General features: G+C 56.6%; 42 protein-coding genes (2 of these 42 cut by a window edge). 34 read left to right on the top strand and 8 right to left on the bottom strand.

Translation table 11 applies throughout. The features are described 5' to 3' along the window. The 6 genes from DFP98_RS25255 to DFP98_RS25230 all read left to right on the top strand — a co-directional run. Positions 1-236: the final stretch of a sensor histidine kinase gene (locus tag DFP98_RS25255; RefSeq protein ID WP_116063402.1), read on the top strand. The gene continues 1,510 nt to the left of window position 1, outside the view; only the last 236 of its 1,746 coding nucleotides appear in the window; its start codon lies off the left edge, out of view; it ends in the stop codon at positions 234-236. Positions 237-247: 11 nt separating this feature from the next. Continuing rightward, positions 248-1,870, top strand: coding sequence for a response regulator (locus DFP98_RS25250; RefSeq protein WP_181917936.1), 1,623 nt, complete (start codon positions 248-250; stop codon positions 1,868-1,870). Positions 1,871-2,070: 200 nt separating this feature from the next. Continuing rightward, a complete protein-coding gene (locus DFP98_RS25245) occupies positions 2,071-2,976 on the top strand; it encodes an ABC transporter permease (protein WP_116063400.1) in 906 nt (301 codons plus the stop codon). Between the two features lie 15 nt (positions 2,977-2,991). Further along, entirely contained in the window at positions 2,992-3,873 is an 882-nt protein-coding gene (locus DFP98_RS25240) for a carbohydrate ABC transporter permease (protein WP_116063399.1), read from the top strand. A 64-nt stretch (positions 3,874-3,937) separates the two neighbouring features. Further along, a complete protein-coding gene (locus tag DFP98_RS25235; RefSeq protein ID WP_116063398.1) occupies positions 3,938-5,665 on the top strand; it encodes a type 2 periplasmic-binding domain-containing protein in 1,728 nt (575 codons plus the stop codon). A gap of 206 nt (positions 5,666-5,871) precedes the next feature. Next, positions 5,872-8,424 carry a discoidin domain-containing protein gene (locus DFP98_RS25230; protein ID WP_116063397.1) on the top strand — a complete coding sequence of 851 codons (2,553 nt, stop codon included), beginning with the start codon at positions 5,872-5,874 and terminating at the stop codon, positions 8,422-8,424. Between the two features lie 75 nt (positions 8,425-8,499). Here the strand turns inward: DFP98_RS25230 and DFP98_RS25225 are convergent, their stop codons facing one another. Together DFP98_RS25225 and DFP98_RS25220 are read right to left on the bottom strand one after the other, a co-directional pair. Then, positions 8,500-9,165 carry a phytanoyl-CoA dioxygenase family protein gene (locus DFP98_RS25225; RefSeq protein WP_116063396.1) on the bottom strand — a complete coding sequence of 222 codons (666 nt, stop codon included), beginning with the start codon at positions 9,163-9,165 and terminating at the stop codon, positions 8,500-8,502. A 13-nt stretch (positions 9,166-9,178) separates the two neighbouring features. Beyond that, entirely contained in the window at positions 9,179-9,982 is an 804-nt protein-coding gene (locus DFP98_RS25220; RefSeq protein ID WP_181917935.1) for a helix-turn-helix transcriptional regulator, read from the bottom strand. Between the two features lie 227 nt (positions 9,983-10,209). Here DFP98_RS25220 and DFP98_RS25210 point away from each other — a divergent pair, with 227 nt between their 5' ends. The 7 genes from DFP98_RS25210 (at position 10,210) to DFP98_RS25180 (ending at position 22,054) form a co-directional block, all read left to right on the top strand. Then, entirely contained in the window at positions 10,210-10,485 is a 276-nt protein-coding gene (locus DFP98_RS25210) for a Uma2 family endonuclease (protein WP_116063393.1), read from the top strand. Positions 10,486-10,787: 302 nt separating this feature from the next. Beyond that, the gene (locus tag DFP98_RS25205; protein WP_116063436.1) at positions 10,788-11,699 is read left to right on the top strand and encodes an ABC transporter permease; all 912 of its coding nucleotides are present in this window, start codon (positions 10,788-10,790) and stop codon (positions 11,697-11,699) included. Between the two features lie 38 nt (positions 11,700-11,737). After that, complete coding sequence (locus DFP98_RS25200; RefSeq protein WP_116063392.1) at positions 11,738-12,631, top strand: carbohydrate ABC transporter permease; 894 nt, start codon at positions 11,738-11,740, stop codon at positions 12,629-12,631. Positions 12,632-12,706: 75 nt separating this feature from the next. Then, positions 12,707-14,287 (top strand): extracellular solute-binding protein, encoded by a 1,581-nt coding sequence (locus DFP98_RS25195; RefSeq protein ID WP_116063391.1) that lies wholly within the window; start codon positions 12,707-12,709, stop codon positions 14,285-14,287. 95 nt (positions 14,288-14,382) lie between these two features. Next, positions 14,383-16,632, top strand: a complete 2,250-nt coding sequence (locus tag DFP98_RS25190; RefSeq protein ID WP_116063390.1) for a helix-turn-helix transcriptional regulator — start codon at positions 14,383-14,385, stop codon at positions 16,630-16,632. Between the two features lie 34 nt (positions 16,633-16,666). Continuing rightward, the gene (locus tag DFP98_RS25185) at positions 16,667-17,443 is read left to right on the top strand and encodes a discoidin domain-containing protein (RefSeq protein ID WP_116063389.1); all 777 of its coding nucleotides are present in this window, start codon (positions 16,667-16,669) and stop codon (positions 17,441-17,443) included. Between the two features lie 39 nt (positions 17,444-17,482). Beyond that, complete coding sequence (locus tag DFP98_RS25180) at positions 17,483-22,054, top strand: discoidin domain-containing protein (protein ID WP_116063388.1); 4,572 nt, start codon at positions 17,483-17,485, stop codon at positions 22,052-22,054. A gap of 83 nt (positions 22,055-22,137) precedes the next feature. Here the strand turns inward: DFP98_RS25180 and DFP98_RS25175 are convergent, their stop codons facing one another. Continuing rightward, the gene (locus DFP98_RS25175) at positions 22,138-23,040 is read right to left on the bottom strand and encodes an AraC family transcriptional regulator (protein ID WP_116063387.1); all 903 of its coding nucleotides are present in this window, start codon (positions 23,038-23,040) and stop codon (positions 22,138-22,140) included. Between the two features lie 234 nt (positions 23,041-23,274). On the opposite strand from DFP98_RS25175, the gene DFP98_RS25170 reads away from it, so the two are divergent. From DFP98_RS25170 to DFP98_RS25160, 3 genes are read left to right on the top strand one after another with little or no spacing between them, the layout of a single operon-like run. Beyond that, positions 23,275-23,985 (top strand): PIG-L deacetylase family protein, encoded by a 711-nt coding sequence (locus tag DFP98_RS25170; RefSeq protein ID WP_181917934.1) that lies wholly within the window; start codon positions 23,275-23,277, stop codon positions 23,983-23,985. A gap of 28 nt (positions 23,986-24,013) precedes the next feature. Beyond that, positions 24,014-24,964, top strand: coding sequence for a sugar phosphate isomerase family (locus DFP98_RS25165; RefSeq protein ID WP_116063385.1), 951 nt, complete (start codon positions 24,014-24,016; stop codon positions 24,962-24,964). A gap of 60 nt (positions 24,965-25,024) precedes the next feature. Next, positions 25,025-25,648 carry a carbohydrate-binding family 9-like protein gene (locus DFP98_RS25160; protein WP_181917933.1) on the top strand — a complete coding sequence of 208 codons (624 nt, stop codon included), beginning with the start codon at positions 25,025-25,027 and terminating at the stop codon, positions 25,646-25,648. A gap of 29 nt (positions 25,649-25,677) precedes the next feature. On the opposite strand, the gene melA is transcribed toward DFP98_RS25160, so the two are convergent. Genes melA through DFP98_RS25145 form a run of 3 tightly spaced genes read right to left on the bottom strand, consistent with a single transcriptional unit; the run spans position 25,678 to position 29,255 of the window. Beyond that, positions 25,678-27,090 (bottom strand): alpha-galactosidase, encoded by a 1,413-nt coding sequence (gene melA / locus DFP98_RS25155; RefSeq protein ID WP_116063383.1) that lies wholly within the window; start codon positions 27,088-27,090, stop codon positions 25,678-25,680. A 21-nt stretch (positions 27,091-27,111) separates the two neighbouring features. Then, positions 27,112-28,164 (bottom strand): Gfo/Idh/MocA family protein, encoded by a 1,053-nt coding sequence (locus DFP98_RS25150; protein ID WP_116063382.1) that lies wholly within the window; start codon positions 28,162-28,164, stop codon positions 27,112-27,114. A gap of 5 nt (positions 28,165-28,169) precedes the next feature. Then, complete coding sequence (locus DFP98_RS25145) at positions 28,170-29,255, bottom strand: FG-GAP repeat domain-containing protein (RefSeq protein ID WP_116063381.1); 1,086 nt, start codon at positions 29,253-29,255, stop codon at positions 28,170-28,172. Between the two features lie 153 nt (positions 29,256-29,408). On the opposite strand from DFP98_RS25145, the gene DFP98_RS25140 reads away from it, so the two are divergent. The 7 genes from DFP98_RS25140 to DFP98_RS25110 all read left to right on the top strand — a co-directional run bounded on the left by DFP98_RS25140 (position 29,409) and on the right by DFP98_RS25110 (position 41,810). Further along, on the top strand, positions 29,409-30,236 hold the full coding sequence (locus DFP98_RS25140; RefSeq protein ID WP_181917932.1) for an AraC family transcriptional regulator: 828 nt from the start codon (positions 29,409-29,411) through the stop codon (positions 30,234-30,236). Between the two features lie 178 nt (positions 30,237-30,414). Beyond that, entirely contained in the window at positions 30,415-31,734 is a 1,320-nt protein-coding gene (locus DFP98_RS25135) for a sugar ABC transporter substrate-binding protein (protein WP_116063379.1), read from the top strand. 61 nt (positions 31,735-31,795) lie between these two features. After that, entirely contained in the window at positions 31,796-32,659 is an 864-nt protein-coding gene (locus DFP98_RS25130; protein WP_116063378.1) for a carbohydrate ABC transporter permease, read from the top strand. 4 nt (positions 32,660-32,663) lie between these two features. After that, positions 32,664-33,485 (top strand): carbohydrate ABC transporter permease, encoded by an 822-nt coding sequence (locus DFP98_RS25125; protein ID WP_116063377.1) that lies wholly within the window; start codon positions 32,664-32,666, stop codon positions 33,483-33,485. Between the two features lie 52 nt (positions 33,486-33,537). Further along, positions 33,538-35,376: a sensor histidine kinase gene (locus DFP98_RS25120; protein WP_116063376.1), complete on the top strand. Its 1,839-nt coding sequence runs from the start codon at positions 33,538-33,540 to the stop codon at positions 35,374-35,376. After that, positions 35,369-36,436 carry a response regulator gene (locus tag DFP98_RS25115; protein WP_181917931.1) on the top strand — a complete coding sequence of 356 codons (1,068 nt, stop codon included), beginning with the start codon at positions 35,369-35,371 and terminating at the stop codon, positions 36,434-36,436. Before DFP98_RS25120 ends, DFP98_RS25115 begins: the two co-directional genes overlap by 8 nt. 115 nt (positions 36,437-36,551) lie before the next feature. Next, positions 36,552-41,810, top strand: coding sequence for a discoidin domain-containing protein (locus DFP98_RS25110; RefSeq protein WP_181917930.1), 5,259 nt, complete (start codon positions 36,552-36,554; stop codon positions 41,808-41,810). A gap of 27 nt (positions 41,811-41,837) precedes the next feature. Here DFP98_RS25110 and DFP98_RS25105 read toward each other — a convergent pair whose 3' ends face one another. After that, the gene (locus DFP98_RS25105; RefSeq protein WP_116063373.1) at positions 41,838-42,857 is read right to left on the bottom strand and encodes an AraC family transcriptional regulator; all 1,020 of its coding nucleotides are present in this window, start codon (positions 42,855-42,857) and stop codon (positions 41,838-41,840) included. Between the two features lie 142 nt (positions 42,858-42,999). Here DFP98_RS25105 and DFP98_RS25100 point away from each other — a divergent pair, with 142 nt between their 5' ends. The 10 genes from DFP98_RS25100 (at position 43,000) to cntE (ending at position 56,126) form a co-directional block, all read left to right on the top strand. Continuing rightward, positions 43,000-45,471, top strand: a complete 2,472-nt coding sequence (locus DFP98_RS25100; RefSeq protein ID WP_116063435.1) for a glycoside hydrolase family 38 N-terminal domain-containing protein — start codon at positions 43,000-43,002, stop codon at positions 45,469-45,471. Positions 45,472-45,634: 163 nt separating this feature from the next. Next, complete coding sequence (locus DFP98_RS38730) at positions 45,635-45,868, top strand: hypothetical protein (RefSeq protein ID WP_147310273.1); 234 nt, start codon at positions 45,635-45,637, stop codon at positions 45,866-45,868. 670 nt (positions 45,869-46,538) lie between these two features. Continuing rightward, positions 46,539-47,798 carry an ATP-grasp domain-containing protein gene (locus DFP98_RS25095; RefSeq protein ID WP_116063372.1) on the top strand — a complete coding sequence of 420 codons (1,260 nt, stop codon included), beginning with the start codon at positions 46,539-46,541 and terminating at the stop codon, positions 47,796-47,798. Then, positions 47,795-48,622, top strand: a complete 828-nt coding sequence (locus DFP98_RS25090; RefSeq protein ID WP_220377166.1) for a Rossmann-like domain-containing protein — start codon at positions 47,795-47,797, stop codon at positions 48,620-48,622. The genes DFP98_RS25095 and DFP98_RS25090 overlap by 4 nt, the downstream gene beginning before the upstream one ends. Positions 48,623-48,653: 31 nt before the next feature. Then, a complete protein-coding gene (locus tag DFP98_RS25085) occupies positions 48,654-50,264 on the top strand; it encodes an ABC transporter substrate-binding protein (RefSeq protein WP_246016692.1) in 1,611 nt (536 codons plus the stop codon). Between the two features lie 10 nt (positions 50,265-50,274). Next, positions 50,275-51,237 (top strand): ABC transporter permease, encoded by a 963-nt coding sequence (locus DFP98_RS25080; protein ID WP_116063371.1) that lies wholly within the window; start codon positions 50,275-50,277, stop codon positions 51,235-51,237. A gap of 2 nt (positions 51,238-51,239) precedes the next feature. Further along, complete coding sequence (locus tag DFP98_RS25075) at positions 51,240-52,082, top strand: ABC transporter permease (RefSeq protein WP_116063370.1); 843 nt, start codon at positions 51,240-51,242, stop codon at positions 52,080-52,082. Between the two features lie 11 nt (positions 52,083-52,093). Next, positions 52,094-53,707, top strand: a complete 1,614-nt coding sequence (locus DFP98_RS25070) for an ABC transporter ATP-binding protein (RefSeq protein ID WP_116063369.1) — start codon at positions 52,094-52,096, stop codon at positions 53,705-53,707. A 21-nt stretch (positions 53,708-53,728) separates the two neighbouring features. Continuing rightward, entirely contained in the window at positions 53,729-54,844 is a 1,116-nt protein-coding gene (locus tag DFP98_RS25065) for a PLP-dependent cysteine synthase family protein (RefSeq protein ID WP_116063368.1), read from the top strand. A gap of 76 nt (positions 54,845-54,920) precedes the next feature. Beyond that, positions 54,921-56,126, top strand: a complete 1,206-nt coding sequence (gene cntE, locus DFP98_RS25060; RefSeq protein ID WP_116063367.1) for a staphylopine family metallophore export MFS transporter CntE — start codon at positions 54,921-54,923, stop codon at positions 56,124-56,126. 33 nt (positions 56,127-56,159) lie between these two features. On the opposite strand, the gene DFP98_RS25055 is transcribed toward cntE, so the two are convergent. Next, positions 56,160-57,023 (bottom strand): AraC family transcriptional regulator, encoded by an 864-nt coding sequence (locus DFP98_RS25055; protein ID WP_116063366.1) that lies wholly within the window; start codon positions 57,021-57,023, stop codon positions 56,160-56,162. A gap of 118 nt (positions 57,024-57,141) precedes the next feature. Between DFP98_RS25055 and DFP98_RS25050 the strand changes: the two genes are divergently transcribed. Beyond that, positions 57,142-57,671 carry the 5' end (the start) of an alpha-L-rhamnosidase gene (locus DFP98_RS25050; RefSeq protein ID WP_116063365.1) on the top strand. 1,750 nt of this gene lie beyond the right edge of the window, so 530 of the gene's 2,280 nt are visible here — the first part of the coding sequence; the start codon lies at positions 57,142-57,144; its stop codon lies beyond the right edge, outside the window.

The following is a 57,671-nucleotide window of genomic DNA, read 5'->3' as shown; positions in this document are numbered from 1 at the left end:
TCGTACTGGAAGTGTCGGACAATGGAATCGGGATCGAGCAGCCTATGCTACGCAAAATTATGCAAGATATCGAGGGAGAAGCTGCCTTGCCCTATTCCGAGCCTCGCGGGGGCGTAGGACTGAAAAACGTGAACATGAGGTATAAACTGTTATTCGGCGCCGATTATGGCATCTCGATCGAAAGCGCCAAGGGAAGCGGGACAACAGTCGTCATTACCGGTCGCAAAATGAAATGAGGTGCATCCAGATGAAGGTCATGGTCGTAGACGACGAAGAATTGAGCAAGGACAAAATCGTTTATTTGCTGCAGAGCAGCTCTGTTTCGTTCGAAATCGTCTTAACGGCGGGCAACGGAAGGGAAGCTCTGGAGTTGATCGAAGGCGGCGAACTTCCGGACGTGATCCTGACCGATATCCGGATGCCCGTCATGAACGGCTTGGAATTGATCGAGGCGGTGAAGGAAAAATATCCGGACATCCGGTTTATCGTGACCAGCGGTTATGCCGATTTCGATTACGCCGTCAAAGCGATGAAGCACGGGGTGACGGATTACGTGCTCAAGCCCGTCAAAGCCCAAGATCTCATTCCCGTGGTGGAGGCCATGCGGGACGCGATCGCGGCATCCGGTCAGGCGAAGGAAGAGAGCGAGCGGATCGAAGCGGTCAGCCGGGAAAATCGTCGCATGGCGCTGGAAAAGGAAATCTACCATCTGTTGACCGATCGACGGGAAGAGGAGGCCGAGAAGAGGGAAGCGGAACGGCATATTGCGATTCTCAGGCATGGCTTCTATCTCATTGCTTCGGTTAAGCTCCATGGCGGCGAACGATCAGCCGATGGCGAACTCTTCAGAGAATTACGAGAACGATTCGACGATGAAGCGGGAAACGGCTGGATGATGGAAAATTACTTCGGCAAGGGTACGTTCATTATCCTATTCGGCGGCGAGGACGAAAATCGGCTCGCCGACACGGCGGCCAGGGAAGCGCATCGGCTTCGCGCGTTGCTGCACGATCGGCACGGCTTGGCGGTTACGATCGGCGTCAGCCGACCTTGCGGCGATCCGAGGATGGCTTATCGGCAAGCTGCGGTGGCGCTGAAGAACCGATTCTGCTCCGGGACGGACCGAATCTTCCCGTATGCCGCTAACGAGGTTCGCAGCAATCGCGCTTCGCAATCGCTCGCGCTTAAATTCAAGCTGGCCGAACAAAGCCTGGAAAACAAAAGCCTTGCGAAAGCGATCGTCCTTCTTCGTCATACCGCGGAGGATGTATTCGTCCGTGCTCTAGCCGAATGCCGGGAAGAGATTTCAATAGACTACCTGTTTAACGAGTACGTCAATTTGGTGATCCGGTTTTGTTTGAAGCACGATTACGATTTTATCGATCGGATCGAACCGGACGTTCTATCGGGGAGAGTCTTGGATGAACTTGAGGATCGCGGCGCGATCTTGAAGCTGATCGAGACGATAATCGAGAGAGTGTTTCGCTCCGCTCCCGGAACGAAAGGGGGCGAACTTCGAAACCCTGCCTTAAATTCTTCGGTTATCGATCAAATCGTCGCTTACGTGTCCAGAAATATTGAAGAAGAGATTACGCTGCAGACGGTATCCGATAAATTCTCCATTAACCCCTCATACCTGTCGCGCGTCTTTAAGGCCGCTATGAATCAGGGCTTCGTTAAATACGTGACCGGGCTCAAAATTGATAAGGCGAAAGAGCTGCTCGAGAACGGGGCGTTGGAGATTGCGGACATCGCTCACGGACTCGGGTTTTCCGACCAACAGTATTTCAACCGGGTGTTTAAGAGGACGACGGGAACGACGCCGAGCGAATGGCGGACGAAGAGTAAAAAAAGTCCAAAAAACGCGTAAGATTCGTGCAAGATAAGCGGTAGTCCGATGCGTTAAAGTAGAAATATAAGCAAGGCGTTATCGGCGAGAGGTCGAGTCCGTCACGTGCGGCGCATTGGAAAGCCAAGGCCAAGCGCGGAACGGCCGATTCTGCTCAGCCCATAAAGAAAGCGCTTTCATTAATTTGAGAGATCTATTTTACAGCTAAGCAGGTGAAAGGCATGAACAAGCTTTATCGTCAAAAATGGTTGATCGCGTTCGCGTTACCCGGATTTCTGTTCTTTCTCGTGTTTTCCTATTTGCCGATGTACGGCGTCGTCATTTCTTTTCAGGACTTCGACGTCTTCAAAGGCGTGTTCCGAAGCGACTTCGTCGGATTCGATAATTTCAGGACGTTATTCGATATGCCCGATTTTAATAACGCACTCCGGAACACAATCCTGATCAGTGCAATGAAAATGATCCTGCTCTTCCCTGCAACAGTCATCTTTGCTCTTTTGATCAACGAAATCGGCACGGGATGGTTCCGGAAATTCGTTCAAACGACCTCGTATTTGCCGTATTTCGTCTCTTGGGTCATCGCGGCGGGGATCTGGTATAAGCTCTTTTCCATCGACGGCGGAGTCGTCAACGATCTGCTCGTGTCCCTCGGGATTTTGAAAGAGCCGTTTTACTTCATGGCCGATAAGAACGCATTTTATCCGATCATTCTATTTACCGAGGCATGGAAAAACATGGGGTTCAGCGCGATTATCTTTATCGCGTCCTTGTCTGCGATCGACGTTCAGCAGTACGAGGCGGCCAAGGTGGACGGAGCCAGCCGGTTCCGCCAAATCTGGCATATCTCTCTTCCGGGCATCCGAAACACAATCGTGCTCATGTTTATTCTGAACGCCTCGAACCTGTTAAAGGCGGGTCAGGATCAAATGTGGACGATGTCGAACGTAACCGTTCAGCAGCAGGCCGAAATTCTGGATACGCTCGTTCTTCGATATTTGAAGGACATGGGGTTAATGGGGTATTCGATCGGAACGGCTATGGGCATCTTCCAAGCCTTTATCGGTCTGGCCTTGTTCATCGTCTGCAATTATTTGGCGAAAGCCGCCAAGAGCGATTCCATCATCTGATTTCGGAGGTAGGGTATGAAGAAGAAACGAAAATTCGACGCGTTCGCCGCGATCAACGGAATCCTCATGTTGATCTTCACGTTAGTCTGCATCTATCCGTTCTACTACGTCTTGATCGTATCCCTTAACGATCCGCTGGATGCGCAGCGGGGAGGGCTGTACCTGTGGGTAAGATCCTTCTCCTTCGAAAATTATAAAGCGATCTTTAAGACGTCGGAGCTGTTAAACGCTTACCAAATTACGTTGTTTCGGGTCATAGTCGGGTCCGCTCTACATTTGATTCTGACCGCGATGTTCGCTTTCGCGTTAACCAAGAAACACTTCGTATTCCGAAAATTTCTGACCTGGTGGATGCTGATTCCGATGTACTTCTCCGGCGGCATCATCCCGACTTACGTCGTGATGGATATGCTGGGCCTGGTCAACAACGTGATGGTTTACGTTTTGCCGCATTTGCTCGCCACTTTCCATATTTTGATCCTTCGTACCTTTTTGAACGAGCTGCCGGCCGCATTGGAAGAATCCGCCGTCATCGACGGGGCGAGCGATTTCTCGCTTTTCTGGCGAATCGTCATGCCGCTAAGCACGCCGGTGCTGGCGACGGTCGCGCTGTTTATCGGCGTATTCCATTGGAACGACTGGTTTTCCGGATTTACCTATATGACGAGCGAAGACCTATGGACCGCCCAGAACGTGCTTCTGAAAATCATTCAAACCAACGAAGCGTCCAACATCGCCTCGATTTCCAAGATGGACTCCGGCTTCAAAGCGACCGTCACGGCAGAATCGGTCAAAATGGCCATGCTGGTCATCACGACGGTTCCGGTTATCGTCGTCTATCCTTTTCTTCAGAAGTACTTTGTCAAAGGCATGATGCTAGGTTCGGTCAAAGGTTAATCGGACAGGCGGTATGAGTACCTAACGGTATTTATATATAATGAAATTATAGGGAGAGGTTAGCATGACGATGAAAAAGAAGATGATCGTTTCACTGGCTACGCTCGCGCTGGCGACTTCCAGCATTCTGGCCGGCTGCGCCAAGACGAACGACGGGGCGAAAGAATCCGCTCCCGCGGCGTCTTCTCCGGCGCAGCAGGAGACCGCATCGGCGGAGCCCTCGAAAGAAGCTCTTCCTTCGGAGCTTACCGTTTCCTCTTTTAACTGGGGATGGGCGACGGTCGACGAAGCCCGGGACAGAATCGGGCCTGAGCTCGAGAAGGCGCTCGGATTTAAGGTCAAGCTCAACGTCCTGAAGACGGGAAGCTCCGACGAAGCAGACAAGAAGCTTCAGCTGTGGGCGGCTACCAAAGCGGCGGACATGCCCGATATTTTAATGACGACAAGCTCTACGCTGGCTGCCCAAACGATCGATTCGCTGGGAAGGAACGACATTCTGCTGGACTGGAACGAAATTTTGGATCGGATGCCGAATTACAAAGCGCAAGTGAGTCAGCTTCTGCCGATCAGCTCGGACGTCGAAACCGGGAAGCTGTTCCGCGCGCCCCAAAACTTCGAGTCCCCTATCGGAACCAAGCCTGCAACGGCGCCGCTCATTCGCAAGGATTGGCTGGATCAGTTGGGACTCCCTTTGCCCAAAACCACAGATGAATTGCGGGATACGCTAATCGCATTCAGAGATAACATTAAGCTGCCCGACGGACAGAAGGTCATCCCTTCGATCGATTTCGGAGAGATGTTCTGGAACAACAAATACATGTTCGACAATCCGGAATACTCTTACGCAGGCTCCGGCAACGTAACGGTCGGATTAAACGACTGGTTTACGGATAAGAGCGACGGCAAGGTCAAACGGCACGACATGGTCTTCACGGATAATCTGTATGAATTCATCGCGTATTACAATTCGCTCTTCAAAGAGGGCTTGATCGACAAGGAAAGCTTGACGATGAAGTACGGACAATATATCGAGAAGGCGTCCAGCGGCCGCGTGGGATTGTTCGGAACTTGGGGCACGCATGTCATGACGGTGAACGACAGCTTGGCGAGCGTGGATCCCAAGGGGCTGTTCGTCGGAACGACCGTGTTCAGCAGCAAAACGAATCCATCGTTAGATCCGGCGTTTGTTAAGAAAGCGATGTTGGGAGTCAACTCGTACTGGATCATCAAGAAGAGCATCAGCGAAGAAAACTTGAATGCCTTCATCAAGTATATGGAATACACGATGGGGGAGGAAGGCTGGAAGCTCACGACTTTCGGACAGGAAGGCGTCGATTGGGAATATGATGCCGACAATAAGATTGTCGAGACGCAGGCGGCTATCGATAAGTTCCAAGGAAATATCGGAGAGAAAATCCCTGAAGGAATTTGGTACTACAGCCCGACGCCGAACTACAACCTGCAAGCGAAATACTACGCACCGACCGCGTACGACAAAAGGGCGGACGTCATCGAAACCTTGAAAAACATGGGCTACGTCCAAGGAGAGCCGGTCTATTCGTACATCACGGACAAAGCTCCATACGTTCTCCCCGGACCGATCGAACTGAAGAAGGGCGCAGGTTATGCGACGCGGTGGAAGGACATGGTCGTGTCCGGCGTGCTGGCGAAATCCGAGGAGGAAATCCGAAGCATTATCGCCAAATGGCAGGAAACGGAAAGAAAGCTCGGCTACGACGAGATTTCGGAGGAAAGAACGAACAACTTGCAAACCGTTCCGGATCTGGAATAGTCCGATTGAGCGGGAACGGATCGCAGGGGCTGCCCATTGTTACTTTTGGGCCAGCTCCTGTTCGTCGTCCCGCGACTTGATCGGCAAAAAAGTCCAATAAATCCGGTAAAAATATTCCTATATCCGATGAAGCGGTTGTCCTATTCTGGTTAAAGAAGAGCGTGAACCGAATCTGGAAAGCGCTCTCAATTAGAGGAGGTCATTTCATGAAAAAAAAGGCACCTTTCCTTCTAGGCCTATTGGCGGCAATTTTCGTTTTCTCTACCGTTTCTTCGGTCCAAGCGGCGATACCCGATCCGAAGGTCGCCCCGTTCCCGATCGGGATCTTCTGGTCGCCGAGTCCTCAGGATACGACGTTCGAAAATTACAAACAGATCAAGGACATGAATGCGACCTATGTTCTCTTAACGAATGGCGTTATTAACCAAACCCTTAATGACGCCGCATTGGCGCAGTGTGCCGCTAACGGTTTAAAGTGCGTCGTGCAGGAAGAACGACTGGATTCGTACAAATTTAACGAATTGCAAAACCTCGGCGACGGAGGAGATTTTCTCGACTACGGCCATTCATACGGGCAAACGTTCACGACTCCGTATACTCCGGATATCGCAATCGATACCATCGAGCTGTTCATGGATGAAAATTTGCCGGTTAGCGGTCAGAAGATGACATTAAAACTTTACGATTCGCCAAGCAAGACGACTCTGATTGGGAGTTCATCGATAACCGGACCTGCAGGTACGATTCATCCTACCTTTTATTTTTATAAATGGCTTACTCCGAATACTACGTATTACATGGAACTGACCGCCGATGGGCCATTGGCTCAAAGCTACGTGATCTATCATACTTCCGACGCGTATAGCGGAGGAACGGCTTATCGGGACGGAGTTGCCCAGGCAGGGCATGATTTATGGTTTAATCTCCATTACGCCCGGAGCATGTTTATCGGAGGCGCCGAGCCGTATGCGGCTGATATCGCCGAAATTACCAATCACTACAAAACGAACGGAGCTTTCCTGGGCTATCATCTTGTCGATGAGCCTTCCGCGGAGAAGATGGTCGGTTTGCAAAGCACGATCGAGAAAATCAGGGCGGCGGATCCGGATCACCTGACCTATGTGAACTTGTTACCGACCTATGCGGGCAACCTCGGTTTCGGCGGACAGACAGGCGTATTCGTAAATCCGACCCAGTCCGTAGGACAGTCTTTTAAAACCAATTCGAAGACGACAATGATATCGACGGTTCAGTTGTATATCGACAAGAATCAATGGGGGACGAACGAGCCTCTGACTCTGAAGCTGTGGAATTCTCCCGCCAAAACGACGTTGATCGCGCAGCAGACGCTATCGGGAGCGAGCACGAATTATCCGCAGTTTACTTTGAATGCGACCGTAAGCCCGAATACGTCCTATTACTGGGAGCTTACTCATGGGGGCGGAGGAGACAATTCCGTCGGTTGGGTCGTGAAGTCGACGAGCGGAACGGAATGGGAGAAAGACGGTACGGCTTACGTGGCGGGCAGTCCCTCGAACGGCGACTTCTGGTTCACCCTTAATCAGAACCTGACCGCTTTTTCCTATGAAGATTACGTCTACCGTTGGGCTAGCAAAGGCCCCGATTTCATGATGTACGATCATTATCCGTTCGGCGTAAGCGGCGGGATTAGCGCCGATTATTATTCGAATATGGAAATCATCCGCAGGCAATCCCTGGCGGCATCGATCGATTTTTGGACCTATATTCAAGCGGTAGGAATTACGGGAATGCTTAGGGCGCCTTCAGAAGGAGAAATGAGGTACCAAGTATATACCAGCCTCGCCTACGGGGCTAAAGGAATCAATTACTTCACTTACGAGACTCCGTCCGGACAAGGAGAACCGTTCCATGACGGCATTCTGCTGCCGAACGGGACCAAGAACGCTTCGTATACGTATGCGCAAAATATTAACGCGGAGGTGTTGAAGCTTGGACCTAAGCTATTATCGCTGACCTCCCAGGCCGTATATCATACCGGAACGCTGCCTGCGGGCACGACCGCGCTGCCTTCGAGCTTTTTCCTTCAGCCGTCTAATCTTGCGGATCCGTTAGTGATCGGATACTCGACGGATGCCGACGGACGCCGATATGTCATGGTGACTAACCGGGATACCGTCAATTCGAGAACGGTGTCGTTTACGCTTTCGCCTAAACCGAGTGCGGTAACGGAAATCTCCAAAACGACGGGAGGCGAAGTCGCCACGAATTACAATCCGGCTACAGGCGCGATGTCGGCCGCATTTGCTCCGGGAGAAGGCCGATTGTACGCTTTGCCATTAGCCCCTGCGAATCTGGCAGTTCATGCCGCTGTCACGGTAAGCAGCGAGTATTCGGGGTGGCCGAAAAGCAGACTTACGGACGGGAACAGATCGACCAATTTTTCGACGCAGACGGGAATAACGAGCGACCATGCCGAATGGATCGTGATCGATATGGGATCGCCGGTCGTGTTTAACGAGGTCGTCCTTGTCGGACGTACCGAGCCTTACGGCTACCCGAAGGATTTCAAGATTCAAGTGTGGGACGGAGCGAATTGGCAGGACCGGGTATCCCGAACCAACGAATCCCAGCCTGCTTCCAGCGCGGCGATCTCCTATACTTGGGGGTACTCCGATACAACGAATAAAATCCGAATTTCCGCATCGGGGCTGCGCCCGGACAATAACGGGCATTATGTTCTTCAGCTGGGAGAAGTCGAAGTCTACAACGAGCCATAATGTCAAACACCGCCGCCGCATCCCGTTTCGGGAGGGCTGGCGGTGTTTTCATCTTATCGATCGCGGATTAGGGACTCACAAAGCGAAGGCGGCTTTCGCCCACGAATAATCGGGGTCCGGCTGTGTTCCGTCTTTGTAGGTGGAGATCAAAGCCCAGCGATCGGCGCCCGACGTATTCGGGTAGGAGGCATGGAGCAGCAGATCGTGGAACACGATGGCGTCACCCTTGGAGGCCGGCAAATCCACAATTTGCGACGGATCGATGTCTTTCTCGTCCAGACGATGCACGAATCCCAGATCGTCCGTTACTTGGCCGTCATGGCTGGCAGTCGACAAATGCGAACCGGGAACGATCCTTAAACAGCCGTTCGCCGGATTGGCGTCGTCGAGCGCGATCCAGACCGAGAGCTTGTGGCTGCCGCGCCAATACGAATAGTCCTGGTGCCAAGGCGATCCGAAATCGGTGCTGGCGTTTTTGAAGACCAGCTTGTCGCTCAAGAACACGACCGAATCCCCGACGATCTCTTTTAACGCTTGCGCCAATCGGGGCGTTCTCGCCGCTTCCTTGAACAGCGGACTTTCGGCGGTCAGCCCAAGGAACACGCCCGATTGATGAACGTCGTGTCTCGCTAGAATCGCCGCTGCTTCCTCTTTCAAGCGATGGGCTTCCTCAGTCGTGTAGAGCCCCTTCAGAATTACGTAACCCTGATTCTCGAATTCTTCTTTGAAGGCTGCAGTCATATTTCGTTCCTCCTTATCGCGATTGCCAATGCAACGCTCTGATCTCGCTGGCGGATTTTCCGGTATAGCGTTTCACCGATCTGGAGTAGTGGTATCTCGACTTGAAGCCGCACTGCTCGGCGATCTCTCCGACGGACAGACCGGTCGTACGCAACAAGACGAGGCTATGCTCCACGCGGTAATCCCATAAATACTGAATGGGCGTCGTTTGTTCGGCTTGCTTGAAGAGTCGCACGAGATGGCTGGCCGAGACGTTGGCGTGATCGGCGATTTCCTTCATAGATAAAGGGATGGCGTAGTGTTCGTGGATAAACGATTTGACCTTCCCAATGACGGGATTGGCGATAAGCGCATCATTGCGCGCGCTCTCCGCCGCGTACAGCCGAATGGCCGCAAGCCCAAGCGCGTTCGCCACGCTGCGGTATTCGGGTAGATCCGTTTGCCGCTGCATCACCGATAGATCGACAAGCCGATTCATCGGCTCCGAGATCGGAATGGTGCGGGGCATGGCGTGTAATTGATGCTGCAAATCGGCTTCGTACTCTCTCAAACTCAATGTGATCCAGCGATGCCGTGACTTTCCCGACCTGTCGAACGCGATATAGACGTTTTCTTCCGGCAGCAGCAGCAAGAGCTGTCCCGGATGCACCTTGTACGCAGCGCCGTCGACCTCCACCTCCATCGACCCCGAGTGCAGAAGAACCAGCTGGATCTCCCGATAGCGAAGCGGTCCGTACGTTCCGCCCGGCGGGTAGACGACCGATCCGGCTATCGTTTGTTCGATCGATTCATCCGTCAACCGCAAATCCTCGCTCATCCGATCCATCTCCTTTCTCTTGGCCTTTTATGAGTTTAATATTAGGGGGTTATTAGCAAGAAGAAAATGCTCAGGCAAATCGTATATGTGTCTCAAATGATCATTTCGTTGTCATTTGCCGGGGCGCGAGATCATGATAAACTGGAAACAAGATTCGGTAAAGGCGGGGGAACGATGTCGAACAAACGCAAAGAGGATAAGTTAAAGAAGCAGGAGCGGCAAAACGGATCGAAGGTATTCCCGATCTGGTCGTCGAAATTTTATCTCCCTCTACCAGCCACAACGACAAAATAAGAAAAAAGCGCCAATACGAGCGCTTCGGGCTGAAGGAATACTGGATCGTCGATCCGGTTCATCTGACGTTGGGCCAGTTTATTCTCGATGCAGGCGGCAAGCTGCAGCTCGTAGAAACGTATGATGCTCATGCTCCGAGCAAAGTGGCTTCTCCCTTGTTCTCCTGCATCGATATCGATATGAAGCGCGTGTTCGCGAATTTGCGTTGAACCGAAAATATTCGCGCAGCCCTCCAATACCCACAACTCCCTCTTGTCCCACCACACGTTATTCGAATAAACGAGCCGCGCCCTTGAGGGCAGGCTCGTTTTTGCGAATACGCCTGACACGTGCATCATCTCCAAGGCGCAAATCCCGAGAATCCGGTTCGATTGCGTACCGATAGTTAAAAATCCAACCGTTTTAGCAGATCGAGAACTATACGCGGGATTCGGCATCGTCTACCGTTAAGATCAAGAGCGGCCGGCGGGGAAACCGATTAGCGATGCCGACGCGGGAAAGGAGCAGCGAGATGCACGGCTTGATCAAAGAATTGAGGACGAATCGTTCTTTGTACGCGCTCGGTTTGCCGGGCATGATTTTTTTGTTCGTTTTTGCCTATTTGCCGTTATTCGGACATCTTCTGGCTTTTAAGGACTACAAGCTCAGGGATGGAATCTGGGGGAGCAAGTGGGTCGGTTTCACTAATTTCAAGTTTTTTTTCGGGGGAGAGGATTGGAAGCTCGTTACCTTCAACACGATCTATCTCAATCTGCTATTTCTTGTCTTCGGATTGGGATTCGCTTTGCTCGTGGCGCTGCTGTTAAACGAAATCCGGCGAGCCGCAATCAAGACGGTCTCCCAATCTTTCATTTTTCTTCCCTACTTTATTTCATGGTTGGTCGTGAGTTTCATGACGTATGCGATGTTCCATACCGACGGCGTTCTGAACCGGGCGTTGGAGGCGGTGAAGGCGGATCCGGTCAATTGGTACCAGACTCCCGGAATATGGCCGCTTCTTCTGACGCTGATCTACGTATGGAAATTTTCCGGGTACTACTCCATCATCTTTCTGGCCGCGATTACGGGTATTTCCTCGGAAATCTATGAGAGCGCCACGATCGACGGCGCTTCCCGGTACCGGCAGATCCTCCACATTACGATTCCTCAGCTCCGTTCCGTCGTGATCGTACTGGCGCTGCTCGGGATCGGCAGAATTTTCTACGGGGATTTCGGCATGATTTACGGAATTATCGGGGACAACGGAATGCTCTATCCGACGACGGACGTTATCGATACTTATTCCTATCGGGCGTTGCGACAATTGGGAGATTTCAGCATGTCGTCCGCCATCGTGCTTTATCAATCTTTTCTCGGTCTGTGCGCCATCCTGCTATTTAACTGGCTCGCCAGGAAAGTGGACCGCGATGCCACTTTATATTAAATCCGCCTAGAGGCCCCGATTGGAAGGGAATGTTCTACATGACCGCTGCGCTTAAAACCAAACCAACGACGGGGGACCGGCTGCTTGCTATCGCGGTTTACGCGATCATTATCGCGTTCGCGCTCGCCTGCTTGATTCCGTTCTGGCTCGTCTTCCTGAATTCGTTCGCGGAGGAATCCGTCCTGCAGACGGAAGGATACAAGCTATGGATCGATTCCTTCCACCTGGACGCTTACCGGTTCGTTCTTGCCGGGAAGCAGGTGGCGAAGAGCTACGGAGTGACCGTCTTCGTGACGGTCGTCGGCACGGCTTCCGCCTTGCTGCTAACATCCACCTATGCTTACGTTCTGTCGCATAGAAGGGTCAAGTACCGGAACGTGCTGTCGTTTCTGACTTATTTCACGATGATTTTTGGAGCCGGGCTCGTCGGTTTCTATATGCTGATGGTCAGCTGGCTTCATTTGAAGGATTCGATCTGGGCGATGATTCTGCCTTACCTGCTGAATCCTTTCTATGCCTTCATTCTGGTAGCTTTTTTTCGGAATCTCCCTTATGAAATTTACGAATCGGCAACTGTGGACGGCGTCGGGGATTTCCGCATTTTTTTCCGGATCGTATGGCCGATATCCACTCCTGCGCTGGCTACCGTCGGCTTGTTCTACGCGCTGCAATTTTGGAACGATTGGTGGCTTTCCCTGCTCTTCATCGACGATCGCGATCTTCATTCCCTTCAGATGATGATTCGCCAACTGATGTCCAGCGTCAGCGCGGCAAGTTATGTCGGCGGCGGCACCGCCTACGTTTCCCAGCCCCCGACGGAGGGCGTCAAGCTGGCCACGGTCTGCTTGACGATCGGACCGATCGTCTTGCTCTATCCGTACGTGCAGAGGCATTTCGTGCAAGGGTTGACGATCGGAGCCGTGAAGGGATAGGGCCGCGGTCTCCATGCGAACTTGCCTAGTGCAAGGGGACATTTAACATATACAATGAAAAAGGGAGGATGCAACATGCGACACAAAAAAACGATATCCATCAGTCTTGCGCTCGTCTTGATCCTAGTTATTCTGAGCGGGTGCTCGTCGACGAAGCCAACCGACGCCCAACAATCCGAAGCGGATGCTTCACGGTCTCCCGAGAGCGCCGCGGTAAGCGAACAGAAATCCGAAAGACTTGACCTCGTAACGCTCAAAATTATGCTGCCCGGCGAAAAGCCAAGCGATTACGACGAGGTGAAGGAGGAAATCGAACGACGGCTCGCGGACACGCTAAACGTGAAAATCGATATTACGTACGTCCCTTGGTCCGATTTGTCCACGAAAACGCAGGTTACCTTGGCGGCGGGCGAAAACTACGATCTGATCTACGACGCGCCTTGGCTGCACATGAACCAGATGGTCTCCGCCGGATATTACGAACCGCTGGACGAGCTCATCGAGCGGTTCGGCCCGACCTTAAAGAGCACGAGACCGCAGCAAATGTGGGACGCCAACAAATTCGACGGCAAGATCATGGGCGTACCGCTTGGAATATTCATGGTCCAAGGCCATTCCTATCTAATTCGCAAAGATTTAAGAGAGCAATTATCGCTTCCGCCTATTACCACGTATGAAGAGTTGCTTGAGTACGCCTATGCGGTGAAAAGGGAATTCAAGGATATCATGCCGATCATCCCGGCCTCCAGCGACGACGAGAAAGGCTATGCCTGGGCCGCATACAGACAAAACGACGTCATTGGTACGATCCGCCCTACTCATGCCAATAGCAACAGTCTGATGCTCTACTATAAAAACAACGACGGAAAAGTCTACAATCTGTTCGAAGAGAAGGATCCGATGATATGGGGCTGGATTACGGACGCCAGGAAGCTGTACGAGGACGGCATCATCCATCCCGACGTCATGTCCATCAAAGACTGGCAGGGCGAGTTCCATTCCGGCAAGAGCGCGATCACGCTCACCAGAAGCTTCAAATACGACTACTGGCAGCCTGCGAAAGTACAGGAGAACGCGCCCGGCGGAACGCTTGAGAACGTCGTGCTGATGGATTTCACTCCGGGCAAGAACGTGATTAATTTTCAAATGGATAACTTCATCAGCGTGCCGGCCGTGAGCAAAAACAAGGAAAGAGCTATCCAATTTCTGAACTGGGCGAATGAGAAAGACAATTACGACCTGATCGAGCACGGTATCGAAGGGAAGTCCTGGCAGGCGATCGGGGACAACAAATACAAGGATCTCGTGACGGACTCCCATGGGCTGGCTTCGTTCAGCATGATTTGGAACCCGGAGCACGAGCGGTATCCCGATACGGACGAAGAGGAAACGATCAAGAAGAAGGACTTCATTAAAGACGGTAACAATTTCACGCCCGATATTCTGACCGGTTTCTCGTTTAACAGCGAGCCCGTGAAGAACGAAATTTCTCAATTCAACGCGATCCAGTCCAAATATTATTCGATTTTGTTTAACGGGGTCGGAGACCCGGACGGCTATTTCGAGAAGTTTCGCAAAGAGGGGCAAGATTTGCTTGCCGCCATCCAGCAAGAGCTGCAAAAGCAGATTGACGATTTCTTGGCTTCCAAGCAGTAAGCTTCACTCCACGGGGATCCCGGCGCCTTCGCCGGGTTTCCCTTCTCCCGCCGGAGGCGTTCCGGAGCTATAGCCCTGATCAAGGAGGAGTTCTCATGTTTCCGGCAAGACTTAGATTCGCCAAATCGGTCATGGTCATCCTGATCGTCATCACGATCGCCATGATTCCGTTTACGCTTCTATTGTCTCGTCAATTCACGGAGTTCGCTTCCGACGAGATCAACCGGTTTAATCAAGATAAAGTCGTTCAAACCGCCAACAATATGGATTTTTTCTTGACGAATCTCAAAGTGTTCGGAATCAACATCTACGAGGATCAGCGCATCCAGAATTGGCTAATGGCCAAGCAGCAGGATATTGAAGCGCAGCAGGTGGCCGACAACGCCATGAAGCTTTATTTGACCACACAGCCGTTCATTCGCAAGAGCTACCTGATTAATTTTCGCTCGGAATCGGTTCTGGACTCCGCAGTCGGTCAAGTTCGCTTCAGCCAGTTCGAGGACCAGCAAATTTTGCTCGATATCAAGAATCATCGCCAACCGTTTTTACGGTATTTCAACCATACGGTAGACAAGGAATCCTATCTTGCGCTTATCTATCCTTCAACGCCTTCGCGCATCGATTATTACGGCTACCTCGTGCTCCTGCTGAACAAAGAAATGCTGCACGAGCGATTGTTAACCAACAATTTGCCCAATACGATCAATTACGTAACGGACGAGAATGGCGTTGTCGTGATCGGGAACGATGAATTTCCGCACGGAGAAGAATGGAAGGCGAACGCCGCGGCATTGTCGTCACAGGAATGGACGTTTCATTCGTACAATCGACTGCAGACGCTCCGGGGGCATATCGATTTGTTTAACGATAAAATCGTCTTGAATTTCTCCGGCTTGCTGCTGCTGCTCGTTCTTATCGCGGCGTGGAACGCGACGAGGACGTATCGTCCGATCGCCAAGCTATACAAGCTCATTCAAGGACGAATGGATAAGCATTCCGACAAGCCGAGGAGCGACGAATACTCGTCCGGAGGGGAGATCCATTACATTCGGGACAGGGTGGAATTTCTGCTTAACAGCGTCGACAAGATGAATCACGAGAGAACCGCTCACCGGGATCTTATCCGCGAAGAGTATTTGCGCCAATGGATTCTCCAAGGAAAGCGGAGCCGGTCGATCCGAGAGACGATCGATAACGAAAGCCGGCTTGCGCAATGTCCCTATCTCTACCTTGCCGTTATCCGGATGGAATCGTATCACGCCTTATGCGAACGGTATAACTTTTATTCCAGAAAGCTGCTGAAATTCGCAATGGGCAACATCGCGTCGGAAATTATTCGCAACGAAGGCTGGGAGATGGAGAGCGTCGATCTCGGCACCGATCATCTGGTCTTGCTGATCGGCCGCCAGGAAGAAACCGAGTTCGATTATATTCCGGTGATCGAACGCGTCGGCGAGCAGATCGAAGTTTGGCTGCAAATATCCAACGTGGCGGCCAGCAGCAGGGCCGTTCGCGCGGACGACGATTTAAGAAAGCTGTACGACAACGTTATGGAGCTGACGATGCTAAAGTTCGTAAGCGGCGAAGACAAAGTGTACATGCCCGACGATTTACGGCTGTTCGCGGAAACCTACCCTCCTCCGGCTTCGGAGATGCTACTTGATAAAATTATCGACGCGGTCCGACTAGGGAAGACGGAGGACGTCTCCGCCAGCCTGGAACGGTTGTTCCTTCAGCTTCAAAACCTTACGCACGAGAAGCTGAAGCTGCAATTGATTTTCATCACTTACTCCCTGTTCAAAGCGTTCAGCAAATTAAAAGCCGTTCAGAACGAGCACAACATCCTGCTGCTGCTGGAAAGCTTCGATACGCTGCAACAATATCGGACATGGCTGGAAAAGCTGATTCAAGAGGTCTCGGACAAGATCAACGTACCGGTCGGCAACGGCCGCAAGAACGAATTGGCTTCGGAAATCGCGCAATACGCCAAAGACCATTTGAACGATCCGATGCTTACCCAAGAGCAGATCGCCAGTCATTTGTCGCTCTCTTACAGCTACGTGAGATCGGTGTTTAAAGAAGTACACGGCATCACGCTTGCAGACTTTATTTTGGAGGAGCGTCTTCGCTTCGCGATGGAACTGCTGCTCCATACGAAATCCGCGATCCCCGACATTGCCGAGAAGTCCGGCTTCCAGTCCAAAAGCTATTTTTTCACCGTTTTCAAGAAGAAGACGGGGTTAACGCCCAACGAGTATAGATTAACCCAGAAGAGCAAGCGCTTGTGGACCGAATCGGAAGATCGCGAGGTACGGGCGCATACCAAGTCAAGCCAAACCGAATAGTCGAATTCTGAATTCTGACCTAGGAGGCAGCGATATGAAAATACGGAAGGCGATCGCAGCGGGCGGATTGCTTGCCGCTTCGGTCATCTGGAGCGGGTTTTCCGCAGATGCCAGCAATATGGATTTACAGATCGACCAAGCCACGGCATCCTCGTTTCGTTCCGGCTACGAGCCCGCCAAGGCTTCGGATAACGTCTACGGAAACGCCGATAACGGATGGGCGGCCGATGCGCCCCCCTCTCTCTCATCGCCCCAGTGGATCAAGTTCGACCTGGGCAGCGCGCAGTACGTAGGAGCGCTCGAGCTTTACCCGAACGTCGGGCACGGCCCCCGGAGCTTTACGATCGAAACTTCGCTGGACGACGTCTCGTACGAGGTTCACCGAACGGTCGATCTGGCGGCAGATAAACGTTCATACTTCGATTGGACGCCGTCCAAGGCCAGGTATTTGAAAATCAACATTACTTCGGGCTTTAACGACGACGCCCAAATCCGGGAAGCGTACTGGTTTTCGGAAATTTTGCCTCATCGCGTATCGACGCTGTCGGCGGGCGACTTGTACGATTTCTCGCGGCTGACGGAAAACGGCTTCGATGCGTTAAAGCGGGCAAACATCCAGTTGGTCAATCCTATTATCGTAGGGCATGCGCCGGACTTTACCGCGCAGACGCTTCCGAACGGAGGGAATCCGAATAACGATGCCGATTACGATTGGACGTATGCGGACGAGTTGGCGGATCGGTTCGCCTCGCACGGCATCGATCTATTCATCGGGCAGAATTTGGGTTTGCTTACCGAGCATTGGCCGTAATTAAAGTCGCCTCTCATTGACGAGAACGGCAGCCAATTCGTGGACGAAGTCAAAGCCAACCCGTTCGTGAGCGATACATTGAGCTTGTACAGCGCCTTTAACCGGAAGGTTGCCGGCCATTTCAGCGCCAACCCGTTCGTAAGGCTGCAGGCGATTACGGGGCCCGGCTACTTCGGAGGAATCGAGATTTTCGGAGGAGACATCGTGAATCCCACGCTATGGGTTTACGACGAACATGCCAAACAGAGATTCCGCGAATGGCTGCAGACGAAATACGCTACGATTGCGGAGGCCAACTCCGCCTGGGGGACGTCGTATTCCGGCTGGAACGAAGTGCAGCCGCCCAAGCCGCTAAGGACGAACATGCCAGGAGCCTTCGATAATAGACAAAGCTGGTCCGACCTGATGTTCTGGCTGCGCGATCATCTGGCGAACTATACCCGGCAGACGATCGAAGCCGTCCGATCCGCGACGGACAAGCCGCTTTACATCGAGACCGACGGAGGTTATTTGTTCTCGCCCATGGAAAGCCAGGCGAGCCTGGGGTTGTCCGCCAGAATTGCAAGCGATTACAAACCGTTCGTCTTCGCGAGCAGCGGAGGGGACGAGAGCTTTGGTGCGGCGGGCATCGCCGCAGCGGCGCGTCTGCACGGGTTTGACACCGCGATCGACAATGCGAATTACGAGACGAGAAAATTAAGCGATGATACGATGTTCTTTATCGCCGCGAAAGGGATCGGCACGTTTAATAACAGCAACATGGCGGAGGATTTCGCCGGGGACGGATGGACCGGGGCTCCGCATACGAACGGCTGGGACCCTGCCGCGACCTATGCGGGAACAGAGGAGTTTCGCCAATATGCGGAACGATCGGGAAGGCTTCTGGCGGTCGATCCGCTGCCGGAAGGAAGCCAAACGGCAATCTATCATTCTTTCTACTCCAGCAACTATCGCAAAGGGTATAGATACGACGATTACATGAGGATTTACGATCGGGATCACGGTCTCGGATTTAACGTCCGCCCCTTTGCCAGTTGGTCTCATTATCTCGATACGCCGGACGCGATCGACGACTTCCTGATCGAGGACGGGGCGCTCAAAAACTACAAGCTGCTCGTATCGGCCAATTCGAGTCTGACCTTAACCTCGGACGTCGCCCAGGAGAAATTGCTGGACTGGGTCGAGAACGGCCATTCGATCGTCGGCTTCGGGAAGGATAGCTTCAATTACAAGCTGAATCTCGCCAGCCGCTCCATTTCGGGGGACGAGAACGTATCCAGCTGGATGATGGGCGTATCGGGAGGCTCCGCAGCCGCGCCGACCGCCGGGCGGACGGCCAGCGTCGCCGCGAACAAGCCCGCATGGCTGACTTCGTTGAAAGCGGGAGAGACTGCAGGCTTCACGGTCTCCGACAGCAGCCAGGCACAGGCATTCACCGCTTTGCTTCCCGGAGCGACGCCGGTTCTGACGGACGAGCACGGGAATGCGCTCATGGTGGAATATCGTTACGGAAGCGGGAGAGTGCTGTTCAGCACCATTCCTGTGAGCGATAGCGAGATGTTCTACGACGGGTTCATGGGCAAGATATTAAGCGATTTCGCCGACGCCTCCGGCGTCGAGCGCAAGGTGAAATTCGACGGCGATCGTTATCATGTCGCTTACATGGGCGTCAACAAGCAGAACGACAAGGGCGTCGCGGTCGTAGCCGATCCGCCGTACATGGCGAACGGCCAATTTTCTCCGGAACAATTTTCTGCCGATCCGCAATACTACGCCAATGGACAGACGCTGAGAATCGAGACCGACGCAAGTCTGAACGGCCTCCCGATGGAAGTGGAATTGACGGCTCCGTGGACTCATGCAACCGGCGGAACGATTCATGAGCAATCCGGCGCCTTGCCGCAGAAGAGAATTTTGCATACCGCATCCGCGACGGAGCCCTTGCTGATCCAGTCGCTTCGCTATGGCTCGTTGCCGGTCGTCGGCGTACAGGCCGACATGCACGAGAAGCCGTACTCTCCCGACAACGTTGCGGACGGCCTCAAGGAAGATTCCGGGGCGTGGAAGTCGGGGAGCGCATCGCCGGATCGTCCGCTGACGCTGACGGTCGATCTCGGAGCCGTCTACCCCGTAAGCGGAATGGAGCTCTATCCGTGGACGGACGACGACGGAAACGAGCTCTTCTCGTTCGAAAGCGGCAGCTACCAAGGTTGGACGGTTAGCGGAACCGCGTTCGGCACTGCACCGACGACCGGGACCCATTTCGGGGCGGTAAGCGGTATGAAAGGCGCTTATTGGGCGGATTCGCAATGGGGTGGGGAGACGGCCGTCGGGACGATCCGGAGTCCCGGGTTCATGATCGATAAAGACATATTGAGCGTTCGTATTGTCGGATACGACGGTCCGGCGGGCACGGATAACCGAAATCGGATTTATGTTCGGCGCGCAGCGGATGACGCGATCCTTTACGCGATTAAGCCTCCGCAAAGCGATACGTTTGTCACTCAAAGGCTTGAAGTGAAGCGCGACATCGGCACGAAGGTGTATCTGGAGGTCGTGGACGACAACTCCAGCCCTCTATACGGCTGGCTTGGCGTAGACGCATTGGCCTTGAGCAGCTACAAGGAAAACAAAGAAATCTCCGATTATTCGTTCGAACAGGGCAGCTTCGACGGATGGACGGTTACCGGGACGGCATTCGGCGCCGCCCCGACTTCTTCCGACCACGGCGGCCTGGTCAAAGGTTGGAGAGGCCGATATTGGGCCGATTCCCAGTCCGGCGGGGACCCGGCTACGGGGACGCTGACATCCGGCGATTTCCTGCCGGAAAAAGAGCTGCTGACCTTTCGGATCGCGGGATACGACGGGGGGCTGGGCGATTCCGATCTGAATTTCGTGTATTTGAGAAAGGCTTCGGACGATTCGATTCTGTTCGCCGCCAAGCCTCCGCAGAGCGACGCTTTCGAAACGGTAACCTGGGACGTTACCCCGTATATGGGAACCCGGGTTTACCTCGAGGTCGTGGACGGGAACTTCGGAGGGCTCTACGGTTGGCTGGGAGTGGACGATTTTACGTTCAGCGGCAACTACGGCTTCGAGAGAGGCACTTATTCCGGTTGGACGACAACGGGCACCGGATTCGGAACGGCGCCGACCTACCAGAAGTCCGATCCGAACTTGCCTTGGAGCAAGAAGATCTTGAAGGTTCCGGGGTACGACGGCAAGTATTATGCCGCCACTCACGCCGAAGGCAATGGGGCAACGGGGACGCTGACGAGCAAAAGCTTCGTCGTTCAGAAGCCCGTCCTGTCTTATCGGGCGGCCGGATACGACGGCAGGAACGGAACGAACGACCAAAACTATTATTGGCTGATCCGCGCATCGGACGGAGTGCCGCTTTATGTGGCGAAACCTCCGCAAGCCGGACATTTCGTCCAGCAGTATTGGGATGTCTCCGACTATATCGGAACCGAGGTCTACATCAAGGTTGAAGACAATGTCGGTTACGAAGTTGTCGATAATGCGGATTACGGATGGATAGCGATCGACGACATCGTGCAGCTCGAAAATTTCGATTTCGAAATCGGCAGCTGGGCGGGATGGACCGCGACGGGAACGGCATTTGGAGATTCTCCCCAAGCCTATAGCCCGCTTGGCAGCGTCGACGGGGTTCGAGGAACCTATTATGCCGCTTCCTACCCGGGAGGAGAAGCAGCGACGGGTACCTTGAAGAGCCGAAACTTCCGGCTGGAGAACGGTACGTTTTCCTTCCGCAAAGCGGGATACGACGGACCGTCCGGTACGAGTGGTCTTAATTATTTCTACTTGCGAAGAGCTTCCGACGGCGCCGTGCTGTTCAGCGCCAAACCGCCGCAGAGCGACGCGTTCGCGATCGAGACTTGGGACGTCTCCGCGTATGTCGGCACGGAGGTTTATTTCGAAGCGGTGGACGGCCATTCGGCCGGAGCGAACGCTTGGCTGGCGGTAGACGACTTACAGTGGAGGGGCGCCGGACCGAAGAGCTTTACGGTACAGACGTCGCTTGACGGCGCGAGCTGGGGGACGCCGGTTCTAGCCGTGACCGACCAGGGCAACAAGGTTGACAGCTATTCCTGGAGTCCGTCGTCCGCGCGTTACTTGAGACTTAACGTCACGGAAGGGTATGCCGATCAAGTGGCGATCAAGGAGTTGACGTTCAGGAAGGAGCTGGCGCCTTGGACGATCGCTTCGGTTACGGCATCCTCCGAAGCGGCCGGATACGAGGCAGTGAAGGCGATCGACGGCATCGCGGAGTCGGATTCCAATATGTGGGCGCCGATCGGCGCGCCTCCCGCATGGATCCAATTCGATTTGGGCGGACTGCGAAGCATTCGGGCCGTGGAAGTATTCGCCAGGAACAACGCATTGGCGCAGAGGCTTGGTCCTAATGAATACACGATACGAGTTTCGGCAGACGGCCTCGTTTGGACGGATGTATACACGGCCGTAAATAACGGCGAGAACGATGCGATTTACGCGTTCCCGGAGATCGAAGCGAGATACGTGAAGCTGGATGTCTCGAAGGGATGGAACGATACGGCGCAGATTCGAGAGGTTAAGATTTATCCATAAATGGACTTGAGGGCGATTCCGCTTATTCGCGGATCGCCCTCTTTGGTAGACGCCTCTGCGCGGAGACAGACTGTTGAATACATCTATACTTTGGCAATCACCGTCTTGAGATATTCGGAGGGCGACATATCCGTATCCGACTTGAAGTGCCGCGAGAAGCTGTGCACGCTGCCGTAGCCGAGCTTATCGGCGATTTCCGTGAACGTGTGCCGCTGCGCGCGGATCAAGCTCTTGGCCTGCTCGATCTTCAGACGGCGATAGTGCTTCATGATGCTGATGCCGCGGTGTTCCTTGAACAGCGTAAGCGCATGGCTTTTGCTCAGGTTGAACTGCTTGTAGATATCCTCCAGACGCAGATCCGCGTAGAGGTGCTGCTCCATATATTCGCACATGCGCTGGACGAGATCGTCCTCGCTTTTTCGTTTAATGGACGCCGACAGCCGCTGCTCCTGCCGGGCCAGCAGGTCTCCGGCGTCCCTCAGGCGGATGAGCAGCATTTCCAGATGGAGCTTGAGCAGCTGCTCCGCTCCAACGGGGGCGTCCGTCTTTCTGCGGAGAGTATGGTTGCGCGGATCGTCGAACGGAGGGAGGAAGGCGGCGAATCCGCTTTTCATAATTTGTGCGAGAATCCCCTTTTGCTCATCGTCCAGCGTAAAAATTTTATTTTCAAAGTAAGCCATTTCCTCGGAACGGCACACGAAAGAGAGAATAATCACGTTCGGAGCGACCGTCTTGTTGGCCCATACCCCGTGAAATTCGTTCGGCTTGTGAAAAATCATATCCCCCTGCTTAAGCCGATAGCCCTCCGTGTCCGCGAATACTTCCAGCTCTCCTTTATCCACATAGACGAATTCCCAGAAATCGTGCTTCTCCCCCTCGAAGGCGAAGTCCTTGGAAAACTCGAAATAATGGAACGAAACGAGCTGCTTGACCGCGAACGGCTCCTTAAGCTTGGTGCGGGGGAAGCTTCTGTCCGGGTTCGTCATCGGCTTGGCCTCCGTCTAATTCATTGGTTCAATTATAGCATGGGAACGCCGAGCCTCGATCCTCTTTTCGTGAATAGCTGCAATCTTCGGGAACGGACGAAAAACAGACTTATTGCCACGTTTCGCGGCCTTTTTGCTAAAGCCTGCGCTGCGTTGTATCGCTTACACTCAAGGGAGTCGGCAGGGGATAACGGACCTCTCGAACTTAACTTAACGAATCTAGGAGGCGTGGCGATGAACGTACTCGCGGTAGGCTGCCACCCGGACGATCTGGAGATCGGCTGCGGCGGTACGCTGGCGAAGCTGGCGGCGCAAGGCCATCAAGTGACGATGGTTCACGTGGCTAACGGCAACAAAGGCCATAAAGTGATTCCGGCGGAGGAACTGAAACGGATCAGAAGTCTGGAAGCTAAGGCGGCCGGCGCGCTGATCGGCGCGGAGGTCATCAGCTTGGACGTTCCGGACCTGGCGGTCAAGTCGGACCAGGACGAGTTGATCGGCAAGCTGGTTGAAGTCATTCGACGCACGAAGCCGGATTATATCATAACGCATCCGCCCGAGGATTACATGAAGGACCATATGGAAGTGTCGCGAGCGGTGTTCGACGCGAGCTTCGCGGCGACCGTGCCGTATTATCGCGCGGACGCGAACGAGGAGGCTCACGATAAAGTCGCTCCGATCTATTACATGGACACGCTTGCGGGAGTCGGCTTTCTCCCTACTGAATACGTGGATATCAGCGATCACATCGAAACGAAAATTCAAATGAACGATTGCCACCAAAGTCAGATCAAATGGCTGTACGAGCACGACGGAATCGACTTCCTCGATTTCGTGCGGACGGTGTCCAAGTTCCGCGGGCTGCAATGCGGCAAGCCGTACGCGGAAGGCTTTAAGCAATGTCAGGCCTGGCCGAGGCTGACGGCAGAGAGACTGCTGCCCTAACAACGACAAGAATAGGAGAGTGCCGAACATGAACTTTAATCAAACGGTCAAAGGCTCCCTGCTTGAAGGCTTCTATCCCGCCGGGTGGGATATGGAGAAGATCGATCGCTGTTGTGCCAACGCTCCGGAGACGATCGGAGACCGTCAGCAATTCTGGAACGAAGCGTTCCAGCCGGTCGCTTGTGCAGAAGTGCAGGAGCTCGACGTGAAAATGGGCCATGAGATCGCAACGGAAATTCGCCGCGCCAAGGAAGCCGGACGCAAAATCGCGTTTATTTTGCCGGTAGGGCCGATGGGGATGTACAAGTGGGCGGTTTACTTCCTGAACGAATGGAATGTCGATTGCTCGCACATGTACGGCTTCAACATGGACGAATGGAGCGACGGGGAAGGGAACACGCTGCCATCTGACAATCCGGGCTCGTTCCAGAACGCGATGGAACAGGCGTTTTACGGTCCGCTTGGCGAGCTTACCGTTCCGACCTCACAGCGTCACTTCGCCACAAAAGCGACTTTGCCGACTTATGCGGAGAAGATCGCGGCGTTGAAGGCGGAGGGAGCCGAGCTGATTACCGTGTTCGGCATCGGACGGATGATGCATATTGCGTTCTGGGAGCCGCACTTCGGCGCGGAGTTCGCCAGCGACGAAGAGTGGAGCAAGCAGACCCACCGCATTGGAGCGCAGCTTCACCCACTGACCATCGAGCAGAACGCGATTACCAGCTTCAAGAGCCGGACGACGCTCGTGCCTTGCCGCGCGAATACGGTCGGCCCAGGTTTATTCCTGCAATCCGACCGCATCATCGGCGGCTGCGACGGCGCGCTTGGCCGCGGCATGCAGTGGCAGGGGCTGTCGCTATGGACGACGCTGCGGCACGGGCCGAACAGATGGCTGCCGTCGACGTATATGCCGACGCTGCCTGGCAAGCTGTTTTATTTGCAGGCTTTGGCGGGACCTCTGGAAGCGGACATGAACTAAAGGTATAATGAAAGCCGTCCCTTTTCAATGACAGAGTTTCGGAAAATGACGGAGGTTTATATGTCGAAGCTAGCAGAGATCCCGACTTATCCATGCGAATATGTGAATTACACGAACGAAATCTGGGAACGCATCGCTGCCGTCAGTCTCGTGGACGTCGTCACGGGCGGGGACGTTCTCGAGTCGACGCACGTTAAAGTCTGCTGGGACGACAACGCTTTGTACGCGAGATTCGAGTGCGTGGACACGCATGTCGTCTCGCAGTATACAAATCGCAAAGATCCGCTGTGGGAACAGGACGTCGTGGAGATGTTTATCGACGAAGAGGGCAAGTGCAGGCGGTACATGGAGCTTGTCGTCAGCCCGAACGGCGTGCTCTGCGATGTGATGATCGATCACGACGACGAGAACGATCCGAATAGCTTTAAGGTGGGCTCGGAGTGGGAGGTTCAAGGCTTCGAGCAGAAGATCGAGGCGGAAGGAGAACGGCGCACCTATACGTTCAGGCTGCCGTTCTCGAACTTCTCCAAAGCTCCGCAAGACGGGACGCAGTGGAGAGTCAACTTCTTCCGCATCGACGACGAGCCGAACGGCACCCGTCACTACCAAGCTTGGTCGCCGACGGGCGCCGAGAACTACCATATTTCCGATCGGTTCGGCAGGCTCGTTTTTACAAGAAGCTAAAGTTGAGTAGAGTCGAGGGGCTCGATCTCCTATTTCGCCAATTCTCCAAAACGGGAGAAGACGGCGAGGGCGGGATCGATCGGCACCTCGGCTCTTTTGACGTTTTCCGGAATGCGGATCGTCGGCGTCGGCCGCGGGCTGCGCCCCGAGAACTGCGGCAGCCACTGACGCTGGGCGTCCATCATTTCGGTTGCCATGTCGCGGATTTCCTTCAACGTCAGCACCGACGACGTAAGCGGATCGAGAGCGAGCGCCTGCACGACCGTCTCCGGATCGCCGGATTTGGCGGCGAGCACGGCCAGGCGCTGCACGTTGATGTTGGTCAGGTTAAGCGCAGCGCACTGCGGCGGGATTTCGCCGACCAGCGTTCTGTGCAGACCGGTGCGGTCGGCGAATACGGGCCCCTCCGCGCAGCACTCGTTCGGCAGGTTGGAGATCATGCCGTTGTTGCGCAGGTTGCCGCTGAACTTGAACGTTTTGCCGGTTTCCAGCGCTTCGATGATGTAGGCGCAGTATTCGACGCTGCGCGGAGGCAGGTCGTAGCTCTCGTCCTTCAGAATGTCCTGGTTCTTGTATTTGTCGGCCACGTAGGTACACCAATTGTAATACGCTCCCGACTCCCCGCCGAAGGAAGGTTCGTCGCAGTACGTGTCGAGCGCCTTGCTGTTTTTGCGGAACCACGGGACGTACTCCGAGAGATGGCCGGTCGACTCGGTCATGAAATAGCCGAAGTGGCGAAACACCTCGCCGCGCACCTTCTCGTTGACGTAAAATTCCGGCTGCTCGAACTTCTCTCGCAGCTCGGGGTACAGATCGCGTCCGCGATGCGACAGCTTCGTAAACCAGCCCATATGGTTAATGCCGGCGGAGACGTAATCGATCTCCTGTTTCGGTACGCCTACATAGCCGGAGACGAGGTCCAGCGTCGTCTGTACGCCGTGGCATAGCCCGACGTACTGAATGTTCGTCTCTCCGAGCGCCCAGCAGACCATCGCCATCGGGTTGACGTAATTGAGCAGCGTCGCGTTCGGACACAGCTCCTCCATGTCGCGCGCCACGTCGAGAATGACGGGAATGCTCCTCAGCGCCCGGAATACGCCGCCGGGACCCAGCGTGTCGCCGATGCATTGATCGACGCCGTATTTCAGCGGAATTTTGTAATCCAGCTCGAAGGCGGATACGCCGCCGACCTGGAATGAGACGATGACGTAGCTCGCGCCAGCCAGCGCTTCCCTGCGGTCGGTCGTGATCGTTACTTTGGATTTCAGGCCGTTTTTCTCGATGACCTTATCCGCGAAGGCTTTGACCTGCGAGGTTTTGCTTGTGGAGGGAGCCATCAGCGCGAATTCCGTCTCCTCCAGCTCCGGCGTCGCCATAATGTCCAGCATCAGCGTTTTGCAGAATACGATGCTTCCCGCCCCGATAATCGCCACTTTTCTCATGCATGACACCTCATTTCATCGTTATTGGTATTGCTGCATCAAGCGAATGTAATCTCGAGCCAGCTTCAAATCCTCCAACGCTTCCTTCGATTCGCAGGGGGCCGAACGCTCGCCCCGCACCGCGGCGATAAAGTTCATCGCCTGCTGACGCATGGCGGAGCGGTTGGGCATAACCGGAATTTCATAAGAAGGCGTGCCATTGCCGTTGTCCTTCATGATCGTCACCTTGCCGGCGATCTGGCGGGCAAGCGGAGGCGGAAGCTCTACGCGAACAAACCCTTTCTCGAAGCAGACGAGCAGGCTTTCATGCCATTCGATCGAAGTGCTGTAAGGGGCCATCTCCAATGCAACGGTGGCGCCGCTGTCGCTCTCTCCGGTCAGCAACACGCCCAGACGGTCGCCGAAGGTCAGCCGATAAGGCTCGCCCAGCAGGAAGCGAATGGCGTTGACCTGATGAATGTAATAATTGACGAAGGTGTCCAGGTCGCGGGATTGCTTCTCGGTAAAATAAGAAGGGAAGGCCTCCGCCGGAATCGCCGGATACCCCTCGTCCGTGCCGAGCGGAGCGTCCGCGCCGCCGATCCAGTCCCCGGGCGGCATGGTTACGCGAACGTACTGCAGTTTGCCGTATTCTCCGCTGCTTTTCCACTCGTCGATCCGTTTCTTGGCATATTCCATAGCGGGGTCGGAGCGCTTATGATAGCCGATCATATGCAGCGTCTTATGCTCATCCGCTAGCTGTACGAGCTGCTCGCCCGCCTCGACGGTCAGCGACAGCGGTTTCTCGGTCAACACCGGAATGCCCGCGCGCAAAATATCGGGAAGAAGAGCCTGATGCGAGCGATACTGCTGAGGGGCGACGATTGCGTCTACTTTGGCGTCGCTCAACAATTCCATATGATCCGTGTATACCTTTGGAACGCCGTAACGCGCCGCCACGGTATGCGCAAGCTGGGGACGAACCTCCGCCAGCGCGACGACCTCGCACAGTTCGGTCAGCGCCGAATAGTTGGACAGATGCGCCATCTGCCCCATGCCTCCCGTGCCTACGAATCCGATTTTCAATTTTGCCATCGTTCTCACTCCTGCGGTCCCAAGTTTTCGAATAAGTACAAGCCTTCCGTGCCCGGTGCGACGATGTCCGGATAGCCGTTGCCCGTCACGTCCTGAATCCACATGAAGATGCCGTTGCCCGACGCCTCGCCCGCAGGACCGTAATCGATCACATGCTTCTCGAAGCGCCCTCCGTCAATCTTGAAATAATAGAGACCGAGCGGGTCGTCGAAGCCGGGATCGTCGTCGTGCGCCAAGTACCTCTTGCCCGTGACCAGCTCCAGCTCTCCGTCCAGATCGAGATCGACAAGCATGAGATCGTGGTATTGCGAAGCGGTTGCGTCAATCTCATGGCGAACCCAACTGCGGGCGCCGTCCTCCCCGATCATTTGCTCATACCAGTGCAGACCGTAGTCGTGCGCCTGGCCGACGATCAGATCGCACAGGCCGTTGCCGGTTACGTCGTACCCGATAATCGGCACGCTGGCCGTGCCAAGCGAGAATTCGGGATGGAACGTCCAGGGACCGGCGAACGGATCTTCCGGCTGCTCCAGCCAGCCTCCGCTCAGCACGACGTCCAACCTCCCGTTGCCGGTAATGTCCGCGAAGCCCAGACCGTGTCCGCTCGGCTGGTCGAAGATGACCGTTTTGCGGAATTTTCCGGTGCCTTTGCCGTTTTCGTCGCAGACGAGCTTGTAGAAGGCTTGCGGGGCTCCCGGCGTATTCGGGAAAATTTCGGGAACGCCGCAGCCGTCGATGTCGCAGTAACGGATCGTCTCGATATTAGAGGTCGGGTCGATCTCGAACGTCTCCCATTCCGCGGCGGAATCTCCCGGGTTTTTGCGCCATTTCAGCGCGCCGCCCCACCAGGAGCCGGTGACGATGTCCATCCTGCCGTCGCCGTCCACGTCCATCGGGAAATCGGAGAAATCGTCCCGATAATGTCCGTGGGAGGCAAGCTCGCAGATTTTGTGCCGCTTGACGAAGTCCGGACCCTCGTACCAATACGCGCCGCTCACGATATCCAATACGCCGTCGTTGTTGACGTCGAATACCGAGCAGGCTTCATACGGGTCGTCGCTGAGCTTTCTTTTACTGAATGCAATCGCCATCGTCGTTCACTCCTTCTTGGAGAAAAATATTGAATATTTAGGAAAGCGCTATTGCCGTATCCTTATCTATCAATCTAAACTGAAGTAAATAGAGGTTCAATGAGCGATGTTGCGAACTTTGGCTATTGAAAATTGGGATATGGGGGGATGGGGATGAGGCAATCGGTCGTCATTCGGATGCCGTCGATCCTGGGGGGAGCGCTCATTCAACCTCCTCTGGGCGAGAGGTTCTATTTTCCGCTGCACCAGCATGAAAACTGTTCGGAAATGCTGTTGATCGTAGAAGGGCAAGGCGAATTCCTGGTGGACGGCAAAACCTATACGGCCAAAGAGGGGAGTTTGCTCATCTACAATCGGGGCATTTGGCACGAGGAGCGGTCGATCGGCGACAGGTTCAAGGCCGTCTACGTGGGGTATACCGAGCTTCAAATCAAGGGATTGCCTCCGGATTATTTGTCCGGGACCGAGCAGCCGGCTTGTCTGGAGCTAGGAGAGCATTATTTGCCGATCAAGCAGCTGCTCTATGAGATAGTGGCCGAATGGCACAGTCCGCTGCCGGAATCGGAGATCGTGGCGAACGGGCTGCTCGGCGCATTAATGGGGCGTGTGGCGCGGCTGCTGCATTATTCAGAAGAGGTACAGGTCAAAAGGCGGTCCGGCAAAGAGATCGTGCATCAGGCCAGAAGATATATAGAGGAAAACTATCCGTCCGACGTCAGTCTGGCGATTTTGGCGAAGCTGACGCACACGAACGCCTATCATCTGATCCATCTGTTTAAGCAGGAGACAGGGGTGAGCCCGATTCATTATTTGATTCGCTACCGGATGGAGGTGGCCAAGCAAATCTTGGCGACGACCGTTCTGCCGATGGTGGATATTGCCGAGAAAGTCGGTTACAAGAGCGAGACGTATTTTCAAAACCTGTTCAAAAAAACGACGGGGATATCTCCGGGCAAGTATCGCTTGTCTTGTCGGGAATAAACGGGCCTTCTCTCCTTCTTTGTCGCGCCGCGACCTCTATCCGCAACATTCGCAAGCAATGTGACATAATCGCAACTGTTGTCAATTGTTCCCCGGACGGCTGCCCGATAAGATTAGGGTAGTCGGCCGGACAATCTCGCCGAGCGGCGGCCGGCATCATCTCGTAGGGGGGCATAACATGTTCGCACCATTAAAGAAACGAATCGCTCCGGGGATTTCCCTGCTGCTGCTGGCTGGCGTTGTAAGCGCATGCGGCGGCAACGAACCGGGCGAGTCGCAGGGGCAGTCGACCGGGGGAGGAAAGCAGGAGGTCACGTTAAGCGTTCTGATCGACTCCTCCAACAACGAGCAAAACACCCGGATTTTGAACGAAGCGGCGCAACTGGCCACGAAAAACAGCGAGAAGTACAGCATCAAGGTACGTTTGGACACAGTGCCGAATACCGATATGGACAAAAAGGTCGACGTACTGGCCGCCGGCTCCAATTTACCCGACTTGGTCGCCTCCGCACCCAAGCAGGTATGGATGAAGCGAGGATTGTTGGCCGATTTGACGGAATGGTTTGACCGATCGCCGATGAAGGACGATTACATGTACCCGAGTCTGCTGGAAGAGGGGCGAAACAACGGCAAGCTGTATTCGGTGCCGATCAAAGCGGACTCCATTTTCTTGATCTACAACAAGGATCTTCTGAGTAAGGCGGGGATTGCCGACACCGGCTTCAGCTCGATCTCGTGGGACGATTGGATCGCCATGTTGGAGCAAATCAAGGGGGCCGGCCTTAAGGCGGCCAACGGTAAAGACGTTAAAGGCTTTACGTTCCGCATCAGCACTTACGAGACTGCGCCGTTCGTATTCAGCGCAGGCGGGGAGTTCTTCACTCAGGACGGATCGAAGGCGGTATTCGACAGCCCGGAGGCAGCCGACGGCCTGGCCAAGCTGAAGGGACTTGTCTCCAGCGGCTACGCAGACAAGCCGGAAACGGATTACGCCAACTGGATGAGCGTCTTCTTCAACGAAAACGCGGCCTTTACGATTACGGGAGGCTGGTCGCTCGCCACTTTCGAGGAGGGGGGGCTGGATTTGAGCAAGCTCGGCTTTTCCACTGTGCCGGCCATCCAGGACAGCACCTCCATTTTTGGCCCGGGACTGAGTTTCTCGGTTTTCGAGTCCAGTGCCAAGAAGGAAGCCGCCCTCGAGCTGCTCACCGCACTGTACTCATCGGAAATTTATAAGCAATGGCTGGAAATCACGGCAGGCATTCCGGTGCTCGCCTCGCTGTCCGATGATCCGCAGTTTGCGGCTAATCCAATCAAGCCGGTGCTGTCCGAGCAATTAAATCGGATCAAGCCGATTCATTCGGACAATTCACCGAGCTTTTGGACGAAGTACGACCAGCTGCTGGAAAAAATCATACTGACCGATGCGGACGTCTCGGTGCAGCAAGCCGAGCTCCAAGCGTCTATCCAACAAGAGATCGACAACAATTTAAAGTAAGCTGGAAGGGGGAGAGGGAGAGAGGCCATCTTCCCCCTTTGCTTTGGAAAGGGTGCTTGCCATGAGTTTCATTAAACGGGAGAACTGGCTGGCGTACGTTCTGGTCGGTCCGGTGCTGCTCTTTTACGCTGTTATCTTCGTATATCCGCTTTTGCAGATGCTGCTGCTTTCCTTTCAGTCCTACGATTTTTATACGCCGCCGGAATTTACGGGGTTGGACAACTACGCCCGGTTGCTCGGCGATCGCGAGTTGCTTGCCAAATTGGGCTACACTTTGTTTTACTGGCTGATTGGACCGATTACGATCGCGGCCTCCTTCGTTACGGCGTTGCTGCTTAGCAAGCTGAACCGCGGTCAAGCGTTTTTCCGCTCCGCGTTTTACGGCACGTCGATGGCGCCGATGGTCGCGCTTGCCGTCGTGTTCATGTATTTGTTCAGTCCCAACCATGGCATCGTCAATAACGTGCTGACCGATCTGCATTTGCCGGCAGTCGAATGGCTGTACGAACCGCTGCTCGCCAAAACGGTCGTGATGTCGATTTTCTTTTTCATGAATATGGGCTTTTACACGATCTTGTTCCTGTCGGGCATCCTCGGCGTCGATCAAAGCCTGTACGCGGCCGCCTCTTTAGACGGCGCGGGACGGTGGCGCCAGGTCTGGCATATTACGTTGCCGCAAATTCGCCCGGTAATGATTTTCGCCACGATCCTGATGACGATTTCCATCTTCCAGATGTACGGTCAGATCGTCATTTTGACGAAGGGCGGCCCATTCGGCAGTACCGAAACTGTCTTTATGTACGCCATGAACAAAGCGTTCACCGATCACCAGATGGGCTACGCGGCGACGATCGTCGTCGTGCTCTCCGCTCTTCTCGGGCTGATCTCCTACGGCATACTGAAAATCGGCGAAGAAAAGGAGTGACGATATGACGACAACGACAACGCAGCGTTACGTCAGCTTTGTCCTGCTGCTGCTGGGCATCGCGTTTCTGGCTTTCCCGCTGCTCATCCTGCTGTTCTCCTCGTTTAAGCCGAATGTCGAGGTATATGCCTTTCCGTTTCGTTTTTTTCCCGAACGATGGACGATCGCCAACTATTTCAGCGCTTGGAGCAGCAATTTGGACCGCTATGCGTGGAATTCCGTCGTCACCTCGGCGATCCCGACGTTGACGTCGATCGTGTTCGGCATATTGGCGGCCTATGCGCTGGCTAAAATGTCGTTTCTCGGAAAAGGTTTGATTTTGAAGTTTATCGTACTGATGATGCTCGTCCCGCTGGATATTCTGGTCGTCCCTATGTTTCAACTGTTCAAGAGCTTTCAGCTTCTGGACACGTTGTCGGGCATTCTGATTCCGGGGCTCATGAGCGCTTTCGGCGTGTTCCTAATGAGGCAGTTCATGGTGCAAATTCCCGACGAGCTGATCGAAGCGGCACGTATCGACGGCTGCGGCTTGGCGGGGATTATCGTACGGGTGGTACTGCCCAATATCAAGCCCGGAATCGCGGTGCTCGGCATTACGACTTTTCTTTCCAACTGGAATGCGTTTACGTGGCCCTTTATTATTACAAGTGGGGACACGAACAAAACGCTGGCCGTCGGCCTGGCGAGCATGGTGACGTCAATCAACAATTTCAATCCCGGCGCGCTGCTTGCCGGTGGCGTCATCATGATCGTTCCCGTGTTCGGACTGTTTGTGCTTTTCCAGAAAAGCATCACTCAGGTGTACTTGACGGCGGGAATCAAATAATTCCACGAACCGTTCAGGCGCCTAGTCATCGGCTGGGAGGACGGAAACCGCAATGCTGACTTCGATGCGTAACCGAATGGTTCTGCTCGTGTTGTTGATGATCGTGGTGCTGACGTTAACGGTAGCTTTCATCGCGCTGCGCCATAACTATAACTCCGCCTCGGAGATGGCCGAACGCTACAATCGGCAGCTGGCGCTGGACGCGATGGAATCGCTGGACATCAAAAACAGAAAATACGGCGAGGTTTCGCTGCAGATCGTGATGAGCTCGTACGTGCAGGAGCAATTGCCCCGGTTGCTCGAAGCCGAAAAGGACGAGTCCGAATTTCTCGCTTTCAAGACGGGGTTGACCGAATTTTTGCAGCAATACTACTATACGTCCGATGAAATCGAGAGCATTCGCGTTTGGTTCGACGATAAGGCGGTGTCCGTCGGAGAGCCGCGATTAAAGAAGGGCGGATACGAGGAGCAGGCGGGCTATCAGGCAGCCAAGGCCAATCCGGCTCATCTGGCTTGGACAAGCAGCACCAACCGTACGATGTCCCAATGGCACGTTATCACGAGTTTCCACGGCAAGCTCGGTCCGAACAACGGCAGCGCGAATCCGGTCATCGGAGCGGTGGAAATCAACATGAAACCGCAGCGCTTGCTAGAGAGCATAGACAAGCTGAAGGTGATTCCCGGAGTTCGTTTGAGCTACGTAAATCGAAATGGCGAGCTGCTTTTTCGCTATCCGGAGGACGACGAGGAATTGGGAGAAAGAGCCGGCGAAGACCTTGCTTTGCTGGAAGCCTGGAAAAAGCGCGGCGGAGAGCCGCAGACGGAAGTTGCAGGGTTCAGCCAAGGAGGGCACGCGTTTTTTATCGAACGTTCCTATCTGGGTATGCATCTGATTATTGCTTATCCGGTGCAAACCTTTACCGAATACGTTTCGGTAGCCGGCCGGCAGGTGGCCTTGATCGCGCTTGTCGTGCTCCTTCTATCCGTTCTCGGCGTGGCGTACATCTCCCATATGACGACCCGACCGCTGCGCATCGTTCTGGAGGGCATAGGCAAGTTCGGCGAGGGACGGCTGGAGGAGAAGATCAGAGTGACCGGCGTACGCGAGATCGACCGAATCGGCCGAGGGCTCAACCGGATGGCTCGCCAAATCCAACAACTGCTGGACAGCCAGGTCGGGTTCAAGCAGAAGGAGCACGACCTGGAATTGAAAAGCAAGCAGGCCGAGTTAAAAGCTTTGCGCAACCAGATCAACCCCCACTTCTTGTTCAATACGCTGCAATCGATCCATTCCGTCGCGCTGCGCAAGACGGGGAAAGAAACCGAAATCAACCGGATGATCCTTCACCTGTCCAAACTTCTGAGGGAGAGCATTTATCAGATCGGGAACAACGTCACCTTGGAAAACGAGCTGAACAACTTATGGGCTTACGTCGAGCTTCAGCAATACCGCTTCAAAGGGAAATTTTACGTGAAGTGGGAGCTCGATTATTTTTCCCTTTCGCAAATCGTGCCTTGTCTCATTCTTCAGCCGATTATGGAAAACGCCATTTATCACGGAGCGAGCAGTTCCGAGCGCGATTGCGTTCTTATCGTCGTCCGAAGCGGCTTCGACGAGCGGGAGCTCGTGTTGGAGGTGCGGGACGAGGGCATCGGCATGGAGCCGGAAACATTGGAGCGTCTCCGGGAAAGCCTTGCGGAGGGCCGGGAGCCGGCGCAAGGTTCCGGCGGTGTGGGGCTGATCAATACGCATCATCGTTTGAAGTATGAATTCGGACAATCGTACGCAATGACCATCGACAGCATTCCGCATGTCGGAACGACCGTGCGAATCGTCATCCGTACGGAAGGATCAGATACGATCGGCGACGAGGGTGAAGAGAATGTATAAAGCGTTAATTGTCGACGACGAGCAAATGATTCGCGAGGACCTCCAAGATTTCGTCGGCTGGAAGGAAGCGGGTTTTACGGAGGTACATCAGGCGGGCAATGGGGCGCAGGCGCTCAAGATCGCCGCGGACATCCGCTTCGATCTGGTGCTTGCCGATATCAACATGCCCGGCATGAACGGCATCGACATGATTCGTAGGCTTCGGGAACAGGGCTGCCAAGCGGCGATGGTCGTCATTACGGCTTATGGCGAATTCGAATACGCCAAACAGGCTATCTCGCTTGGCGTTAAGGAGTACGTGCTAAAGCCGATCGATTTCGGCGAGCTGCAAGCGCTCGTCTCGCGCATAGCCGGCCAATTGCGCGCAACGACGGAGGAAGAGCGCAATCGGCAGTTTGTCCGTGAGGCCGAGCTCGCTTGCGCAGAGCTGCTGGAGTCGGCGGCCTTACTGCGACGGGAGAAAGCGGAAGAGGCGGTCGAGCGTCTGTTTGCCGCCCAGCATGCGCTATGCCAGCCGCTGGAATCCGTATTTCCGCTGCTTAGACAAACGATCGCGGAGGCGGAATCCCAATTGAATTCGCTGGATTCCTCCGGCTATGCCGTCCGGCAGGGCGTGTTCCTGGAGCTGCTGCAAAGATTGGCCGCTTGCGAATCCCGTCAAGAGGCGATAATGCTGTTCCGCCAATTGGCCGCGCATTTGACGGATGGCTACGAAGAGGCCGGAACGGCGGATCGAAGTTCGTTCAGCCATCTCAAGGCGCTGATCCGCGAACATTTGGAGGAGGACATTTCCCTGGAGTGGTTGGCACAGCGAGTCCATCGTAGCGCGAACTACTTAAGCGTCGTGTTTAAAAGAGAAACGGGCGAAAACTTCAACGAGTTTCTGATGCGCGAGAGAATGATGGTCGCGCGGCAGCTGCTCGGCAGCAAGGAACACCGGATCGTTGATGTCGGAATGATGGTCGGCTATGCCAACTACAGAAGCTTTAACCGGGCGTTCAAAAATTATTTCGGACAGTCCCCAAGCGATTATCGCAGCCAATACGGCTCCAAACCATAAAAATGTCATCCGATACAAAGGATTGTCAATTGAATCTTTTCGGGCTCTTTGGGATGATCGGGGCGTACCGCGCATTCCAATCTATGGCGGATCTACCGCCCGAAAGGAGAACGAAATGACAATCGGAGCTTTTTGGATTAGGCGCGGCTTTCCCGTGCTCCTGTCCGCTGCCTTGGCGTGGACTGCCTCTCTTCTCGGCAGCGCGGCGCCGGCGTTCGCTGCAGGAACGAACTCGCTGGAGGACGTTGCTCCTGCCAATCCCGGCGTGCGCGTCGCGACAGTCGCAGCCGCCGCTTCTTCAAGCCAGGCCGGTTACGGACCGGAGCAGGTTCGGGACGGGCTATACGGGGACGCGGCGAGCAGTTGGCGTCCGGCCGCGCAGCCGACGGCCTCCAGTCCGCAATGGATCGAGCTGGATTTGGGACAACTGCGCACGGTGGGGGCGCTGGAAGCGGCCGTGACCGACGAAGCCGGGCCGAAACAGTACGAGATTCGGGTTTCGGAGGATGGGATCCAATACGAGACGGTGGCGGCAGGGAACGTCGCGACAAGCCGGACGCTCTTCGCGCACTGGGAGCGGCTGCAGGCGCGATATGTCAGGTTGGTCGTGACCGATAGCTTCGGTCCGGACAGCCCGATCAACGAAATTACGTTGTTTCCGGATCTGCTGCCGCAGCGCGTCGGCATTCTGTCCTGTTTTCCAGATATGAGCAACTTCGGCGACTCGGGTCTGGACGCCTTGTTGGCGCAACGCCAGCAGCTCATGAACCTGTGCGTCAGCATTGCCGATCCGAACAGCCCGGGCATCAACCTGATGCCGGAGCTGATCGACGACGCTTTGTATCCCGACGGCATTCCCGACGAAGAGGTGCTGGACTATGTACGGGACCCCGACCATTATTCTTGGGCGTACGCGGACAACATGCTAAAGCGGTTTACCGACATCGGCATGGACGTGTGGCTCGGCTTCCAAGGCTTCTCCGGCAGAGCCTTTCCTTCCTTTTATTCCGAAATCAAGGACGAAATCGGCCGGACTATCGAGCATCGCGATTTTTTCAACAGCTTGCATAACGAAACCGTCATCGAAGTGGCGAAGCAGACGATGAAGCACTTCGACAGCAATCCGCACATCCGCAAATTTTCCATTCTCGGTCCGGGCTGGTTCGGCGGCATCGAGTACTATTCCGGGGCGAGTCCCGAATTGCTGGCCGTCTACAGCGATAGCGCGCAAGCCAGCTTCCGGGATTGGCTGGAAAGCGAATATGGCACGATCGGCTCCCTGAATGCCGCATGGAACGCCGGCTACGACAGCTTTGCCGAGATCTCGTCCCCGCTGCCGGACCGCAATACCCCGAATCCGGTCGACGCGAGGCCGGAGTGGGCGGATCTGATGTTCTGGAAGATGGACTATATGGATCGTTTTCTGCAAACTTACATGCAGGAGATGCGCTCGGTCTCCGACAAGCCCATTCACGTGGAAGTGGACGGCGGCTATCAAAGCGCCCCGATGGAAACCGGCGAAAGCATGGGCAAGATCGCTAGGGATTTCAGCCGATACGACAATATCATTTTCGGCAACAGCAACTTGGACGCCCCCTACGGCGTCGCGCAATATTCGGCCACGGCGCGATTCTACGGTCTTAAAGGATCGATGGACGATACGGCGCAGCCGACCGACAAGGCTCAGACCGACAACGCCTTCAATTTTCTCGGGCGCGGGGTAGACATGCTGGCTCATTCGGCGCTGGGATGGGATTACGCCGCCTTCAATGGTAACACCGGCAAATGGGATCCCGACGGGGATTACTCCGGCAACGATTTGTACCGTTACACGAAGGACAACGCCAAGAAGTTCCTGTCGATCGATCCGGAGCCGGAAGGGGCGGACGTCGTCCTGTTTAATCCTTGGTATGCGAATTTGTTCCGCCAAGGCTACGACCGCAACGATCACAATTTCGTTTACGACGGGGATCACGGCATTTCCTGGTATGGCGCTCCGTTCGCCAATTGGGCGCATTATTTGCAAACGCCCGATATTTTGGACGATTTTCCGATCGAGGACGGCGCTCTGGATCGATATAAGGTATTCATCAGCCCGAACATGGGCGTAGCGCTGACTTCAAGCGCGGCGGAAGCCAATATCCTCGATTGGATCGAGGACGGCGGCGCGTTCGTGACCTTCGGTACGAACGGATTCAACTACCGCTTGGATTTGAATACCCGTCGGGTCACCGGCGGAGACGAAGTCGACGATTGGGCGATGGGCTTGTTATCCGGGGCTCAGGCGACGCCTAGAGTTGGGACCGAGGTTCGCGTAGCCTCTACGGCGCCGGCTTGGCTGGAAGCGCTTGCTTCAGGAGCTGCCGTCAAAGTGCCCGCCGGCGACGGGACGACTCTCGCATTGGCCGCGGGTATGCTGCCGGCAAACGCCACGCCCGTGCTCGTCGACGAGGCCGGCAACGCCATTATGGTCGAACTGGCCGTCGGGTCGGGTAGCGTGCTGTTCAGCGCGTTTCCGGTTGCGGATAACGCGATGTTCAAGGACAGCTTCATGAGCCGTTTGCTATCCGATTATGCCGATTCTCGGGGCATCGAGCGGACGGTTACGGTCGATCCCGAGAAGTTCCACGCCATGGACGCCGGCGTAGACAGCTACAGCGGGAAGCGGGTCATCACAGTATCTCGCAACGCTGCGACCGATCCGAATGAACCGCTCGTCATTCGCCATTCCCCTTCGCTTGGCGATGTCGAAGCGATCATCGATTTGAACTGGGAAAAGGACGGAATGCTGGACTACACGTTCCGGCCGGGAACGACGTTCGTGCATACGCCCGGTTCCGATGGAACGGTCGCGGCCTCCGGGGCGTTGTCGGAAAGCGGAGGCGGGCAGGTCGCGACGCTGGACTTGGGCAATCTCTACTCTCTTGAAACGGTGTCCGTCGGCGTCGAAAGACCGCTGTCCGCGCTTGCCTTTGGCGAAACTTCCTTTGGGAACGGTTGGCAGGCAATGGGCCATGCGTTCGGGAGCGGTCCCGAAGCCGGTCCGGCGCCTTCGCCCGGGCAGGGGGCGATCGGCAAGACGGCGAGCACGGAACCTCGCCCTGGCGCGATCGGTAAAATCCGGAGTGCTCCGTTTACGGTGGAAGCGGACGGGCTGGGCTTCTATGCCGCCGGTTACGCGGGCAATAAACAGGCCGGTGCCCCTGCCGGAAGCGGAACTCGAATCCTCGCCGATTTCGAGACGGGCGACTGGAGCGAGCTATCGAGCGTTGATCCGGTGTTCGGCAACGCTCCGGCGAGCGGCGGCGCAGGCTGGGTGAGCGGAGGAGACGGCTACTATGCCGCATCGTCGACGGGAAGCGGTCAGAAGGGCAGCTTGCGGACGAAACCGTTCCGAATCGACCGGACAACCTTGACGTTCGATGGCGCCGGCTGGAACGGCACCTCCTATGCGCCGGGAGATTGGCCTTACAATCTTGGCAACCGCTACTATTTGCGTGATGCGGAGACGAACGCCATTTTAATGGAACAGATACCTGAGAATCGGGTGGGCGATAGCGGCACGATGAAGACTTATGCGTGGGACGTCTCCCTTTGGGCCGGGCGGGAAGTCGTGTTCGAGGCCGTCGATGCCATCGGCGATGCGGAAGCGGCCGTTTACGGCGGAGGGTTCGACTGGATCGCGGTCGACAACATTAAGCTGGCCGGCGATTCGATCGCCGTCGCGACCGGCCAGAACCGCTTCGTTCTAAAAGCGGCGAACGGCGCGGAGCTCCGCTCGGCATTTCCGCCGGATGCGGATGATTACTCAATCGTATATTGGGACGTATCGAATTTAAAAGGGGAGACGGTGTATCTCGAAGCGTCGGACGGCATGGAGGAAAGCGCAGACGGCTGGCTTGCTTTCGGCGCTCCGTTCGGCTTCGCTGTCAAGAACGGGCCGGAAGACGAATACTGGTCGTTCGAGTCCGGTACGTACGAGGACTGGACGATCTCGGGCGACGCCTTCGGCTCGGCGCCGAATTCGCGCAAACTGGGCCGGCCGCTTGGGACCGACAACGGCGACTATTGGGCGGATACGCTGGCGGCCGGCGAGGATAAGACGGGTACTCTGACGTCCAAGCCGTTTGTCGTCGAGAAACCGATTCTGTCTTTCTTAACGGCCGGGTGGGACGGTCAGGGCGGACATACCCCTCCGCTCAATTACTACGAATTGCTGGATAGCAGTGGCCAGCGGCTTAGGCTGGCGACGCCGCCGGGCCAAAGCTCCGTGCCGCTGAACCGGTTTATAGAGCAATATTGGGACGTGTCCGATCTGATTGGGCAGAGCGTCCGTTTCCGCATGGTAGACGGCGATGCCGGCGGCGGCTATGCCTGGCTCGCGCTGGACGGTATTCGTCAGTCGGATAATCACGATTTCGAGACGGGCAGCTACACCGGATGGACATCCGTCGGTCCCGCTTTCGGAAATGCGCCAGTCTCGTTGACGGGCGGAACGTCTTCCGCTTTGGGCGCGCGCGGACAACGCTGGGCTGAATCCTCCGCAGGCGGAAGCTCCGCAACGGGCACGCTAACAAGCGAGCTATTTACGCTGGAGACAGACGGGCTCGCTTTCTGGGCGGCAGGTTATTCCGATCAAGGGGCGAACGAGTACCGACTGCTGGATGCGGGCGGCCAAGTGTTGGCCAGCGTTTCGCCGCCGGATTCGGACCGCTTCGTTCCGCTGAAGCTGCAGGCGGCCGGCATTGCGGGAAGCCAGGTCCGGTTCCAGGCCGTAGACGGGAGCTCGGCGGCCAGCAACGGCTGGCTCGCCTTCGACGATTTGAACGAGCGCCGTCTGCTGCCCGATTCGCTAACGTTGCGCCTGTCCCCGGACGGCGTGCAATGGACGGACGCGGGGATGCTGGACGGAACCGGTGCGACTAGCCTGTCCTTCGCGGCCAACGACGGGAACGAGTACCGGTATGTGCAACTGACAGTATCGGGCGGTCGGATCGATTCGGGCTTCTTAAAGCAAATTCAGCTTCGCCAGCCGATCAAGTCATGGGACGACGGCGTCTTGAGTCCGTCCGGAGAGCTAGATCTCGGCCAGGCTCGTCCGACCAACCGCATGACGGTGCGTTTTGCCGGGCATCAGCCGCGTTCGTACATGCTGGAAGCGTCGTCTGACGGGCAGCTTTGGGTCGGCGTCTACCGGGTCATCGCCAATGACGCTTCCGATGATTTGCTGCAATTCCCGGCAGTCGAAGCGAGATACTGGAGAATTTCCGGAGGCGCGGCATTGGATATGCCGGCTGCCATGTCTGCCGGATATTCGCCCGAGCCGAGTCCCAATCTGACGCCTATCCCTGCTCCGACCGACGGCTCAGGCTGATCTCGCGGGATTCGCGCATCCATCCGGCTAACTCGGCCCGTCGCTTTGCTTCCGGTAGGAGGAGGGGCTGACGCCGAACCTTTTTTTGAACGCTTTGCTAAAGTAATAGAGGTCGGGGAAGCCGGCGATCTCGGCGATTTCCTTAATTAGCGGAGGCGAGGGCTCGCGCAGCAGAGCGGCCGCCTTCTCCAGACGGAGCCGGTTCATCCTCTCGATCAGGGTGATACCGGTTCTTTGTTTATACACTCGGCAGAGATGTCCGTAGCTCATATGCAGCGAAGCGGCCAACTCGGCCACGTTAAACTGCTTGCCCCGGAAATCTTCCAAGTACACCTCGATTTTTTTGATCAGCTGATCCTTCGGGCCCTCCGGCTCCTCTTGCTCGTGCCGCTCCGAACGGGCGATCGCAGCGATCTCCTCAAGCAACCGCAGCAAAATAAGCTGCAGGGACAGCGAAGATCTTCCGGCTAACGCTTCCTCGAAAAAATGCAGCAAAATTTCCCGGATGCCGTAGCGGTCCATGTACCCGCCCGGCTTCCATCTGCGCAGTCGCTCCAGCTCGGCATAGAGTCCCGATTCATTGAGTTCCGACTTCCCGCTGCCGCTGTCATCTTGACCCAAACCGCCAACATAGTCGCTCTCGTGACCGCCGCTATCGCCATCGTCCCTTAAGCTATCTGCGCAATCTTCCTCGCGGCGGTTCCCTGCGACGGAGTCCTCCGCCTGCCGAATACGCCAGCGAAAGCAGATGCCCTCGTGCGGATTGCCCTTCGTATACGTATGGGAGTGGACGAGTCCCGGCGGAATGAGGAAGAAGTCCCCTTCGTTGATCGTGACGAGCCGGTCGCGGAACCGGGTCTGCATCCGTCCGCTCAGTACATAGTTGAATTCGAACCAGGTGTGGGAATGGGGCGGGCATTTGCTGGCGCTGCCGACTTGTTCAAAAATGATATCGATCCAATCGACAACCGTATCGTTAATCCGAATTTCCCGACATAGCTTGGAGAAAACGGCAGGAAGCTCAAGCTTCCAGCGTTGAATGTCCATGATCGTCCCTCCCGGCACGAATCGCGTTTTCTATTATCCTATCATAATAGAACAACTAATGATGCGAATAGTCGATTTACCGAACGGCCGCCGCTGCGTGACAATGAGAGTGAAAGCGACTATGCGAATCGGAGGGATGATTTTGAAAAAGCTTCATCTGATCAGCAACGCCCATTTGGATCCGGTATGGCAGTGGGAGTGGGAGGAAGGAGCGGCCGCCGCCGTATCGACCTTCCGCGCCGCGGCGGATTTCTGCGAGGAATTCGACGGGTACGTGTTTAACCATAACGAGGTCATTCTCTATCAGTGGGTGGAAGAATACGAGCCGGCGCTGTTCGAGAGAATCCAGAGATTGGTCCGCGAAGGAAAATGGCACATCATGGGCGGCTGGTATTTGCAGCCGGATTGCAACATGCCTTCGGGAGAATCGTTCGTCCGCCAGATGCTGCTCGGCAAAACGTACTTCCGCGACAAGTTCGGCGTCGAGCCGACGACGGCGATTAACTTCGATTCTTTCGGCCATACGCGCGGGCTTGTCCAGATTATGCAGCAGGCAGGCTACGATTCCTACATTTTCATGCGTCCCGACGGCTTCGACAAAGCTCCCGCGCAAGAGTTCGCTTGGAAGGGCTTTAACGGCAGCGAGGTGATCGCGCACCGCATCGCGGGCGGCTACAACACGCAGTTGGGAGAGGCGCATCTCAAGATCGAACGGCTGCGGGAGGAAATTCCGGACGGATCGATGACGATGGTGCTGTGGGGCGTCGGCAACCACGGAGGCGGCCCTTCCCGCATCGATCTAAGGAAGATTCGCGAGCTGATGGACGACTCTCAAGAATGCGACATCGTGCATTCCACGCCGGAAGCCTATTTCCGTGAGGTTCGCGGCACGAAGGAATTTCTTTCTTACGAAGGGGATCTGAACCCGCGCTTTGTCGGCTGCTACACGTCGATGATCCGCATTAAGCAGAAGCACCGGCAATTAGAGAACGAGCTGTATATGACGGAGAAAATGCTGTCGACCGCCGCGCTGCAGACGGGTCTCGCCTATCCGGCGGACGATCTGCGCGAAGCGACGAAGGATTTGTTGCTGGCGGAGTTTCACGATATTTTGCCGGGCACTTCCGTACAGCCCGCCGAGGAATCGGCACTGCGCCTGCTCGATCACGGACTGGAGATTGCGGCTCGCTTGAAAGCGAGAGCGTTCTTTGCTCTTGCAGCCGGACAACCCAAAGCCGAGCTGAAGGAGTATCCGGTGCTCGTCTACAATCCGCATCCTTTTTCGGTGCGGGGCGTCTTCGAATGCGAGTTCATGCTGGAGGATCAGAACTGGAAGGACGAGTTCTCGCTGCCGGTCGTCTACCGCGACGGCGCGCGCATTCCGAGCCAGCCGGAGAAGGAGCTCAGCAGTCTGACGCTCGACTGGCGCAAGCGGGTCGTCTTCGAAGCCGAGCTCGCTCCTTCCTCGATGAACCGCTTCGATTGCCGCATCGAAATGCTGGAGCGCAAGCCGGAGCCGGAGCTACAGGCGTCGGACGGAGTCTTCCGTTTCTCGAATGGCGAGCTGTCCGTCGTCATCAACGCGGCCACCGGTCTGATCGACGAATATGCCGTCGGGGGCGAGTCGTTCCTGCTGCCGGGCGCCTTCCGGCCGATTGTCGTACAGGACAACGAGGATCCTTGGAGGATGGATACGCATGCATTCTCGCCGGATATCGGCGCTTTTACGCTGATGAAGCCGGGAGAGGGAACGGATTTTTCTGGCGTAAAAGAGAGGCTGCTGCCCTCCGTGCGGGTTATCGAGGACGGAGAAGTCCGCACGGTCGTCGAGGCTGTACTGGCTTACCGCGAGTCCGCGATCGTTCTGACCTACAAGCTGCCTAAGCAGGGAACGGAGCTCGAGGTGCACGTTCGGGTGTTCTGGAACGAGAAGGACAAGATGCTGAAGCTGTCGATTCCGACGGTGCTGCAGGACGGAGCGTACGTCGGACAGACCGCTTTCGGAGCACAGGAGCTGCCGGTTAATGGCGACGAGGCGGTCGCCCAGAAATGGGTCGCAGTCCAGTCGGAGGAAGAGAACCGGGCGGTGACTTGTATCAACAACGGCATCTACGGCTCGGATTGCCGGAACGGAGAAATGCGCCTGTCGTTGTTGAGAAGCCCGGGCTACTGCGCTCATCCGATCTATGATCGGCCATTGCTGCCGCAGGACCGCTTCTCGCCGAGAATCGATCAGGGAGAGCGGCTGTATACGTTCTGGCTCAACGCGGGACCGCTGGCGGAGAGACGCGCCGTCGTCGACCGCGAGGCCGACATGCGTAACGAGAAACCGTTCGCGCTGTCGTTCTTCCCTTCTGGCGACGGGAAGAAGCCGGGGGCCTTCGTCCGCCTTGAGGGAGGCACAGCGCAGCTTAGCGCGTTCAAGAAAGAGGAGCGCGGCGACGGCTACATCTTGAGGCTGTTCGAACCGACCGGCTCCGCGCAGACGACGAACGTGTCGATTCCGGCGCTCGGCATCCGTCACGAAGTCCGGTTGAACGGCTTCGAGATCCGCACGCTCCGCTTGGATCCCGAGGTGGGAACGCTAGAGGACGCGAAGCTGTGCGAGCGGTGAGGCATAGGGCTTGAAGCCGTTTCGAGCCGGAGACTCGAAAGGTTTGAACGGCGGTCTGAGGATATGCGGTGGTTGCGAGACGACGTGAACGACCGTCTAAGGATATGCGGTGGTTGCGAGACGACGTGAACGACCGTCAAGGATATGCGGTGGTTGCGAGACGATGCGAACGAGCGAGGTAGCCGGATGGATGGAGCGGCTAGGACGAGGCAGAGGACTCGACGGGGAGAAAGCTTACCCTGCGAGTCCTCTTATTCTACGTTGTCCGGTGCTGCAAGCTCGCTGGTTCGGCTTAGAGTGTGCGAAAGACGAGAATGCGTGGCTGCAAGCTCGCTGGTTCGGCTTAGAGTGTGCGAAAGACGAGAATGTGCGCTGTAAGCTCGCTGGTTCGGCTTAGAGTGTGCGAAAGGCGGGAATGCGTGCTGCAAGCTCACTGGTTCGGCTTAGAGTGTGCGAAAGGCGGGAATGCGTGCTGCAAGCTCGCTGGTTGGGCTTAGAGTGTGCAAAAGGCGGGAATGCGTGCTGTAAGCTTGCTGGTTCGGCTTAGAGTGTGCGAAAGACGAGAATGTGCGCTGTAAGCTCGCTGGTTCGGCTTAGAGTGTGCGAAAGACGAGAATGTGCGCTGTAAGCTCGCTGGTTCGGCTTAGAGTGTGCGAAAGGCGGGAATGTGCGCTGCAAGCTCGCTGGTTCGGCTTAGAGTGTGCGAAAGGCGGGAATGCGTGCTGCAAGCTCACTGGTTCGGCTTAGAGTGTGCGAAAGATGAGAATGCGTGCTGCAAGCTCGCTGGTTCGGCTTAGAGTGTGCAAAGGACGAGAATGTGCGCTGTAAGCTCGCTGGTTCGGCTTAGAGTGTGCGAAAAGATGAGAATGCATGCTGCAAGCTCGCTGGTTCGGCTTAGAAATTACTGCAAGTCGCAAAATCCCCGCCAGAGAAACCGTTTCGCCGACGTCGCCTATCCTCAAGGTTAGCTCTAAATTTCTTTCTAGCAAACAATTGACAATCATTCTCACAGCATTGTATACTTCGTTTTAATCGTAATAATTACGAATAAAACCAAGGAGGATACGATGGCACATCTTTTAATGATCGAAAGCTGGGTCGGGGCGAGCGGTGTTCTGCTGCCGCCGCTTCTGAAGGAGATGGGGCACAGCTACACGTTTGTGACGCGCAGGCCCGCGCATTACGGGAGCTCGTTCAGCGGGGAGGCCCATCCGGTTTTCCGGTATGCGGACGAGGTGCTCGAAGTGGAGACAAACGACGTTCCGAGCTTGATCGAACGGCTGAGGTCGTACCGTTTCGACGGCGTCATAACGGTATGCGATTACTACATCGAAACGGCAGTGGAGGTCGCCCGGGCGCTTGGTCTTCCTTGTCCGTTTCCGCGGGAGGTGAAGAAGGCGAGGCAGAAGCATCTGATGCGGCAGGCGCTGGATCTTGCGGGAGTGGACAATCCGCGCTATCGCCTCGTCTACGGGTGGGACGAGGCGGAGAAGGCTGCGGATGCGATCGGCTATCCTCTCGTGCTCAAGCCGGTGGATTTGGCCTCCAGCGCGTTCGTCCGCTTGATCCGCAGCGGCGATGAGCTGAAGGAGGCTTATCGGGCGCTCGAAGCGTTCCCGCTCAATTTCCGGGATCAGCCGCGCGAGCCCGCGTATTTGCTTGAGGAGTACATGGACGGCGAGGAGATCAGCGTTGAGAGCGTAAGCCGCGACGGCGACGCGATGATTCTCGGCATTACGGACAAGTCGGTGACCGGCGCTCCTTATTTTATCGAGAACGGCCATATGTTCCCGGCAAAGCTCGACGCAGCGACGGAAGAGGCGGTGAAGCGGTATGTCCGAAGCGCCTTGCAGGCTGTCGGCTTCGATCGCGGCATCGCTCATACGGAGGTCAAGCTGACTTCCCGGGGACCGCGAGTTGTCGAGATCAACCCTAGAACGGCTGGCAACTACATAGTGGAATTGATCGAAAGGGTAACGGGCGTCGATCTGCTGCGCTGCTTCGTCGAACTGTCCCTCGGTCTCGCTCCTTCCATCTCTCCGGCAGACACCGGCATCGCGAGCGCCGCAGTCATGTTCCTCGTCCCTCCGCAGGGCGGAACCGTGGCGCGCATCGAAGGACTTGGCACGCTGGACGCCGACGAGCGCATCGTCCGCCATACGATTGCGGATTGCGCGGGCAAGGCGGTCGCCGCTCCGATCGACAACGCCTGTTATCTGGGACACGCGATCGCCGAGGACAAAGCGGGACCTAACGCCAGAAGGTATGCGGAAGCGGCGCTTGAACGCCTCGCTATCCGTTTCGAGCCGGAAGGGAGTCGTGCGTGAAGCGGCGGTTGATAGTCGACAGCGGGGCGGTAGAAGAGCTGCGGGAAGAAATTTTAGCGGGAAAATGGGGGACGGCGCCGGAGAATCTGCCGGTAACCGGAGCCTCTTATATATACCAGACGACGCAGTTCCCGTCCTCGCCGACCAAGTATCGCAATCACTACCTGCTGCTGAGATCGGAAGGTTATTTCGGAGCATGCTCGCATACGGAAGAGCAATCGGACGGCAGCGTCGCGGAACGGCTGTCGGGGCTATCGCTTGCCGACGCGCTGCGCGACGAGAAGCTGCCCGTGCGGATCGCGGCAATGGATGCGTATTTGGGCGTCGTCCTCCCGCATGCCGAGCACTGCTCCCGCATGTCGGAGATCGCCGCCGGGACGCCGATCGCCAAAGCTAGACAGCGCGACGCACGGATCGCGGATATGGCCTTCATATCGCCCGGACAGAACGTGGCGCTGATCGGTGTGGTCAATCCTTTGGCGGAGGCCGTCCGGGAGCGCGGCGGCAACTGTCTGCCCTGCGACCTGCAATTGGAGGTCACGCAGTGGGGAGAAGCGGTGGAGAAGGATATGGAGAAGGTGCTCGACCGCGCGGATAACGTGATCTGCACAGGCATGACGCTGGGCAACGGAACGTTCGGCCGGGTGCTGGAGCGCGTGCGGGAAAAGCGGATTCCGTTGACCGTGTACGCTCAGACGGGGAGCGCAATCGTCGCGCGATTCGTCGGCCGGGGCGTAACAGCGCTGCTCGCCGAGCCGTTCCCGTTCACGCAGTTCAGCGCGGGAGCTACGCAGGTGTACGGTTACGAGCTCAGTGGAAAATAAGATCATGAATGAGTGGAGGCTAATCTAAATTATGAGAAAATCGCTTTTTTTTCTTTTTCTAACCGTAATGATTACACTTACGGCGTGCTCGGGAGCCAATAATAACGCACAGTCCGGCAGCGAAACCGGCCAAGCGGGCCAAGCCGATCAAGCGGAACAAGCCGCTTCGCAGGGCGCGAGCGCGGAAGTCCCGCAAGAGGAAACCGAGTTGATCGTGGCCGGACAGGAGATCGCAGCCTCGCTGGACCCCGTCCAGCCGCTGACATCCAGTTACCTGCGCAATATCGGCGCTGCAGAGGCGCTGTTCAAGGTGGACGCGGATGGAAAGGTCGTGCCCGAGCTGGCGGAAAGCGCGACGGAGACGGATGCGCGTACATGGGAGATCAAGCTGAAGCCCGGAATCCGTTTTTGGAGCGGGCGGGCGCTGGACGCCGACGCGGCAATCGCTTCGCTGGAGCGCTCCAAATCGCAGGATCCGCAAGCGCAGCCGTTCCTGAAGGAGCTGACGTTCGCGAAGGCGGACGAGCTGACGATCCGGGTAAGCACCGAACGGGAGCATCTGCCTGTGCCGCTTAACCTGTCCTACTATCAGACGATCCTTCACAATGCCGAGGCCAAGCACGATGCGGTGGGTACGATGGACCTGACCGGGATGTACCGGGTAGTCGAGTTTACGCCCAAACAAAAAATGACGTTGGAGCGCAATAACGATTATTGGGGACAGAAGCCGCGGATCGAGCGGGTCGTCTACGAGGAGATCGCCGACGAGCAGACGAGAGTGCTGTCCGTTCTGAGCGGACGAAGCCATGTCGCTTTAAACGTGAGCCCGACGAGCCTGACGCAGTTCAAGGACGGTTCGGAAGCGGAAATTTCAGCGACGCCGGCGGCCAACACGCAGACGATCTATTTGAATTTAAGCCGGCCGCAGCTTCAGGACGTCCGAGTGAGGCAGGCGCTGTCCTGGGCGCTGAATCGGGAAGAGCTGGTCGTGCTGGCCGCGGAAGGGCAGAGCTTTCCGGTCGCGACTTGGCTAAGCTCCAATCCGGCTTACGCCGAGGCCCGCAGTGCGGTGTACGACAAGTCCGATCCGGAGAAGGCGGCGCAGCTGCTGGAAGAGGCGGGGTGGCAGCTCGGCTCCGACGGCATCCGCTACAAGGACGGCGAGCCGCTAACTGTGTTGCTGATGACATGGGGCGGAGACAAGGCGTTGGGAGAAGCGCTGCAGAACCAGTGGACGCAAGTCGGCATTCAGGCGGAAGTGCGGCATGGAGATTACAGCCTGATCGAGACGGCGCGCGAGTCCGGGGATTGGGACGCCTCGATCGAGGCGTGGAGCACGTTCGGAGAGGAATTCGCCTTGTTGTCCGGGCAGTATTCGCCGCAGGGAAGCGCCAATTACGGCGGATACGACGATAAGGAGACCCAAGGTCTGCTATCCGGACTGTCGGAGGCGTCCGACGAGGAGACGCGCCGCCAATTGGCGCTGCGGATCAACGAGCATGTCGCGCTTCAGGCCCCGGTTGTCAGCCTGTTCCCGCGTCCGCAGATTACTGCCGTCAGCAAGCGGCTGCAAGGCTTTGTCCCGCATTTCCGGCAGTTCGAGAACGTCGTGAACGCCAATCTGAGCGTGGCAGCGAAGTAGGCTGACGCCCATGCGCAGACTGATCGTGCGAAAACTGCTGGAGGCTCTGGTCACCTTGCTGGGAGCGACCCTGATCTTATTCGTGCTCGTTCGGCTCGCCCCCGGCGATCCGGTCAAGCTGCTGCTCGGCTCGGGAACCGACGTTGCGCTGAGCGATACGCAACTGTTGGACCGCAAGGCTGCGCAGCTGCGCGAGGAGCTCGGCTTGAACGAGAACGTCGCCGCGCAATATGCGTCTTGGCTGAAGCGTCTGCTGCAGGCCGACCTCGGCTCCTCTATCTATACGGGAAGGGCCGTCAGCGAGGAGCTTGCCGAACGGCTGGCGGCGACGTTCGCGCTCTCCGTCTCCGCTTTGGCGGTGCAGGTCGGGCTCGGTATGTTCCTCGGAACGGCGTCGGCGCTTAAAGCCGGCAAACTCGCCGATAACGTCATTCGGCTGGCTTGCGTAACGCTGGCTTCGACTCCGGCATTTGTCATTGGTCTGGCCTTGCTGTCCTTATTTGCGGTCACGCTGGGCGCGTACGAGATCAGCAGCGAAGCGAGTCCGGGCAGATTATGGCTGCCCGCGGCGACGCTCGGCCTGCTCGGGGCCGCGCAATTCGCCCGCTTCGTCAGAGCCCAGCTGCTGTCCGAGCTTGGTCGAACCTACGTGCTTTCCGCGCTGGCGAGAGGTCTCGATCGCAGGCATGTCGTCCGGCACGCGCTGCGCAACGCGCTGCTGCCCCTCGTCACGATGATCGCGTTGTCGCTGACGGCGCTGATCGGCGGGGCCGTCGTCATCGAAAGCGTCTTTTCGTGGCCTGGAATCGGGAAATACGCACTGGACGGCATTATGCTCAAGGATTATCCAGTCATTCAGGGGTATGCGATCGTCATGATTTCGTTAGTCGTTCTGATTCATTTCGTCGTGGAAGTCGCGTACGGGTTTCTCGACCCCCGAATCGCCGGCAAAGACAAGGCGGAGGCGCTATGAACATGAACAAGCTCGCTTACAATTCCAATAGACCGGCCCTCAGCCTGCTGGCGGGGCTGGCGCTGCTCGGTCTGCTGGCGGTCGCGATTCTCGGCGCTCCTTGGCTCGCCCCGCACGATCCGCTGAAGCAGCAAGCGTCCGAAAGGCTCGAGAAGCCGAGCCTGCAGCATCCGCTCGGCACGGACCGCTTCGGCAGAGACGTTCTGTCCCGCGCGCTGCACGGCGGACAAAGCACGCTGCTGGCCTCCTTGACCGCACTCGCCGCGGCGCTGGCAATCGGTCTGCTTGTCGGCCTGCTGGCAGGGATGTTCCACGGGTCGGCGCTTGACGCCGCGTTGATGCGTCTGATCGACGTGCTGCTCGCTTTCCCGTTTATGGTGCTGGCAATGCTTGTCGCGGCGCTGTTCGGCACCGGCCTCGTTCATCTGCTGCTTGCGGTCGTCTCGGTATGGTGGGTAAGCTTCGCGCGCTTGGCTCGCAGCGCCGCTCTGCACGCCAAGAGCGAGACGTCCTACGCAGCGGCCCGCGTGCTCGGCGCATCGAGCGCTTCGCTGCTGCTGCGGGAACTGCTGCCGAAAGCGCTCGGCCCGTCCCTCGTGCTGGCGACGTTCGAGCTTGGCAGCCTCATTCTGTCCGTCGCGGCGCTGTCTTTCCTCGGGCTCGGTTCGCAGCCGCCGGCTCCCGAGTGGGGCAGCATGCTCGCGGACGGCCGCGATCATTTCCTGCAGGCGCCGCATATTCTGCTCGGCCCCGCTCTGTTTATCGTGCTGACGGTGCTGGCGTTTAACCTGATCGGCGAAGGCTTGCGGGATCGGCTCGATCCGTACGAAAAATCGGACGTCTAGGAGGGATGCGGATGTCAAAGCTGAACCGCCCGGCTGCATTGCGGCTCCATAATTTGCAGGTCTCATACACCCAGAACGGTCGGCCCGTCCCGGTGCTCGGCAAGCTTTCGTTAGCGCTGGGCCAAGGTGAAATCGTATCGCTGCTCGGAGAAAGCGGCTCGGGAAAATCGACGATCGCCAAGGCGATGACCGGCCTATTGCCCCCATCCGCCGCGATAGGCGGCGGGGAGCTGACTGTCGGCGACGGCGCGGCCGTCGATCTGACCGCGAACGGCGTGCCTTGGAGCAAGCTTCGCGGCAGAAAGATCGGCTTGCTGTTCCAGGACGCGCAGCAGGCGCTTAATCCTCTTCTGACCGTTAGAGCGCATTTCCGGGAAAGTCTGCGATTCCACCGGCTTGCCTCATCCGCCAAGGAAGCCGACGGTATCGGAGTCAGGCTGCTCGCACAGCTCCGGTTCTCCGATCCGACCGCCATGCTGGACCGCTATCCGTTTCAACTGAGCGGGGGCATGTGTCAGCGAGTGTGCCTCGCGTTGTCGCTTTGCCTGAAGCCGGCCGTGCTGATCGCGGACGAGCCGACCTCTGCGCTCGATACGGTCAGCCAGAAGGAGGTGCTGGACCTGCTGAGGAGGGTGCGAGAGGAGCACGGCGTCGCTATCTTGCTCGTTACTCACGACATCGCGGTAGCGAATGCGGTCAGCGATCGCATCATCGTGTTGAACCGAGGGGTCATCGAGGAAGAGGGCGAAGCCCGAGCCGTACTCTCCCGGCCGCAAGCCGCGTATACGCGCAAGCTGATCGCCTCGCGCTCGCGGATCGCGGATGCCCCGCGGCGATCCGACGAGATGCCGACGGCTTCCGAGCCGGTGCTGGAAATCGCCCGTCTGGACAAGAGCTTCCATAAGAAGCCCGTGCTTCGGCAGCTCGATCTGACGCTGCACCGCGGGGATATCGTCGGCATTCTGGGGCAAAGCGGCTGCGGCAAGTCGACGCTGGCCAGGTGTATCGCCGGCTTGGAACGGCCCGACGGAGGCCGCATCCTCTATCGGGGAACGGACGTTGTCCGCTTGCGCGGCAGGGCGAGGAGGGAAATATGCAGACGTATCCAGCTCGTGTTCCAGGATGCCAGGGCCAGTCTGAATCCGCGTCGCACCGCCGTGCAGCTCGTTCAGGAGCCGCTTCGTTATTTGCGTATCGGGAGCCGGCGGGAGCGGGAAGCGCTGGCCCGGTTTTATCTTAACGAGGCCGGAATTGCCGACGAGCTGCAGGAGAGAAGGCCGCCGCAGCTCAGCACGGGCCAATGCCAGCGAATTGCGATTGCCAGAACGCTGATCCTGCAGCCGGACGTGCTAATCTGCGACGAGGCGGTGTCCGCGCTCGATATGAGCGTCCAGGCGCAAATTCTCGCTTTACTGCAGCGGCTGCATCGTCAATTCGGCTTTGCCATGATCATGATCTCGCACGATGTTCGGGTGCTGCGCTCCTTCTGCCACAGCATCGCCGTTATGAACGAAGGAAGCTTCTGCGAGGTGAAGCCGGCAGAAGCGCTGCATCTCGAAAGCCGTCAGCCTTATACTCGATTGCTGCTGCAATGCGCCGGCGAGCTGGAGGCCGGCTTAGGATAAGGAAAGGGGAGAGGCCCATCTATGATCAGAGGAATTTTGGAGACGATAGGCCGTACGCCGCTCATTACGATTCCGAATACAAACCGGGCCGGCGAAGCCCAGGTGCTGTTGAAATACGAACGTTTCAATCCCGGAGGAAGCGTCAAGGATCGTCCGGCCTTGTACATCGTCGAGGAAGCCGAACGCAGAGGTCTGCTGCGGCCTGGAGGCACAATCATCGAGTCCTCCAGCGGCAACTTCGGCATCTCGCTGGCGATGATCGGAGCGGCCAAAGGCTATCGCGTCCTTATTCTGGTCGATCCCAAGACGACGGACGCCAATCTGGCGCTGTTGCATGCGTTCGGAGCGGAAATTATCGTCGTCACGGAGCAGGACGATTCGGGAAGCTACCATAAAACCCGGATCGCGCTCGCGAACAAACTGGCGCGGGAAACGGCCGACGCCTTCCGCCCCGACCAATGCTTTAACCTGCTGAACGGAGAAGCGCACTTTCGCAGTACGGCACGCGAGATTATGGACGCCTGCTCGGGCAAGATCTCGGCCTTCGTCGCGGCTGTCAGCACCGGCGGACAGTTGGGCGGCATTTCGCGGTATATCCGCGAGAAGGCTCCGGAGGCGAAGATCGTCGGAGTGGATGCGATCGGCTCCTCCATCTTCGGCGGAGAGACGAACCCGTACCGGATTCCCGGCATCGGCCTGAGCTGGACGCCAACCAACCTGGATCTGGAGCTTATCGATTGCGCCTACAAAATTCCCGACGATCAAGCGTTTCTCGCCGCCCGAACGTTGGCCCGCCACGAAGGGATTCTGGTAGGACCGTCAAGCGGGGCATGCGCGCTCGTCGCCCTGAAGCTTGCCCAAGAGCTGCTGCCGGGCGAACGGGTCGTCTGCATGGCGTCGGATGGCGGGGAACGCTATGCCTCATCATTGTTCAGCGAAGATGGGACGGCGCGGCAAGGGGCGGCGGCTTCAGCCGATCCGGAGGAGCTGCGCGGGCTGGCGAGAAGGCTTGAGCCGTGGAGCGTGCGTCCGGCGGAGCAAGCCAATTATCGGCCCGATTTGGCGGAGTCGCTTGACGTTCCGGAAACCACGCTGCGCATGAACGAGACGGCTTACGCCGAATCGGCGCGCCGATAACGGCAACGGCCGCACTGCAGGCGTGCGAGTTCACAAATTCGGTATGCAAGCAACAGGACGGAGGCGAAGGGGAACGATGACGGACAAGGCTCTATCGGCGCCTTTCTTGCGCTTGTATGCGCTCGCTCTGTTGTTTTTCAGCGCCAATGCGATGCTGAACGTGATCGTTCCCCTGCGCAGCGAGGAGCTGGGAGCGAGCAACGGCCGCATCGGCCTGATTATGGGCGCTTATATGTTTACCTGTATGTTTTTCCGGCCGTTGGCCGGACATCTGATTCGCAGGCACGGCCCTGCCGCGGTGCTTCGCGTTCTTCTGCTGGTGAACGGAGCCGCGCTTGTTACATATGCCTTCGCGGGATTGGAGGGCTATTTGGCCGCTCGCGTCATGCAGGGCGTGTGCACCGCCTTTTTTTCGATGGCGCTGCAGATCGGCATTATCGACGCCTTGCCCGAGGAGCAGCGCTCACAGGGCTTGTCGCTGTACTCGCTGTCCACGTACATGCCGACCGTCCTGGGGCCGCTAGTTGCTTTGGGGATTTGGGATTGGGGAGGCATGGACGCCTTCTCGCTCGTTCTGATCGGACTGGCGCTGGCTGCCGGACTGTTCGGGTATCGAGCGCCGATAGAAGCCGTTAGGCCGCACCCGGAAGCCGGGGAGACGGCCCGCGGCCCCGGCGAACGGCTGCGCGGCCGTCGTCCGCTGCTCGTAAGCTGCTGGCTAATGCTGCTCGCCTCCGTCGTGTTCGGAGCGGTGTCGACGTTTACCCCGCTGTACGCCAAGCAGATCGAGGGCGGACATGCCGGCGTTTATTTCATGATCCAGGCTTCGGTTATCGTCGTCTGCCGCTTTGTTCTCAGTAAGCGCATTCCGTCCGACGGCCGCTGGCCCGCCGGATTTCTGGGCGCGGTTTGCCTGTGCGCAGGACTCGGGGCGTCTTTGCTCGCGCTTTCGCAGGTAGGGGGTCCCGTCGTTTTTTACGTCTCGGCCGTTCTCGTTGGGCTGTCCCAGGCTCTGATCTATCCGACGCTCGTTTCTTACTTGACCTTCGTGCTGCCGGAAGCTTCCCGGAACGTCCAGGTCGGCCTGTTCCTGGCCGCGGCCGATCTCGGCGTCTCCCTGGGAGGATTCGCGATGGGGCCGGTGGCGGATCGGTTCTCCTATGGAACCATGTATGCGGCCGGAGCCGGGCTGGCCGTGCTGGCTGCATGCACGGCGCTGCTGAACCGGCCCGCTCGCTCCTTCTCCGGAGTCCGCGGCTCGTCCGAAGCGGGGCATCTGTAATCGGCCATCATTGTTTGCCTGCGCGAAAGTCGGCTAAGCCTTCCGTTCGTCGCCGTTCCGATACTCTCCAGGCGTCTGTCCCGTTTTTTTGCGGAACAACTCATGGAAAAACTTCAGATCGCGGTAGCCCGCTTGCGCGGCGATGTCCTTCACGGGCATCGCCGTTTGTCGCAGCAGCTCGCAGCATTTTTTAATGCGCAGGTTTTGTACGTATTCCGTGAAGGACTGCCCCGTCGCTTTTTTGAGCATGCGCTGCATGTAGCTGACGCTGACTGGGAGCAAGGCGGCGACTTCGGACAGAACGATCGGCTGATCGTAATTACGCTCGATATATTCCAGCACTTTAGCTAGCCGCGACATCGCGGAAGCGGACGTTCTGCCGGATAGCTCCAATCGGTACAAGCACGCGATCAGCTCCGTCAACCGGGCGTACAGAACGGCTTCGTATCCGGGCAGTTTCGCCTGATACTCCCGATATAGCGTCTCCATGCAGGCTTTTCCTTCATGAAAGGAGTCCTTGAATCTGCGATACGATTGCCCCTGCCCGGACAGGAGCGACATCGCCTCCTCAGGCAGCGGGTAAGCGCGCGCCAGCACGTCCGGAACCGAAGGGTCGAACAGGCAATTGTACACGATCAGCTCGTCCTTGGGAGCTTCCGAAGCGGGACGGTAGACGTGGCGCGTGCCGATCGGAATGATGAAGAAATCCCCTTTTTCCACGTACAGCCGCTCGTTCCCGATATAATGAAAGCCTTTGCCCTCGGCGACATATTGAATTTCCACGAAATCGTGAATGTGGATCGGCAGCGAGAAGCGTTCGCGTTCCCTAGTGGCGGCGATCGGCAAATCGGGCGTCCAGAACTGCTTGCCTTCCAGCGTGAACGGGGCGGAGGCCATAAACCTTCTCCTTTGCGAATAGGATGTATATGCCCTATTAATAGCATGTCGAACCCCCTATAAGCAACGAAAAAAAGCATGATATGCTGAAAAAAAAGGCCGCAGGAGGACGATAGGGATGACGGGATACGAGAATAAGAGATTTGTGCACCGCAAGGAGCTGAACACGGAATGGGAGGCGCTCTGGATTTGGCGTTCGCGACGGGTCCGCGTGAACGATTTCGCCTATTTCCGCAAGGAGTTTTCCGTTCGCGGTCCGCTGAAGCGGGCGCTCCTGTTCTACTCGGCGCACCATACGGCCGCGGTGTATGTGAACGGGACGAGGTTAGGGGGCTATGTCTCCCCGGCTCCGACGAACCCCGAGAAACGCAAAGCTTATTTGGCCTACGACGTCACCGAACTGCTGGCGGACGGCCGCAACTGCCTGACGGCGGATGCCCATTACTTGGGCGGCAGCGGCCAGAATTATTACGACGGTCTGCCGGGCTTCAGGCTTCAGCTTCAGCTTGTCTACGAGGACGGGACGGAGACGGTCGTGAAGACGGATGCGTCGTGGCAGGCTCTGAAGGAAATGCCCCATGCCGTCGGAACCCCGTACCAGCAAAACCGCAGGGTGTCGGCCATCGAGGCTTACGATGCGCGTAAGCT

Origin of the sequence: Cohnella phaseoli (assembly GCF_003386235.1) — a bacterium.
Classification (GTDB): Bacteria; Bacillota; Bacilli; order Paenibacillales; family Paenibacillaceae; genus Cohnella; species Cohnella phaseoli.
This window is presented reverse-complemented; position numbering and strand designations above follow the sequence as displayed.

Excerpts from the sequence above, each read along its gene's own strand:
- DFP98_RS25175 (WP_116063387.1), bottom strand. The coding sequence starts at position 23,040 with ATGACGAACCCGGACAGAAGCTTCCCCCGCACCAAGCTTAAGGAGCCG.
- DFP98_RS25220 (WP_181917935.1), bottom strand. The coding sequence starts at position 9,982 with ATGAGCGAGGATTTGCGGTTGACGGATGAATCGATCGAACAAACGATA.
- DFP98_RS38730 (WP_147310273.1), top strand. The coding sequence starts at position 45,635 with ATGCGAACGAGCGAGGTAGCCGGATGGATGGAGCGGCTAGGACGAGGC.
- DFP98_RS25195 (WP_116063391.1), top strand. The coding sequence starts at position 12,707 with ATGCGACACAAAAAAACGATATCCATCAGTCTTGCGCTCGTCTTGATC.
- DFP98_RS25150 (WP_116063382.1), bottom strand. The coding sequence starts at position 28,164 with ATGGCAAAATTGAAAATCGGATTCGTAGGCACGGGAGGCATGGGGCAG.
- DFP98_RS25125 (WP_116063377.1), top strand. The coding sequence starts at position 32,664 with ATGACGACAACGACAACGCAGCGTTACGTCAGCTTTGTCCTGCTGCTG.
- DFP98_RS25230 (WP_116063397.1), top strand. The coding sequence starts at position 5,872 with ATGAAAAAAAAGGCACCTTTCCTTCTAGGCCTATTGGCGGCAATTTTC.
- DFP98_RS25160 (WP_181917933.1), top strand. The coding sequence starts at position 25,025 with ATGTCGAAGCTAGCAGAGATCCCGACTTATCCATGCGAATATGTGAAT.
- DFP98_RS25105 (WP_116063373.1), bottom strand. The coding sequence starts at position 42,857 with ATGGACATTCAACGCTGGAAGCTTGAGCTTCCTGCCGTTTTCTCCAAG.
- DFP98_RS25095 (WP_116063372.1), top strand. The coding sequence starts at position 46,539 with ATGGCACATCTTTTAATGATCGAAAGCTGGGTCGGGGCGAGCGGTGTT.
- DFP98_RS25135 (WP_116063379.1), top strand. The coding sequence starts at position 30,415 with ATGTTCGCACCATTAAAGAAACGAATCGCTCCGGGGATTTCCCTGCTG.
- DFP98_RS25145 (WP_116063381.1), bottom strand. The coding sequence starts at position 29,255 with ATGGCGATTGCATTCAGTAAAAGAAAGCTCAGCGACGACCCGTATGAA.
- DFP98_RS25140 (WP_181917932.1), top strand. The coding sequence starts at position 29,409 with ATGAGGCAATCGGTCGTCATTCGGATGCCGTCGATCCTGGGGGGAGCG.
- cntE (WP_116063367.1), top strand. The coding sequence starts at position 54,921 with ATGACGGACAAGGCTCTATCGGCGCCTTTCTTGCGCTTGTATGCGCTC.
- DFP98_RS25070 (WP_116063369.1), top strand. The coding sequence starts at position 52,094 with ATGTCAAAGCTGAACCGCCCGGCTGCATTGCGGCTCCATAATTTGCAG.
- DFP98_RS25080 (WP_116063371.1), top strand. The coding sequence starts at position 50,275 with ATGCGCAGACTGATCGTGCGAAAACTGCTGGAGGCTCTGGTCACCTTG.
- melA (WP_116063383.1), bottom strand. The coding sequence starts at position 27,090 with ATGAGAAAAGTGGCGATTATCGGGGCGGGAAGCATCGTATTCTGCAAA.
- DFP98_RS25055 (WP_116063366.1), bottom strand. The coding sequence starts at position 57,023 with ATGGCCTCCGCCCCGTTCACGCTGGAAGGCAAGCAGTTCTGGACGCCC.
- DFP98_RS25225 (WP_116063396.1), bottom strand. The coding sequence starts at position 9,165 with ATGACTGCAGCCTTCAAAGAAGAATTCGAGAATCAGGGTTACGTAATT.
- DFP98_RS25190 (WP_116063390.1), top strand. The coding sequence starts at position 14,383 with ATGTTTCCGGCAAGACTTAGATTCGCCAAATCGGTCATGGTCATCCTG.
- DFP98_RS25065 (WP_116063368.1), top strand. The coding sequence starts at position 53,729 with ATGATCAGAGGAATTTTGGAGACGATAGGCCGTACGCCGCTCATTACG.
- DFP98_RS25085 (WP_246016692.1), top strand. The coding sequence starts at position 48,654 with ATGAGAAAATCGCTTTTTTTTCTTTTTCTAACCGTAATGATTACACTT.
- DFP98_RS25130 (WP_116063378.1), top strand. The coding sequence starts at position 31,796 with ATGAGTTTCATTAAACGGGAGAACTGGCTGGCGTACGTTCTGGTCGGT.
- DFP98_RS25165 (WP_116063385.1), top strand. The coding sequence starts at position 24,014 with ATGAACTTTAATCAAACGGTCAAAGGCTCCCTGCTTGAAGGCTTCTAT.
- DFP98_RS25200 (WP_116063392.1), top strand. The coding sequence starts at position 11,738 with ATGACCGCTGCGCTTAAAACCAAACCAACGACGGGGGACCGGCTGCTT.
- DFP98_RS25115 (WP_181917931.1), top strand. The coding sequence starts at position 35,369 with ATGTATAAAGCGTTAATTGTCGACGACGAGCAAATGATTCGCGAGGAC.
- DFP98_RS25235 (WP_116063398.1), top strand. The coding sequence starts at position 3,938 with ATGACGATGAAAAAGAAGATGATCGTTTCACTGGCTACGCTCGCGCTG.
- DFP98_RS25185 (WP_116063389.1), top strand. The coding sequence starts at position 16,667 with ATGAAAATACGGAAGGCGATCGCAGCGGGCGGATTGCTTGCCGCTTCG.
- DFP98_RS25120 (WP_116063376.1), top strand. The coding sequence starts at position 33,538 with ATGCTGACTTCGATGCGTAACCGAATGGTTCTGCTCGTGTTGTTGATG.
- DFP98_RS25075 (WP_116063370.1), top strand. The coding sequence starts at position 51,240 with ATGAACAAGCTCGCTTACAATTCCAATAGACCGGCCCTCAGCCTGCTG.
- DFP98_RS25110 (WP_181917930.1), top strand. The coding sequence starts at position 36,552 with ATGACAATCGGAGCTTTTTGGATTAGGCGCGGCTTTCCCGTGCTCCTG.
- DFP98_RS25170 (WP_181917934.1), top strand. The coding sequence starts at position 23,275 with ATGAACGTACTCGCGGTAGGCTGCCACCCGGACGATCTGGAGATCGGC.
- DFP98_RS25245 (WP_116063400.1), top strand. The coding sequence starts at position 2,071 with ATGAACAAGCTTTATCGTCAAAAATGGTTGATCGCGTTCGCGTTACCC.
- DFP98_RS25240 (WP_116063399.1), top strand. The coding sequence starts at position 2,992 with ATGAAGAAGAAACGAAAATTCGACGCGTTCGCCGCGATCAACGGAATC.
- DFP98_RS25205 (WP_116063436.1), top strand. The coding sequence starts at position 10,788 with ATGCACGGCTTGATCAAAGAATTGAGGACGAATCGTTCTTTGTACGCG.
- DFP98_RS25250 (WP_181917936.1), top strand. The coding sequence starts at position 248 with ATGAAGGTCATGGTCGTAGACGACGAAGAATTGAGCAAGGACAAAATC.